Below are 57,671 nucleotides of genomic sequence, written 5' to 3'. Positions count from 1 at the left end.
GAGATGGAAGTGCGCGAGTTCCGATTCAGTGGGAGCGGTCCAGCCAGCGACACCCGCGCCACCGAGCAGGTTCACCACGTACCAGATGCTGTGAAAGCGGACGACGCCGTAGATCTCGGCAAGCACGATCATGACGGTTCCACCGGCGAAGCCGCCGATGATCCCAGAGGTGATCGGGTACGTCGTCCCCGGGGTCATGCTTCGTCCACCGCTCGGAAAGAACACGCGCGTCACATGGCGATTCTCACGCTCTGTCTCGCGCTCCGACTCAGTGATCGCGATTGGCTCATGCACTTCGTGTGGCAGCACCTGACGAAACCAGCCCACGACACCGGCCACGGTGAGGACCACGCCAAGCAGCGAGATGTAATAGTTCGTCACCAGACCGGCAAAGACAAAGGTCAAACCGGCGGCGAGAAGAAAAGGCCAATGTGTAGGCGCGGGCAGCGCGACGACTTTGTCGCCGTCCGAGTGGTGAGCCGCAACTGGGAGTGAGTGCACAGCAGGTTCAGGCATGCTCAACGTCCTACGAGGTAGACCACGGTGAAAACCACGACCCAGACTGCATCGACGAAATGCCAGTACAGTGCGAGCACTTCGACCTTCTCGGTGTGCTCGGGGCGCAACGCGCCCATGAAGGAGAAGACCAGCACAGCCGATAGCATGATGAGTCCGACGATCACGTGCGACGCATGCAGCCCCACCAGTGAGTAGAAGGTGGTGCCGAAGAGATTGGTAGCGATCGTCAGGTGGTCATGTGTGATGAGCTTGGCCCATTCCTTGGCGGTACCAAGCAGGAAGATGGCACCGAACAGGATCGTCAGTCCCCACCAGGCACGAAATGCGGCAGCAGCGCCCTTCCGCAGGGCACGCTCCGCAATCATGATGGTCAGGCTGCTCGAGAGCAGGAAGACCGTATTGAGGATCGGCACCTCGAGCACATCTTGCGGCCGCGGGCCGCTGACGCTACGGCCCGTGTCGTAGACGTATGCGACGACGAAGATGACGAAGATCGCCGTCTCCGCCGCGATCAACGAGTACATGCCGACACGGCCGCGGGAAGGCAGTTGCCAGTCGGGGTCGGCGTGCGCTGCACCGTGCGGGGCGTGCGCGAGAGTCGCACTGCTCATCGGCCATTCCTTTCGTCGCGATCGCTGTTCCATTTACGTGATGACGACACGCCTCAGCCCTCCACCTGCTCGTCCGGATCTTCCGGATGTTTCAGGTCCCACAGCGGACGGCGGCTGTGCACGACCGGCTCAGTCGCGAAGTTGTAAGCGGGTGGGGGTGACGACGTGGACCACTCAAGTGTCCATGCATCCCAGGGGTCGGGCCCGGCCAGCTCACCCTTCAGGCCGGAGTAGATCAGGTTGACCACGAACACGGCGATGGCGATTCCCTGCACCGCTGCGCCGACCGCGATCATTTGGTTCCAGATCGTCCAGCCGCGATCCGCCGGGTAGGTAAATATCCAGCGTGGCATACCCTCAATGCCTGGGATATGCATTGGGTCGAAGGTCAGATGGAACCCGAGCACGAACAGCCAGAAGTGCCACTTGCCCAGCCGCTCATCGAGCATGCGGCCAGTCACCTTGGGGTACCAGTAGTACATTCCGCCAAAGAGGGCAAACAGGATGCCGCCGACGATCACGTAGTGAAAATGTGCAACCACAAAGTACGAATTGTGAAGCTGCCAATCGAACGGCGACACGGAAAGCATGATGCCGGTCAGCCCCGCGATAAGCCACTGGCACAGGAAGCCAAGCGCGAACAGCATGGGGACGCGGAAGCGGATCTTGCCGCCCCACATCGTCGCGATCCAGTTGAAGATCTTGATGCCGGTAGGGATGCTGACCAGCATGGTTGACAGCGTGAAGAAGGCGTTCGACACCGACGTCATCCCGATGGTGAACATGTGGTGCGCCCAGACGCCCAGGCTGACGAACGCGATGCCCACCGAGGCCGCCACCATCGCGGGATAGCCGAAGATGGCCTTGCGCGAGAAGACCGGGATGATTTCATTGATGACCGCGAAGGCCGGCATCACGAGCACATAGACCTCTGGGTGGCCGAAGATCCAGAAGAAGTGCGCCCACAAAACCGCAGAGCCGCCGGCCTGCGTATCGAAGAAGCGCGCGCCCAGGTAGCGGTCCATCATCAGCATGGCCTGCGCCGCAGTGAGCGGGCTGACGGCGATGATGACCAGCGCGGATGTGACCAGGTAAAGCCAGACCAGCAGCGGCATGCGGAACAGCGTCATGCCCTTGCAGCGCATACAGAACGTGGTCGCGATGAAATTGATCGCGGTGCCGATCGAGCCAATGCCCGAGACGGTGAGCGCGATCGCCCAGTAATCTGCAGTGTGTCCGCGCGAGAAGGCACGCTCGGTAAGCGGCGCGTAGGCGAACCAGCCGAAGTCGGGCGCATTGCCCGCGCCCTGCAGACCCGCGCCGCCGATGAAGCTGTAGTAGAGCAGCAATCCACCGAAAGCCGACATCCAGAAGCTGAATGCATTCAGGCGCGGAAACGCCATATCCCGCACGCCGAGCATCAGCGGCACCAGGTAGTTGCCGAAGCCGAAGACCAAAGGCATGGCGACGAAGAAGATCATCGTCGTGCCGTGCATGGTGAAAAGCCGGTTGTAGACCTCGGGGCTGACCAGGTGGTTCTCAGGAAAGAAGAGCTGCGCACGCATGACCAGCGCTTCGCAACCGGCGACTACCAGGAACGTGAGTGCGAACAGCACGTACAGAACGCCAAGCCGTTTGTGATCGACCGTGACGACCCAGCTGTGAAGGTATTCGAGCCAGGTGGGGCGCAGGCTCTCGGGACGGGTGACCTCCGCGGTCACATCCGGAAGTCCGGGAACCGGAATGCTCGATCCTGCCATCGGCGACTCCGCTGTCTCCTTTAGGTGAGGGCCAGATGCGCTCGCAGGGTGCGCGCGCACATTGCGTGCATGTGCGGGTGGATGAGTGACGACGGGATACGTTCGTTCGACAAGTACAACATCGTTCAGTACCGCATCAATGCAACGTTTCGAGGTAGCGTGTGATGGCCTGCACCTCGTCTGGCCGAAGGTGCATGGCCGGCATCAGTGAGCCGGGCTTAATGGAATCGGGATCGGAGATCCAGTCAGACAGATTCTTGGGCGTATTTGGCGCAGCGCCAGAGGCGATGGTCGCGCGGCTTGCGATGTGCGTCAGATCAGGACCGAACTGCCCGTGTGCGGAGGTGCCGCGGATGGTGTGGCAGTTCATGCAGGCCTGCGACTCGAACACGCGCCGACCGCCCGCAGCCTGAGGATCTTCAGCCGCCGGCTGCTGCTGCTGGTGCACCCACGTGGCGAACTGCTCCGGCGTATCCACGGAGACGCGCAGCAACATTTTTGCGTGCTCCATCCCGCAGAACTGGCCGCACTGCCCTTCGTAGATGCCCGGCTTGCGAGGATCGAGCCAGAGCTCGTTGATACGGTTCGGCACGAGATCGGTCTTGCCGGCGAGGCGCGGCACCCAGAACTCATGGATCACGTCAGCAGAGGTGAGCTGCATGTACGTAGGCCGCGAGTGGGCCGCTTCGCTCACTGGAACATGTAACTCATTGGCGGTCGTGATGTGCAGCTTGGGATAGTGATACTCCCACCAGAACTGATGGCCGATCGCGGTCACATCGACGGCACTGGAGGGCTTCGGCGCATCCTGGATGGCGAAAATCATGCGCGCCGTCGCGAGGAAGAGAACGACAACGAGCAGGATGGGGATGATGGTCCACGACAGCTCGATCTGATTGCTGCCGAAGATTTGCGCTGGTTCGCTGTTGTCGTCTCCTGGACGCTGCCTGAAGCGAAACGCCGCATAAAAGATCAGGCTGCTGACCACGATGAAGATGCCGCCCGTTATGGCAAGCACAAACATCGACAGGCTGAAGATGGACTGAGAGGGCGTCGACACCGGCGAGAAGATGCTGGTGTTGGTGCTGTACGCGAATGCGCGGTGCGCCGCGAACGCGGCCATCGGCCACGCGATCAGCATGCGGCGGAATGTATCCCGCCTTGCATACATAGCCGCTAGAGCCATACTTTCAGCATACCCGCACTCTCTGTCTGATGCACACTTCCGATCGAATCCGTCTATCGAGCAGCACGCAACGATGCCAGCCATGGACGATCGCAATGCTGCTCGGCGTGGGCGTGCTGATCAATTTCTTCGACCGCGTGAACCTCTCCGTCGCGCACGATGCGCTGCGCGCGCGCTTCGGCATCGACGAAGTTGCCTTCGGTTATCTGGCCGGCGCCTACAACTGGACGTACGCGTTATGTCAGCTACCAGTGGGCGCGCTGCTCGACGCAGTAGGTGTCGCACTGGTGGGCCGCATCGGCTCGCTGCTGTGGGGTGTCGCGACACTCGCGGCAGCAGCCGCGCCCACCTTTCCAACTCTCTTCGCCGCACGCATGCTGCTCGGCGTGGGTGAAGCGCCGATCTTCCCCATGAACGCCAAGGCCGTCGGGCTCTGGTTTCCTGCGAACGAGCGCGGACTACCCACTGCCGTGTTCGATGCCGCTGCCAAACTGGCCACAGCCATTGGCGCGCCGCTGATCGGTGTGCTCCTCCTTCGTGCGGGCTGGCGAATCAGCTTCGCCGCGACCGCGGCGGCGAGCTTCGCCTATAGCGCGCTGTTCTTCCTCCTCTACCGCGATCCCGCACCGCAGCACTCCGCGTCGACAGACGCTGCTGCCTTCGCCACCGGGACATACGTGCCCTTCCGGTATCTGCTCCGGCAGCGGAAGATCTATGGTCTCCTGATTGGCTATGGGGCTTACAACTATGTCTTCTACCTGCTTCTCACCTGGTTGCCCACTTATCTCGCTGTAACGCTGCACATCGATCTGCTTCACTCGTTCCTCTACACGGGCGTCCCCTGGCTGATCGCCACAGCCACCGACCTCCTGGTCGGCGGCTGGCTGGTGGACGCGCTGATGCGCCGCGGGGCGCCGTCCACGCTGGTGCGCCAGACGGTCCTCATCGCGGGCATGCTGCTGGGCATGGGCCTTCTTGGGGCGGCGCACGCCACCACGCCCGGACGTGCACTGTTCTGGATCAGCGTTTCCATCGGTGGCCTCGCGGCGTCCGCGCCCGTCAGCTGGTCGCTACCCGCGCTGGTCGCTCCAGCAGGCGCAGTGGGCCGCGTCGCCGGAATCATGAATCTCGCCAGCCAGGTGTCGGCCATTGCCGCGCCCGTCATCACTGGCTACCTCTACCGCGCCACGCACTCCTTCTCCATCGCATTTACAGTGCCGATCCTCTACCTGCTGGCCGGGATCGCCGGATACGTGCTGCTGCTCGGCCGGATCGAGCCCATGCCCGAGCCGCCTGCGCAGGAACTCAGCCCCGCTCCGCAGCCCTGAAAGCGGCGGCTGTATCCTCTCCTGAGTCTCTCTTCCAGCATGCTGCTCGCCCGACATCTCGCCGGTTCGCGTCTGCTGCGCGCCTGCGTGGGCCTTTGCCTGGTCATCGCGGCGGCGCACGCAGGCGCGCTCGATCCGCAACAGCCGCTCCGCCAACTTGGCCAGCAGATCTGGCAGACCGACGATGGCCTGCCCCAGAACACCGTTCACGCGATTGCTCAGTCCGGGGATGGTTTCCTCTGGCTCGCCACCGATGGCGGGCTCGTGCGCTTCGACGGTGTCGACTTCACGCTATTCGATCGGCACGCGATGCCGCAGATGCGCAGCAACCTGATCGGTGCGCTCGCGACCACTCCGGATGGCACACTCTGGGCCGCAACAGCGGACGGGCTGCTACGGCGCAGTCACGGCAGGCTGGCCGTGCTCAGCACTGCGGAGGGACTGCCGGCCGGCCCCATCGCGGACGTCCTGCCTGCCGCGAACGACCAGGTCTGGGTGCTGACTCCCGAGGCCGTGCTATACGGCCAGCGGCACTTCAGCAGGGTCGCCGGCGCAGCCCCGCTGCTGACCGGTCGAGACGGTTTGCCGATCGCCGCGCGCGCCGGTGACGGCACCCTCTGGATTGCGACCGCGCGCGGGTTGCAGCAGTTGCGCGAGGGCCGGGTGGTCACCACCCTGCCCGTCACCGCGGACCTGCTCGCCGTTGCTCCCGATGAGTCGCTTTGGATCGCAGCAGCGAACACGCTCTATCGGCGGGACGGCGCTGCAATGCGTTCTGTCGCGCTCCCCGCGGGCATGTTGCCGCTTCGTGCACTGCTGGCCGGCGGCAGCGGTCGCGTGTACGCAGGCGGAGCGGGGGGGCTCGCCATTCTCTCCGGAGACCGTGTGACATTTCGCGGGTCCGCAGATGGCCTGCCCGCCGGTCGCATGCGCGCGCTCTTCGAGGATCGGCGGGGTGCGCTGTGGCTCAGCACAGAGACAAGCACGGTGCGGTACGCAAACGATCGCTTCGAAAGGCTGCACCCGCAGAGCGGGAAAGAAGCGGCTGGAGTGACGACCTTCTCGCCCGATGCGTACCTCGAAGACCGTGAAGGCAATCTGTGGTTCGGCACGGAGTCGTCGGGGCTGATGGAGTTGCGTCCGCAGCGGTTTTCGACGCTCACCGCAGCCGATGGTCTGCCTGGTGAGTCGATCCGCACACTGCTCGCCGCGCGTAACGGCAGCGTATGGGCGGGGACCGACGGCGCGGGTCTCGCGCATCAGCAGGGCGCAGGCTGGCATGCGTATACGGCTGATCAGGGGCTGGCGAGCAACACCATCCTCTCGCTTGCCGAAGAGAAGGATGGCGCGCTCGCCGTCGGCACGCCGGATGGCCTTGATCGCCTGCAGCAGAACCATGCTGTGCCCGCTCCAGCCACCGATGCCCTGCCGGACGACTTCGTGCGCTCGCTGCTGACGGACAGCACCGGCGCGTTATGGATCGGCACACGGCGCGGCCTGGCGCGACGCAGCGAAGGACGGCTGCAACAGTGGAGCCGCGCAAATGGTCTGGGCAGCGACCTGGTCGGGGCGCTGGCGGAAGACCGCGCGCATCTCGGCGCGCTCTGGGTGGGCACGCGCGGCGGTCTGAGCCACGTCGACGCGAGCACGGTCCGCAGCTACACACAGCATGACGGACTCTCGTCGGAGGTGGTCACCTCGCTCTACGCGGACGAGACCGGAACGCTGTGGATCGGCACGAATGGCGGCGGACTCAACCTGCTGCGCGATGGCCGGATCGTTCCAGTGCCTGCGAATACCGGGCTGCCGGAGGTGGTGCTCAGCATTCTCGAGGACAACCGCGGCGCGCTGTGGCTCGCATCGACGAGCGGCATCTTCCTTGTATCGCGACGCGATGCGGAGAGCTTCGCTCTTCACCGCCTCTCCCATCTGGACGTGGCGCAGTATGGAGTCGCCGACGGCATGCGCATCGCGGAGTGTTCCTCCGGACATCCAGCCGCAGTCCGCACTGCAGATGGTTCGCTCTGGTTCGCCACCCTGCGCGGCATCAGCGTTACAGATCCGGAGCACACAGAAAACAACCGGCTCCCGCCGCCTGTCGCAATTGAGAATGTCACAGTGGACGATCTTGCAGTGCCCACGACCGATCGTGTCCGGATTGGGCCCGAGCACACACGGCTCTCCGTCCACTACGCTGGCCTGAGCTTCGTCGCACCAGCGCGCGTCCGCTACCGCTACCGGCTCGAAGGCTTCGATCCGAACTGGGTAGAGGCACAGGGGCGTCGCGTGGCCTACTACACAAACGTGCCCCCGGGTCGTTACACATTCCGTGTGCTCGCTGCCAATAACGACGGCATTTGGAATGACACCGGCGCATCGCTCCAGATCCAAGTCCTGCCGCACACGTGGGAGACATGGTGGTTCCGCACACTGTTTGTGCTGTTTGTGCTGTTTGCCGCGTACCAGGTATACCGGCTGCGGGTGCGCACGGTGGAGGCGCGCTTCGCAGCAGTACTGGCGGAGCGTAACCGCATCGCACGCGAGATCCACGACACACTGGCGCAGGACATCGTCGGCATTAGCGTTCAGCTCGAATTGGTTTCGCGGCTACTGAGCTCTTCTGTCGATGCAGCTCGCACGCAGCTCGACGCGGCACGGCAACTGGTGAAGAGCAGTTTGACGGAGGCACGCAGCTCCATCTGGAATCTGCGCTCCGCGTCCGCAGGAGCGGATGACCTGCCGGCCCGAGTCAATCGCGCGGCTACCCAGGCGGTCGCGCGGGGAACTGCCAAGCTCCGCTTCGAGGTACGTGGAACGTACCGTGCGGCGCCGGTCGCGGTAGAAGATCAAGTCGTGCGGGTGGCCCAGGAGGCTGTAGCAAACGGCGTTCGCCACAGCGCAGCCTCGCGTATTGAAGTGAAACTGGCCTACGATACGCGTGCTCTCGAACTTTCGATTGAGGACGACGGGCAGGGCTTCCGCTATGATCCGGCAGCGCTGGTCCGAGGCGGTCACTTCGGGTTGGCCGGCATGCGTGAGCGCGCGGCAGAGGTTGGGGGCACGCTCACGGTTGAAAGCGAACCTGCGAAGGGCACGCGCATCCGCCTGCGGGTCGAGATACCATAAGAGCGCTTGCGAGTGAGCCTTTGAGCCTGTCTGCTGCTACGAGTACCGAACCAATCCGCCTGCTGGTTGTCGACGATCACCACATCGTTCGGCAAGGTCTGGTCGCGCTGCTCGCAACCGTCCCGGAAATGAAAGTGATCGCGGAAGCATCCGATGGCGCGCAGGCACTGCTGCTCTATCGTGAGCACAAGCCCGATGTCACGCTGATGGATCTGCGCATGAATGCCATGAATGGCGTGGAGGCGACGCGAGCCATTCGTAGCGAGTTCCCGCAGGCTCGCATCATTGTGCTCACCACCTTTGACGGCGATGAGGATATCTACCGCGCATTGCAGGCCGGCGCACGCGGCTATCTACTAAAGGGGATGGACACGGACGAGCTACTGGCGACCATACGTGCTGTACACAGTGGCAAATCCCGCATTCCTGCACCCGTTGCGGAGCGTCTGGCCGAGCGCATGAACGCTCCCGCCCTCACCGATCGAGAGACCGAGGTGCTGCGCCTGATCGTCGGCGGCAACAGCAACAAGGAGATCGCTGCCGCGCTCTTCATCTCCGAAGCCACAGTGAAGACCCACATCAACAGCCTGCTCGGGAAGCTGGGCGTCAGCGACCGCACGCAGGCCGCCACCACCGCACTGCAGCGAGGCATCGTTCATTTTGACTAAGCACTGTTCGCGTCGACGCTTCTCTGCCCTGCTGCTCGCGGTCTGCTGCATGGCTCCCTCGCTCCTGGCGCAGAATGGCGAGAGCTGGCGTGCCGCAACGGCCGACGAGTTGAAGTCCGTCATTCCGGATCGTGCGCCCGTCATCTCCGAGCGCATCGAGACAGAGTTCCGAACGGCATCCGGCATCACGGATGGGGCTGGCCATTTCATCGCTGGCGTGGTCATGATTACTGCGGGCTACTCGGCAGAGGGCAAATACTCCCACTACTTTCTCGCTCAGGCACCGATCCGGGTCGGCACTCTCGATCTGCCCGCGGGCGACTACGTCTTCGGCTGGACACGCTCGCAGGATGCGCTGAGGGTGAGCTTCTATCAGGCCGCGACCGGAAAGCCGCTGGGCCAGGTGGACGCGGTACGCAATCCATCCATCACACGGGTCGAGAGCTTTCGCATCTGGCCACCGCATGCCGCCGCGGGCGAGCCGCACGCCCTGATGCAAATCGGGCGCTTCTCGTTCCCCTACTCGATGAAGTCGAAGTAGCCGCTACTTCTTCCAGTTGGCGAGCGCTTCAGCCTTGACCAGCTTGCCGCCTTCGGCCAGAGTGTACAGTTTGTTCGCCGCGAGATTCTTCCACACGTCCACCTGCCCCGAAGGCCAGCGGATCTCGACCGAATCGACGGACTCCGCCTTGTCCAGACCGAAGTGCAGCCGCAGGTCATTCTGCGAGTAGTAGCTGCCGCCGCTACGCACTTCATCCACCAGCAGCAGAGGTTTCGTGGCAGTTGGATCCGTCTTCGCTGCGACCGAGACACGCGCCCCGATGCCCGTGCGGTTTGACTTCACGCCAACGGTCTTGATCTTAATCCAGTTGCGTTTCGTACTATCGTCGCAACGTAGCAGTTGTGGATACGAATTAACGCAGTTGACGACGATGTCCAGGTCGCCATCGTTGTCGAAGTCGCCGAATGCACAGCCCCGCGCAGGAACGGCGGCCGAAATACCGGCGCCCGCCTTGTCGCTGACGTCCTCGAAACGACCGTTGCGAAGATTGCGGTAGAGGTACTTGTGCTCAGCGTAGGGCGCTTCCGTCTTCGAGCCGCTCACCTCGGGGTAGACGTGGCCGTTCGACATGAACAGATCGAGCCAGCCGTCATTGTCCATGTCGAAGAAGCCCACACCCCACCCCAGGTACCGCGTGTTCACGCCCAACCCGGATGCATACGTGTGGTCTTCAAAGGTGCCGTCGCCCAGATTGGTGTAGAGCGAATCCGTGTCTCCCGCGAAGTTGGTCTTGACCACGTCCAGATTGCCGTCACGGTTGTAGTCACCAACGGAGACGCCCATGCCGGCCTGCGGCTTGCCATCCGGTGAGAAGGCGGCACCGGACTCGATGGCGACATCCTTGAACGTGCCGTCTTTCTGGTTCTGGTAGAGCGTGGCCGCCGTCGAGTCGTTCGCGACGTAGATGTCCGGCCACCCGTCGTTGTCGAGGTCCGCCACTGCCACGCTGAGGGCGTAGTTGCCGATGGTGCCCCACATGCCAGCCTTCTGGGACACATCGGTGAACGTACCGTTGCCGTTGTTGTGATACAGAAGATTTTTGCCGCCGGGCAGCCCTGGGGGACCGCATGCGACCAGGATGCTCTTGTAGGTGCAGGGACCGGACTCCGGAACGGGCGCCGTCTTCAGGTCGAGATCGATGTAGTTCGCCACAAACAAATCGAGATGGCCGTCGCGGTCGTAGTCGAGAAATGCGCAGCCGGAGTTCCAACGCGTCTTCGGCTGCATCAGTCCAGCCTTCGTGGTCACGTCCGTGAACGTCCCGTCGCCGTTGTTGTGATAAAGCGCGTTCTGGCCGTAGTAGCTGATGAACAGATCGTCGTGGCCGTCATTGTCATAATCGCCGACGCAGCAGCCCTGCCCCCAGCCGCTACGCGCGAGTCCTGCCTTCACCGTGACATCTGTGAATGTGCCGTCACGATTGTTCTTGAACAGGTGGCAGGTCGGCTCCTGTCCCTTGGCAAAGCCCTCGAGCCGCCAACCATTCACCAGGAAAATGTCGATCCAGCCATCCGCGTCGTAGTCGTAGAAGGCCACGCCGCATCCCGTCGTCTCGAGCAGGTACTTATTCTTGCCCTCGCCGCCGTAAATCGTCTTCGCGTTCAATCCGCTCTCACGTGCCACGTCAGCGAAACTGACACCAAGCGGCGTGCCGGCGACGGGCGACGCAGGGCCCGGGGGAGGGGCAACCGGCTTCGCTTCGTAGTCGTGCTGCGCGGCAGGCGCGGCAGGCGCGGCCTGCTGCGCACGAGCCGCGGGCTGGATCGCCATCGCGAGCACATCGGCAAAGGGCAAAACGAGCGCGGTCCGGCTGAGTGAGCCAAGCACACGGCGGCGGGTCCAGCTCAAAACGTCTCTACCTCCGGCGGGGTGGGCGGCGATGTCAGTATAGTCAGCGCGGTGCAGCCGCGCCTCCATCGTTGGGCTGGCTGTTCGCGTTAGACGTGAGCGCCGCTGCCTTCTCCCGCTCTGCTGCTGCGTCTGCAGCGCGACCCTGCCGTGCGAGTGCAGTGGCAAGGCCAGTGTGCGCCTCCGCGAAGCCGGGATCGCTGGTCACTGCTTCCTGGAAGCGCTCGATTGCATCCGCAACCTGACCCTTCGCGAGCAGCATGTTGCCGGTGTTCGTCGCGAACGTCGCACGCTGCCGGTTCACGGCGACGCGTGTCAGCTCCGCTGCGGCTTTCCGCTCGGCCGCGGCTTCGTCTCGCTTGCCTTCCTGCGAGAGCACGCCCGCCAGAGTGATATGCGGCCCGGGCTGCGCCGGCAGCAACGTGATCGCATGTTGCAAGGCATCGGCCGCCTCTGGAAGTTTGTTCTGCTGCTTGTACACGCTGCCCAGGATGGCCCATGCGTCCCCATTCTGCGGGCGCAGCTCCAACGTGTGCCGCAGTTGTATCGTCGCATCATCGAAACGCCCCGACTGCATGTAGAGAATGCCCAGCGTGTAGGGCGGATCGGGCGATTGGGGATCGAGCCGCGCAGCCTCCTCGAGTTCAGGAATCGAATGCGCCGAGTCGTCCTTCAACTTGTAAGCGAGGCCAAGGTTGTAGTGCAGCTGCTGATTGGTAGCATCGAGCTTCAGGCCGGCCTGGAACTCGCGGATCGCGTCGTCAATGTCGCTCTGCTGAAGGTAGGCCACGCCGACGTCCTGGTGAATGACGGGGTCTGCGGGCGTGAGCGCTGCCGCTCTTTGGTAGAGAGGCATCGCCTCTTTCGCACGTCCCTGTTGCACCAGGGCGAGCGCAGTGTTGGTCAACGCTGCAGGGTTCTTGGGCTGTGCAGCGACGACGCGTTCGAACAGCGGCAGTGCCTCGCGATCGCGCCCAAGCCCTTGCAGTGCGATCGCCTTCTCGTAAAGCGCATCGGCATCCTGAGGGGCAACGCGCAACGCCTCGCCTGCGAGCGACAGGGACTGCTCGTACTCCCCCTGTGCGGCGTGAGCAAGCGCAAGCGTGGTGAGCACCTGCGGATTTTGCGGTTGCGCGCTACGGGCCGGTTCGAGCGTGGCCAAGGCAGTCGCGGGCTGATGCAGGGTAAGCAACAGAGTGGCCAGGTGCAATCTCGCCGGCAGTAGTCCCGGATCGAGCTCGATGGCTCGTGAGAACTCCGGCTCAGCCGCATCCCACTGCTGCTGCTGCGCCAGCAGCGAACCCAGGGCATCATGCAGCGTAGCGGAATCGGGCGCGGCGACTGACGCAGCACGCAGGCGCCGCACTGCCTCGTCGCGCGCTCCAGTTGCGATCAGGGCCTGCGCATAGCTGATCTCCACGTCGGGCGCGAGCGCCGCGCCACCGGAGGTAGCAACGGCCTTCCTGAACCAGCTGACTGCCTCCGCCGCATGGCCGAGTTGCGCCTCGGCCATGGCGAGGTTCGTTTCCATGCCTGGATCATCGGGCTTGAGCGCCAGCCCTTTCTTCAGCTCAGCGAGCGCCTCCTTCGGCTGTCGCAGGCTCAGCAGCACAGAGCCGAGCGCGGCGTGTCCCTCCGGAACCTGCGGGGCAAGTCGGACGACCTCTGCGAAGGAGCGGCGCGCCTTCTCCAGGTCTCCAGCGTTCGCCGCCTCGTAGCCGGCGCGAAAGGCGGCGGTAGCGCGATCAGTGGATGTATGTGCAGAGGACGCGCTCTGGGCGAGAGCCACCTGCGACGAGACAGTGGCAGTCCCGAGCAGGCATACGCACCAGCATCCGCGACGTATACCGGCACCTGTTCGCCGGCGAACGACGGTCGGGGAAACAGGGCTCATGGGCGGGTTAGCTTCGGGGTGTTGGCGGACTGGATCTCGATTGCCTTGGCCGTCTCGCGCTCCGCATCCTGCGTGCGGCCAGCGGCCCGATAGGCCTGCCCCAGCAGACTGTGCGTCATGAAGTTGTTTGGATCCATGGAGCGCGCGCGCTCCAGGTACTGCGCTGCAACGGCAGCATTGCGCTCTTTGAGTAGAACCTTACCGAGCAGAATGTACGGCCCGGTCGAACTCGGCTCCAGCAGCACTGCACGATTCAGTGACTGCTGCGCCTTCTCGTACTCCCCGGCGCGCAGATACGCGTCGCCGAGCCTGTCATACACGCCGCCATAAAGGGGATTTAGGGCACGCTCCTGCTCGAACTCGGCGATGGCGTCGGTGCCACGCGACTCGGCCAGCGCGATCTCACCCAGCAGCTCGTGAACCAGCGGCAGCTTCGGCTGGAGAACGAGCGCTTTCTGTGCAGCAGCGATTGCCGCAGGCGTGTATTCGCGACGAAAGAGCAGGCGCGATGAGAGCAGGTAGGACTCGGCGCTCTCGGACGCAAATCCATACTGGGCCGCAAAGGCGCGACGTGCGTCGTCGTAGCGGCGCGTGTCCATATAGCAGAGGCCGAGGACGTAATTGCCGTCCACGTTGGCAGCGGCAACCGCACCGTGTGCGCGCTCGAGCAGGGGCACCGCTTCGGCGGCCTTACCCATACGAAACAACGTCACTCCGTCCATCTGCGCAGCCTCGGCGTCCTCCGGGTGCTGGACCACGACCCGCGCGAATGCGGCCTCGGCCTCGGGCAGATGGTTCTGCTGATAGAGCGCCAGACCACGCAGCTTGTCGATGCCGGCGGAAGCGGATGGCGTCGCGGCCATTCGATCGAGTTCAGCAATGGCATCCGCATAGCGGCCCTCGTCCACCAGGCTGCGAGCATGCGCCAGCGCTGCATCTGCGGGTATGGGCGACGGAGCTTGAGCCGCAGGGGGCGTCTGTCCAACAACCGGGACTGCAGTCAACGCGAGACTGGCGACCGCAAGCAACAAGCCGCAGCAAGAACGGGAGGACAACAACATCATGGATTTGACTCTACTGGAACCAAAGCGAGCCTGAAGTAGCTGGTCGACGCCACGCCGGGTGCCCGGAAAAGACTCGGGGAGAGCGCAAGCGCTCTCCCCGGGCCAGTGTGGAACAAGCGGCCGCTTAGAACTGCAGGCGAACCGAGAACTGCAGCTGGCGGGTCGGGAACTGGCTGGGAGCGACGTTGGTGATGAACTGATCACCACCGTCGATCTGCCCACCCGGGTTCGCCAGGCTGATGTGATTGAAGACGTTGTAAGCATCGACGCGGAACTGGGCGAAGAGTTCTTCCTTGATCGGGAAGTTCTTCTGCAGTGAAGCATCGGTGTTGAAGAAGTTCGGACCGAACTTGCCGTTCCTGCCAGCCGTACCGATCTGGTCAAGACCAGGAGCGGTGAAGCCGTTGAAGGGCTGCTTGTTGAGTGCCGTCGATGACCCATGGAAGCCGAGGCGCTTGTGGTTGACCGGATCGAGCTTGCCGACATTGAGCTTCAGGTTGCGCGAATCGCCGTTCGGGTAGCAAGGCGCGTCGCCCGGGATAACCGTGCCGCACTCGCCGTAGCTGAGGGTGAAGGGCAAACCGCTGGCGTAGGTGACCACCGGGCTTACCTGCCAACCACCGATCACTTCATTCACGATCCCAGGAGCATTGCCACCAAAGCGGTGGTTCTTGCCGAAGGGCAGCTCATAGGTGCCGTAAGCGACTTCCTGCTGCTCGCGCTGCGAATCGTCGCGGCCCTTGACGGCCTGACGGTTCCAGGTAGAGAAGCTCCCGTTGAAGTTGATCGACCGTTGCCATGCGTAGTTCGAAGTGAACGACAGACCGCGGCTGAACTGCTTCGTAACGGTGACCTGCAGGGCGTTGTAGTGCGTGTCCTGGTTGTCGCCGTAGTAGGAGATGTCGTTGGTCCAACCGCAGGATCCCGGCGAGGGTACGGCCTGGTGCGCTGCGGCAAGCTGCGCCGTGTAGTCCGGGCTCGTGCAAGCCGGGAGCGAGCCTGCGTAGTAACGCCGCAGGAGAGTGGTGTTACCGGTTGCCGATCCATCCGGGCTGAGACCCTTCGGGAACGCCGGGTCGAAGTGCAGTGTCTGGCCTGAGAGGCTCTGGCCCGCCGGCAGGAAGATGCCCGGCTCGTTCGGGTTGGTGTTGTTACCGTCGCCGGCGCTCAGGGTGTGTGTGCCCTTGTTGCCAACGTAGGCCAGCGTGAAGGACAGGGTGGGCGTGACCGAGCGCTGCACGCTCAGGTTCCACGCGTCAATCGTAGGCAGGCGGAGCGAGTTGGGGCGTGCCTTGGGATTGACGGCATAGCCTGGAGCCGGCAGCAAACCGCTCGCCGGAACTAGCGGGAACGGGTAGCTGGGTGGACCGGTGCGCAGATCGAATGCCTCAGACAACGGGCCTCCCGTCTGCACAACATCCTGGTTTGCCAGCACCGGCAGGTTCTGGGTCACGACGTGGCCGAAGATCGAACCGAACACGCCGATGTCGAAGCTGCGTCCGTAGCCTGCGCGGATCACTGTCTTGGGATTGATCTGATAGGCCGCACCGACGCGAGGTGCAAGCGCACCCGGCGACAGGTCCCAACCCATGTTGCTTGGAACTTTCCCAACACCGGCCACATGAATGAAACCGGTGCTCAGGTCCAGCAGTCCACCTTTCGACTTTCCGTTCACCGTCTCCGGGAAGTAGAGTTCCCAGCGCAGTCCGGCGTTGATCGTCAGCTTCGGGGTGGCGCGCCAGGTGTCCTGACCGTAGAAGAAGGTCCGCTTCTGGAACTCCTTGGCATTGGTCGAAGTGCTCACGTAGCGCTTGATCTCCGTGCTTTGACCGAGAGCAAACGTTGCGTAACCAAGACCGCCCTGCGAGGTTCCGGACTTCGTATCAATCGACGGGTTGGACGTCGGCGAGCTGTTGAAGTAGATCTGGCCGGCGCGGTTGTTATCGCTCGGCACACGGAGGTTGCGGGCGTAGCGCAGGTCGGCGCCAAACTCAAGCGAGTGGTTCTGGATGATCTTCGTCCAGTTGTTGACGATCTGGTACTGATCCTCGTGCTCCTGCAACGGGCAGTTGCAGCGATTCGCATCGAGGCCGCTGCCGTACCAGATGTTGCCACCGCTCGGATCATTGATCTGGATCTCGGGAGCGCCACTGGTGATGGGATCGGCTGTATTCAGACCCTTAATGCCGAGCTGGTCAGCCAGGTTCGTTCCCTTGTCGTACTTGCTGGTGTTGATGCCGTACCGGTAGTAACCGAGACGGAAGTCAGTCAGCAACGTGCCACTGATCGCAATGTCAGCGCCGGTCGCGACGCTGTCATTCGCGCCCAGCGAGGTGCCAGCGAAGCCACCGATGCCGAAGCCAAAGCCGCCCAGGTCACCGAACAGCGGCTTGCCGGTGAGCGTATCCGTGAACCGGCTGAACCGGCCAAAGGCGTGGATCTTCTGGCTGACCTGAACGTCTCCGCGAACGTCCCACTGGTCGGCGTTGAAGATGCCGTTGCCGCTGCCGGAGAAGTTGTTCACCAGGCCGGTGTTATCGGCATTGCCACTGGGCGCAACGTTGGGAGTGAACGGCTGCAGACGCTGGAAGAAGGCCAGGGCCTGCGGCGCCACCTCGGCTGCCGGAATCACGTTGCCGGGGTATGGCGTGCCATTCTTTTGGTAGACGATGCCAGCACCATTGGGCAACTGCAGGTAGTCACTGAAGTCGCAACCGGCACCACTCAGACAGGAGTTGGTCAGCTTCGTGGTTGGCACGGTCGACTGCTGCGAGACGCCGAGGCGCTGACGCTGTCCCTGGTAGTCACCGAAGAAGAACGCCCTGTCCTTCTTGATTGGACCGCCAATGGAGAAACCGAACTCGTTGTAGAGGCCGGGAGGCAGCAATTTGTGCGTCACCACATCGGGGCTGGCCTGGGTGAACGGGTTGCGTGCCAGGTTCGCGTTTGAGCGGCGATAGTCGTACACGCTGCCGTGGAAGTTGTTGGTGCCCGACTTGGTCTGCACCGTGACCACAGCGGCGACTGCCTTGCCGAACTGTGCGTCGAAGTTCTGCGTCGCGATCTTCGACTCGGTGATCGCATCGAGCGCCGGGTTCACGACAATAATGCCGAGGATCGGGTCCTGGTTGTCCGTGCCGTCCAGCTCATAAGCGACGCCGCCGAAGGCCTGTCCGTCGATCTGAATCTGCTGGCTGGCCTGGGGGTTTTCGCTGGCTGCGTGCGACCAGCCCAGCTGCTGCGCACCGGGCAGAAGCAGTTCGAGGCTGGTGAAGTTGCGGCCCTGGATGGGGAGATCGGACACCGTACGCGTGTCGAATGTCGTGGCAACGTCGGCACGATCCGTCTTGAGCTGCGGGATCGAATCTGCATTGACGTTGACCGTCTCTGCGCCACCGCCAGCCTGCAGCGGAGCGTCCACCTTGGGAGACGTATCGGCGAGCACGCCGAGGTGATGCGTCTCGTAGGACTTGAAGCCCTGCATTTCCACCTTGACGCTGTAGACGTCAGGGATCAGATGCTCGACCGTGTACGAACCAGATTCGTTGCTCTTGGTCGTAACGGTGGTTCCCTTGGTTTCATCCGTGACCGTCACCGTCGCTCCCGGTATCGCTGCACCGGAAGAATCGGTCACCGTGCCGTAAATAGACCCGTACACCGCCTGCGCAGACGCGCAGTGCGGAGCCAGGACTATCCCTGCACCAAGGCAAGCGGCGAGAACCGCGTGCGTTCTTTTCGTCATATTGGTCTCCCTGAAGTTGTTGCGTGTTGCTGTTTTGTGCCTATTCGGACTGGTTTTCTGGGCACACAGACATACGATTCCGGCTATGGCGGGCTTCTAAATGGTCCACCCAAGGGATGATTACTTCCCGGCGTCGAACTATAAGGACGCTCGGCTACCCCTGTCAAAGGGAAATACGCTCTGGAACCGGCTTGCGCATGGTGTTCTGTCTACAATCATGGCACGATGCGGTGCGATCTTCGATGGTGTCAAAAAACAGCCGTTTTCTGTTTAATCGCGATGCTTCTGTTCGCCGTCTCGGACGCCCAAACCACACCTCCCAAGCCTTTTCCGTCGAGCCCGGTCCATCCCGCGCCGGCATGGTTTGAGGATGTCGCCGGACCTGCTGGGATCCAGGTGGTCAACGTCAATGGAGGCGTCGCGTCCAAGCGCTACATCCTCGAGGCGACCGGTTCCGGTGTCGCCATCCTCGACTACGACGGTGACGGCTATCCGGATGTTTTCCTGGTAAACGGAACGCACCTTGAGAAGACTCCAGAGAGTCAGCAGACGCCGCCCACCAGCCACCTGTTCCACAACAATCACGATGGCACCTTCACCGACGTGACCAGCCGGGCCGGGCTGAATGACAGCGGATGGGGGCAGGGCGCGTGTGTCGGCGACTACGACAACGATGGCCGGCCGGACCTCTTCGTCACCGCCTACGGCAAAAATCGGCTTTACCACAACGAGGGTGGCAGCCGATTTCGGGACGTGTCGGAGCAGGCGGGGGCTGCCGGTTCAGGCAAGGAGTGGGGTACCGGCTGCACATTCGTCGACTACGACCGCGATGGCCGTCTCGATATCGCTATCGCAACTTACGTGCACTTCGACCTGGGCACCGTGCCCGAGCCGGGCAAGGCTGCAAGCTGCACCTGGAAGGGCGTTCCGGTCATGTGTGGACCGCGTGGGCTGGACTATGCGCCCAACACGCTGCTGCACAACCTGGGTAACGGCAAGTTCGAGGATGTGTCTGCGAAGAGCGGGTTCGCCAAGACGAACGGACATTATTGTTTCTCCGTCTCGAGTGTGGACGCAGACGAGGACGGCTGGCCGGACCTCTACCTGGCATGCGACTCGACGCCAGCGATCCTGTATCACAACAACCATGACGGCACCTTCACCGATCGGGCTGCCGACGCGGGCGTGGCTTTTAACGAAGACGGCCGCGAGCAGGCGGGCATGGGTTCGACCGTGGGCGACTACGACGGGGACGGCCATCTCGACATCTTCAAGACCAACTTCTCCGACGACACGGCCACGCTTTACCACGCACGCGGCGATGGCACATTCGACGACGTGACGTTTCCCTCCGGGCTTGGCATCAACACGGACAAGCTGGGGTGGGGCACCATGTTCATCGACATCGACAACGATGGCTGGCCCGATCTTCTGTCCGTGAACGGCCACGTCTATCCCGAGGTCGACAGCAGCCACCTCGGCTCGGACTATCGTGAATCTCGCCTGCTCTATCGCAATCTCGGCAATGGCAGGTTCGCCGACATAACGAAGCAATCAGGCCCGGGTATCACAACCCCGGCGTCATCGCGTGGCCTGGCCATCGCCGACCTTTGGAACGATGGTCGCGAAGAGGCAGTCATTAATGATGTGAGCGCGTTGCCGATGCTGCTGGTGAATCGCGCTGTAAATGCAAACCACTGGGTCGGGCTCTCACTGACCGGAACGAAGTCGAATCGCAGCGCGATCGGCGCACGCGTGGTCATGCACGGCAGCATGGCGGGCAAAGACCGCGTGTGGGTGGACGAGGTGCGCAGCGGCTCGTCCTACAACTCGTCGAGCGACCTGCGGCTGCACTTCGGGCTCGGCGCGCAACCTGTGCTGCATGACATTCAGGTGAGCTGGCCTTCGGGCCTCGTCGAGAGCTTCCCTGCCCCGCCGATCGATCGAATCACCACGATCCCTGAGGGCCACGGGACAGCAGCGGCATCCAAGGCGGCGAACCGCGCCACTTCAACAGGTCGCTGAGGCGCTACTTGCCACAGTGCTGCGCACCATTTGCAATGGCCATGCTGAACGCACGCGCGCGCTGATCGTCCGGCGCGTAGGACAGCAGCAGGCGTAGCGTGCCGGCCGCGTCCTCCTTCTGCCCCAGGTGGCACTCGCCGACTGCCAGGTCATACGCAGCACTGGTCTGCGACGGATCCTCATCCACGACCCGCTGCCACAGCCGGACCGCGGTGACGTAGTCGCCGGTCGCGGCAAACAGCGTGGCCAGGTTGCCACGCGCCGTTGTCTCGAACGGATCAGCAGCGAGCGCGGCCCGATACTCGCGGTCCGCTCCCTCAATGTCGCCGCCCTGCTGATCGAGCAACCCGAGCGCTGTGTGCAACTCCGGATCATCGCCACTGGCCTCGCTCGCTGCCTTGTGCAGAAGAATGCGGGCCAGTTCTTTACTGCGCCGGTCGCCGCCACGGTCCAGCTGCGCGTAGGCGAGTCCAGTCTCGCGATCGCTGACCGTCTCCGAACCGACCGACACAAGCACGTCGCTGGTGGGTCGGGCGGGGCGGCTCTGTCCCGGAAGCTGGATGCGATGATCCGTGACCTGCTGGTGCGCGACATCCGTTGCAGCGCTGCGCGGCATGTGGCAGGAGGCGCAATCGGGCTGCTCAGGGTGATGCTGCAGAGCAAAGGCCGGTCCCGTGTGGCAGGACAGACACCGCGCACGGAACCACGACACCCGCTCAGCAGGCGTAGCGCTCGCCTGGCTGCCATGCGGATCGTGGCAGGTGGTGCAGGTCAGCCGGTCGCCGCTTCCCCGCTTGCAGGCACTCTCGAGCAGCGCCTCATACTGCGAACTGGCACGCTCCCCAGCGGCAAGCTGGCCCTGGTGTACGAAGTAGGTCACATCCGTAAACAGGTTCTGCCCCGGCACAAATCCGGACAATGACCGCCCGCGGCGGTAGACCGCCGTCTCGCCTTCGAGGTGGCACTGCAGACAGATCGAATCTCGCTCCACCGGCGCAAGCCGGGCCGGGTTCAGCACCGGAGCGCGGCCGCCGCTGCGCAGATGCTCGCTCGCATCGCCGTGGCAGGCGGCGCAGCCGATGCCGCCCTGCGCGAACGGCGCACCCCCAAAGTGATTGCGCGCCCCGGGTAGTGGGACAGCGACGCCAGTGGCATGGCAATGCAGGCAGTTCGCATCGACGGGCAAGGTCAGTGGCATCTCTCGCGCGTTCTGAAAGTTGGGCGCCATGTCCCACAGGTGCTTTTGCGCATACCAGTTCACGGGCGCTTCGAACCACTCGCCCTCGCGGCTAAACAGATAGGTGCGGCCGCGCGTGTTCGAACCGACAAAGTAGTCGAGGCGCACCTCGCCGCGCAGCTGTCCGGCGGGCGCAGTGGCTGGGCGGCTGTAACTCAGCCATGCGGCGCCATCGCGCCGGAAAATCCGATAGTGCACACCCGATGGGTCATGGGTAAAGCCGCCCTCGATCAGCCCATCCGTCGCTGCACCGCTGGCGCGTGCCATCGGGGTCATGCGATACCGGTCGTAAATGGCGCGATGGCAGCCGGCGCACACCGCGTCGGGCGTGACGGTCGACGCTCCTGCCTGCGCCGGGACGCGAGCCTGCGGCGAGGCAGCACGCGACAGCGCCGCGCAGGCAAACCACACCAGCAGGCAGGCGAGCGTGCCCAAACGCAGCGATCCTGGAAAGAACTGAGCCGGTCCCCGGTGCGACACCATCTCTCCCTGCAGACGACAGTCCCGCTTGTGCTGGTGAGGCGTCGCCAAGTCTCAGACGGATGGGGCGCGTTTATAGTCGCGTAACACCGCGGGCCTTTGATGAAGGCATCAAAACGGGGGGCCCTCCCCGTTCACCCAGGCAAGTCACAAGGAGTCCGCCCATGGCCACCGCCGCTACGTCGAAGCCTACCCAGACAGAGCAGGAACTTGAACTGATGGACGCCTACTGGCGGGCGGCGAATTACCTGTCTGTCGGCCAGATCTATCTGCGGGAGAACCCGCTGCTTCGGCGTCCACTCTCTGTGGAGGACATCAAGCCGCGTCTGCTCGGGCACTTTGGCACGACGCCTGGATTGAACTTTATCTACCTGCACATGAACCGGCTGATCCGGCACGAGCAGGTGAACGCGATGCTGGTGGTCGGCCCTGGCCACGGCGCGCCGGGCATCATCGCGAACACCTACCTCGAGGGCACATACAGCGAAATCTATCCGGACATCGAGCGCAACTACGACGGACTGAAGCGCCTCTTCCGCCAGTTCTCCTGGCCGTACGGCATCCCGTCTCACGATGCGGCGAATGTGCCGGGCTCGATCCATGAGGGCGGCGAGCTGGGCTACTCGTTGCTGCATTCCTACGGCGCGGCATTCGACAATCCGGACCTGCTGGTCACCTGCATCGTGGGCGACGGCGAAGCCGAGACGGGTGCGCTGGCGGCGTCCTGGCACTCGAACAAGTTTCTCAACCCGATCACGGATGGCGCAGTGCTGCCCATCCTGCACCTTAACGGTTACAAAATCGCGAACCCGACGATCCTCGCCCGCATCGAGCCGGAAGAGTTGAAAGCGCTGTTCGAGGGCTACGGCTATCACCCGTACTTCCTCGAAGGCGACGATCCGGCTGACATGCACCGCCGCATGGCGGAGACGATGGACGCGATGTATGCCGAGATCCGCCAGATCCAGCAGCATGCGCGCGAGAAGAACGACACCACGCGTCCGCGCTGGCCCATGCTGGTCTTGCGCACGCCCAAGGGCTGGACCGGACCGAAGGTCGTGGACGGCAAACAGGTGGAGGGCACCTGGCGCGCACACCAGGTGCCGCTCGAAGAGGTGCGCACCAACCCGGAACATCTGAAGCTGCTCGAGCAGTGGCTGCGGTCTTATCGCCCGGATGAGCTCTTCAACGAGGATGGCGTGCTGCGCGATGAGATCGCCAGCATGGCGCCGCTTGGGCTCGAGCGCATGAGCATCAATCCGAATACCAATGGTGGGCTGCTGCTGAAGCCGCTCGACCTGCCGAATTTCCGCGACTTCGGTGTGGAGGTGAAAGAGCCGGGCGCTCACGAAGATTCAGCGACGACCATCCTCAGTCGCTATCTCGAAGAGGTGATGCGCAACAACCTCGACACGCGCAACTTCCGCATGTTCGCACCCGACGAGAACGCGTCCAATCGGCTGCAGGCGGTGTACAAGGCCAGCGGCAAACGCTGGGAGGCACGCGTGCTTCCGGTGGATGAGGATCTGTCGGTTGACGGACGCGTGATGGAGGTGCTCTCCGAGCACCTGTGCGAAGGCTGGCTGGAAGGCTACCTGCTCACCGGGCGGCACGGCTTCTTCTCCTGCTACGAAGCCTTCATCCACATCATCGACTCCATGTTCAATCAGCATGCGAAGTGGCTGAAAGCCTGCAAGGCGCTGCCCTGGCGCAAGCCCATCTCATCGTTGAACTACCTGCTCACGTCGCACGTCTGGCGGCAGGATCACAACGGCTTCTCGCACCAGGATCCCGGGTTCATCGACCATGTCGCGAACAAGCGTGCCGACACGGTGCGCATCTACCTGCCGCCCGACGGCAACACGCTTCTCTCGGTAACCGATCACTGCCTGCGCTCGCGGGATTACGTCAACCTGATCATCGCGGGCAAGCAGCCCGCACCGCAGTGGCTGTCCATCGAGACGGCGGAGCAGCACTGCATCGCCGGCGTCGGCGAGTGGAAGTTCGCGTCATCCTATGACGGCGATGGCGAACCCGACGTGGTGATGGCCTGTGCCGGCGATGTGCCGACGCTCGAGACCATGGCGGCCATCACTGTGCTGCGCGACTGGGTACCCGAGTTGAGAGTGCGTGCGGTGAACGTGGTTGACCTGTTTACGCTCGAAACATTCGAGGAGCACCCGCACGGCATTGAACAGGAGGCCTTCGATCGCCTGTTCACCAAGGACAAGCCGGTGATCTTTGCGTTCCATGGGTACCCGACTGTGATCCACAAGCTCATCTACAAGCGGCACAACCAGCCCAACTTCCACGTGCACGGCTACAAGGAAGAGGGCACGACTACCACGCCCTTTGATATGACTGTGCTGAACCAGCTCGATCGCTACACACTCGCGCTCGATGCGCTGCGCTATGTGCCGCGCCTGGCATCGCGATTCCACGAATTCCGGCAGCGCCACTCAGAGATCATGCAGCGGCACAAGCTGTACGTAGCCGAACATGGCGAGGATATGCCGGAGGTGCGGAACTGGCAGTGGAGCGCCCGCGGCTGACGCGGCAGAGGCGCTATCCGGCATCTAACCTTGCATGATTCTGCGGACGCGTCCCACGGCGCCTCCCCCTCCCGATGCCAAGGCCTGGGAGTGCTTCGCCCGAACGCAGCAGTGGCCATCGCGGGCCGTCGGCTGCATCTCGCAACCTGCGCACGCCGCCCTGGCCGGGCGGCTTGCGGCTTCGCTCAACGCGGAGGTCTTCGGCGAGTTGCCCAGGGATGTTGTCGAGACGGTGCGGCTGCACGACGCCGGCTGGGCCTACCCCGACCTGATGGCGCTCGAATGCGCGGTCGAAGCAGGTGTGCATTCCTTCCTGCAGTATCCGGCCGAACGCGCGGTCGATGCATGGACGCAGTCCGTGCGCGAAGCCGAAGAACGATGCCTGCTCTCCGGCATCCTTACCAATCGGCACTTCTGTCTGCTTGCGCCACGCGATGGCAGTCGCGACCATGAGACCTTCGTGACAGAGGAGACGCAGAGACGGGAACTGCACGAGGGGCAGTTCGAGCGAGATGTCGACGGAGGTGCAGAGCAGCTCAACCGCTTCACAGCAGCGCTCGGCTTTTGCGATCTGCTCTCGTTGTGCCTCTGCTCTGGTCTTGCAGGCACGATTCACATGCCGCTGGCGCATCCTGCCGACCCTGCATCGGAAAGAGCGGAGCATGTGGCGATCACGATTGCGGAGGGTACGCTGCACCTTGACCGGCCCATTCTGCACGCCGGATCGCAGCTCTACCTCGATACCTGGCAGGGGTCCACACCCGGTCCGATCAAAAGCCATCGGCTCTGCTGGCGCGTGGTCTAGCAGCGCGCGGGCATCCTAATCGGCATGATCACGGAACAGGACACGGCATTTATCCGCCTGGCCATCGAGCAGGCGGAGCTCGGCATTCGCACGCCCGGTGGGGCAGAGGTGGGTGCTGTGCTGGTGAAAGATGGAAAGGTGGTCTGTCGCGGCTTCAATGAGAGCGCGATGCACCACGATCCCACGGCACACGCAGAGATGGTCACCATTCGCCGCCTGTGCGCGGAGCTTGGGGTCGAATCGCTCGAGGGCTACACGCTCTACTGCACACTGCAGCCGTGCGGCATGTGCACGATGGCGAGCCTGTGGGCGGGCGTCAGCCGCATCGTCTATGGCGCAGGCCGCGAGGACGTGCACGCCGTGTACTTCGAGTCGCGTCATAACGACACGGTCGACTTCATCCGGGACGCCTTCCGTGCCGACCTGGAGATCGAGGGCGGCGTTCTGGCAGAGGAATGCGCCCGCTTCTATGCGAAGCCGAAGGAGCCCGTGCCAGAGGAGCAGGACCCGGCGCACGGAGAGACCGTACCGGCGGCCTAGACGGCTGGTCTTGACCCAAACGGGGTACTGAATCGTAGGCGAGGGTCGATTAGAATGAGGACACGGAAATGAGCTGTTGCGAGGAGCATTCCGCCCCCCTCATTCTTCAATCGACAGGCCCGGAGGTCACTGCCCGTGAGGCACTCGCTACTCCTGACGCTGGCAGGCCCCGTTGCCGCCTCTCTCGCTTTCGCCTTGCTGCCGGCACGACTCGCGGCACAGGTTCCGGCGACCCCGATCGCACCAGTCTCTGCCGCAGTCGCCACTGCCAGCGATACTGCCGCACCGCAGACCGCAATACCCGCGCCGGACCTGCCGGGTGCGCCCACGACGCCGGCAGCCGAAGGCCCGGCCGCACAGTCGAACGATCCTGAGTTCCGCTCGGCCCTTGACCGCGCCATCCCGCTGCTGCCCGCCGCCTATGCGACGCAGCCGTACCGGCTGCGCCTGCACAATCTGCATACGCTCGAGGACATCGACATCATCTATCGTGTCGGCGACAGTTACGTTCCTGAGTCGGTGGCGAAGCTGAATTACTTCCTCCGCGACCACAACACGCAGGACGTGGTGGCGTACGATCCGCGTGAATTCGATCTGCTGCACGACATCCTGATCCGGCTCGGCCGGTCGGAAGCGACCATCGACGTCGTCTGCGGCTACCGCACGGCAGAGACGAATGCCAACCTGCGCGCCGCGAGCAATGGTGTTGCAGAGCACTCGCAGCACATCCTCGGCCACGCGATCGACATCCAGATCCCCGGCTCGTCCACGGTGCAGATCCGCGATGCCGCGCTCGCCCTCAACGAAGGCGGCGTCGGCTACTACCCGAAGACGCACTTCGTGCACGTGGATGTCGGCGCTATCCGCACCTGGACCTATGCACCACGACGCCGCGGCCATCTCCGCCACGCATCGCGGCGGCACCACGCAGCAGCGCACCGCAAAATCGCACACAACGTCGGAGCGTAACGCCGGCTGAGACCGATCTCGTCACCACAGGAAAACGCGCGCGTCATGGCAGCCATCTCTGTCAGTTGAGGAGTGTGCGCAATGAAAGCAGTAGTGCTCGAAGGTTTCGGCGGCGTTGATCAACTGCAGATCGAACAGGTCGACGATCCGGTGGTCGGCACAGGCGATGTTCTGGTGAGGGTGCATGCGACCAGCATCAACCCGGTCGACTTCAAGATCCGCAGCGGAGCAACGCGCGGGCGCATCGATGTCGATCTGCCGGCGATACTCGGCCGCGACCTCGCGGGAGAGGTCGTGCGTGCCGGCGACGGCGTCGTCGGCTTCGAGCCGGGCCAGCGCGTGATGGCGCTCGCCAATGCTACCTATGCCGAGATGACGACCGCCAAAGCGGATGTGCTGGCGCCAATCCCCGACAAGCTGAGCTACGAACAGGCCGCCGCGCTGCCGCTGGTGCTGTTGACGGGGGCGCAGTTGATGGAGCGTGCCATCAAAATCGCACCCGGACAGACAGTGCTCGTGCTCGGTGCTCTGGGCAGCGTGGGCCGGAGTGCCGTGCACGTCGCGCGCTCACACGGTGCGCATGTCATCGCGGGTGTGCGCGGCTCGCAGGTAGAGGAAGCAAACTCGCTCGGCGTGGAACGGGTGATCGCGACCGATGATCCACAGGCGCTCCAGGCGCTGCATGAGATCGACGCCGTCGCGGACACTATAGGCGGAACAGTGGCTGCACACGCGCTACGCTGCCTGCGGGCGGGCGGTGTCTTCGGGACGGTCCTCGGACCGCCTGCGGACGCGAATCGCACCGACATCCGCATGGCAGGCATGATGGCGGTTCCGGATGCGTCGCGTTTGTATCAACTGGCGGACGACGTAGCGCGGGGCGCGTTCTCGCTTCCGATTGCGAAGACTATGCCGCTCGATCAGATCCGGGAAGCCCATCTTGAAGCCGAGGCCGGGAAGAGCGGCGGCAAGATCGTCCTGCGGGTCGCCTAGCGAGCCTCAGCGCTCGTCGTGGACGTCGACCTCGGGCGTGATGGGCTTGGTCGGATAGGGACGGCCCTGCGCCAGGGTTTCGTCGAGCAGCTTGTCGTACTCGTAAATGTCCCGGGTGAAGTCGATCGTGCCGTCTGCTTCGACGTACGCTGTCGCGTAGAAGATCACCACCGGAATGCTCTTCTTCAACCCGACTGTCTTGTTGTCGTCACCCGTTTCCATTGCCTCCTGGATCTTGTCGACCGGCCACTCGCTCCGGTCCCGCAGGATCCAGGACGCCAGCTCGGCCGGCTTCTGCACGCGCACGCAACCGTGGCTGAAATCACGCCGCGTGCGCGTGAACAAACCGACCGCGGGTGTCGAGTGCAGATAGATCGAGTACGGGTTGGGGAACATGAATTTCACCAGACCGAGCGAGTTCTCCGGACCTGCATCCTGGCGCACCCAGAGCTCTCCTGCTTCCAGGCGCTTGTTCATCGCGGCTGTGTAGACCAGCGGCTTCTGGTGTCGATCGACGATTGAAAAGTCGTGGTCCTCAAGGTATGTCGGGTTTTTCGCGATGCCCGGCAGCACCTCACGCTTGGTGATGTCGACCGGCACAGACCAGTACGGACGGAAGATCAGATAGCGCATCTGGTTCACCAGCATTGGCGTCTGGTGATCTTCTGGTTTGTCTCCAGGCTTTTCGCCGGCCTTGATCCCCGACTTGCCGACCACGACGTTCATCTCGAGCGCGATCCTTGCGTGATCGTTCTCGAGCGGCAGTGTCTCCGCGTGGGCCACCGGCAGGAGCGATCCTTCGTCGTTCTCCTTCGGCGGCTCCGGAAGCGGCGCGTCGGAGTAAATGCGCAGCTTGAACTCCGGCAGATTCACGAAGACCGGTGCAGCCTGGTAAGCGTCGGGGAGCCAGCGCCAGCGCTCCACCGCAATCGCGAGTTGATGCGCCCGCTCTGCCGTGGGCACGTTCAGCGCGTCGATGGTCGGGGAGCCCACCTTGCCGTCAGCTTGAAGACCGTGGTGGTACTGGAAGTGCTTCACGGCACGCGCGAGTGCGGGGTCGTAGTGGTCGGGCGCAGTCTCCGCCGCATCCGTAGACAGGTCTCCATCGAGCACCAGCAACTCACGCAGCCGCGCACCACCGGCGTACGGTTCACCCGGCTTCAACTGGCGATGCGGATCGGGCAGGCCGCCGCCGTGATCCTGCCCGGCGAGCACAGTCCAGTGGCGATAGGCATTCAATGTTCGCTTGTACTCACTGCTCTGCGGCTGCACCGCAACCAGTTCCGCCCAGACATTCCCGGAGCGCACGATGTGATCGCTGAGGAACGAGGCGAGGTCGTATCGCTTCTGGTCGAGGTTGATGCCGAAGTGAAAGCGCTTCGGGTCGACGCGGCCGTTGTGCTCGTCGTTGACGTACCGCATCGCCGCGACCGTCATCTCCATGTCGAAGGCCGCGCGCTCCTCCGGTGTGTTGAGGGCGTGGTCACGCGCCGCCCAGCGGGAGCTGTCGTAGTCTTCGGGGTCGAGTGCGTCCGCTGCAGCATGGCTGAACGCAGCCATCATCTGCCGGGCCTGCTCTGTGGGCCGGCTGCCTTTGGACCAGACCGGCTCGTACTCATGTGCGGCGTAGAAGGCGTCGACCGGCTTGGCGAGATCGGCGAAGTTGGGCCAGCGCATGCCCTCGAGCCGCGTCTGAGCAGCGATCTGATGCAAAGCAATGGCTTCGGGTGTCAGCGGCTTGGGACCGGCGGGCGCCTGTTGCCGGTGGCAACCTGCAATCGCCAGCATGGCAGAGGCGCACACCAGGAGTAGCTTTCGTCTGCGTGCCACTGTCAATCGCCGTGCAGCCCTCCCCTGGGCTAGAGCGTTGCGCTCCATTCGAGTGTATCCGGATGCGTCGGCGGCTCCATCCCCGTTTGGTGGGGGAGGAATCTCCCCCATACTTCCCTGCACCGCACGCTGTCGCCACTGTATCCAACACTAAAGGAGAAACAGATGCCGAAGGTAGTGCGCTTTCATCAGTTGGGTGGGCCCGAGGTGTTGCAGTTTGAGGATGTTCCCTTACGTGAGCCGGGTCCGGGTGAGGTGCGCATCAAGGTGCAGGCCGTCGGCCTGAATCGTGCAGAGGCGATGTACATCCGCGGCCACTACCTGGAAGCGCCGCAGTTGCCTTCTGGCGTGGGATACGAGGCGTCGGGCATAGTCGAGGCCGTCGGGCCCGACGTGGAGCAACACTGGATCGGTCGTAAGGTGTCGACCATCCCCGGCTTTTCCATGAATCAGTACTCCGTGCTCGGCGAAGCGGCCGTCGTGCCGGTCGCCGTCGTTGCTGCGTATCCGGAGAATCTGTCACCCGTCCAGGGGACCGCGATCTGGATGCAGTACCTGACCGCCTGGGGCGGGCTGGTGCATGTCGGCAAGGTGAGTGAGGGCGACTTCGTCATCATTCCCGCAGCCTCGAGTTCAGTGGGGCTCGCGGCAATCCAGATCGTGAAGGATCACGGCGCGATCAGCATTGCCACCACGCGCACCAGCAAGAAGACCGCCGAGTTGCGCGCACTTGGTGCGGATCACGTCATCGCCACGCAGGAGGAAGACCTGGTCGCACGCGTTCACGAGATCACCGGGGGCAAGGGCGCTCGCGTGATCTTCGATCCCGTCGCCGGACCCGGCGTGGAGCAGCTCGCCGAAGCGGCTGCCCCGCACGGCATCCTTATCGAGTATGGCTTGCTGTCGATGGCGCCGACGCCGTTTCCGCTGTGGACGGCGATGACCAAGGAGCTCTCGATGCGCGGCTATACGCTGCGCCTGCTGCACGCGGAGCCCGCGCTGGGACGCATGGGCCAGGAGTATGTCTTCGACCGGCTGGCCGATGGACGCTTCCAGGTGAAGATCGCGAAGACCTTCCCGTTCGCGCAGGCAGCGGACGCGTATCGCTACCTCGAGTCGAACGAGCAGGTCGGCAAGGTTGTCATCACGCTCTGAGTATTGCTGTCATCAACAGGAAGGCCGCGGGCGCTCGCGTCTGCGGCCTCTCATAGAGCGAGGAGCAAAGCGATCCGCTATTCTCCTTATATTCGCCCTTGGGCGTCCACGTGATGATGCAGGTGCAGCGCAAACTCGAGATTTTGGCCGACGCCGCCAAGTATGACGCAAGCTGCGCCAGCTCCGGCGCCAAGCGCGCAGGCACCGGCAAAGGCCTGGGCCACAGCGATGGCACAGGTATCTGCCATAGTTACACACCTGACGGGCGCTGCGTCTCGCTGCTGAAGCTGCTGCTCACCAACTACTGCAACTACGACTGTGCCTTCTGCGTGAACCGCGTCTCCAGTGACATCGAGCGAGCGCGCTTCACACCGGAAGAGGTCGTCACGCTCACACTCGACTTCTATCGCCGCAACTACATCGAAGGGCTCTTTCTCAGCTCCGGTATCATCCAGACGCCGGACTACACGATGGAGCAACTGGTCGAGGTGGCACGGTCACTGCGGGAGGACCACGGCTTCGGCGGCTACATTCACCTGAAGGCAATTCCGGGCGCGTCGCAGGCGCTGCTCGATGCGGCAGGCCGGCACGCAGACCGGCTGAGCGCGAACATCGAATTGCCAACGCAGCAAGACCTCGTGCAGCTTGCACCGGATAAGAAGGCCGACGTGATTGAGTCGGCGATGCAGCAGATCCTGGCGCGCAAGGCTGAGGCGGACGAGGAGACGAAGAAGCATCGCTCCGCACCCCGCTTTGCTCCCGCCGGGCAGAGCACGCAGATGGTCGTGGGCGCAACACCCAGCACAGACCAGCAGATCCTTTCGACCGCGAGCCACCTCTACAACGATTACAAGCTACGCCGGATCTACTACTCGGGGTTCAGCCCGTACCCGAAGGCGGACGGCCGCCTGCCGCTCAAGGCCGCGCCTCTGGTGCGTGAGCATCGCCTGTACCAGGCCGACTGGCTGATGCGCTACTACGATTTCCGGGCAGACGAACTGACGACACCGGACCAGCCGAACCTCGACCTCACGCGCGATCCGAAGCTGACCTGGGCGCTCGCGCATCGCGAGTTCTACCCCGTTGACGTGAACGCCGCGCCGCGAGAGGCGCTGCTGCGTGTGCCCGGGATCGGCTACCGCAATGTGCAGAAGATCCTCTCGATCCGCCGCTATCACCGCATCACGCTTGAGGACCTGCGCAAGCTGAACATACGGGTGGCCCAAGCCGAGCAATTCGTCACCACGGCAGATCACATTCCGCTGGTGCGGCAGCTTGAGTCACCCGCCCTTGCTGTCGCCATCGCTCCACCACCACAACTTGAGCTGTTCACGGCAGCGACCAGCGCGGCCAGCGGAGAGGTGTAGCGTTGCGCATCGGTGTGCGCGAAGTCGAGATCGAGCCCAGCTTCGCCTCGTGGCGCGAGGCCGCACGCAGCCTACTTGCGGAGGGCGTGCCGCCGGAGGATGTGCACTTCCGCGACGGCACAGAGCCGGAGACGCTCACGCTAGGTTTCGGCGATGCCGCCGACCGGCCCGCGCCCGTGCCGAAGGGCAGCATCGTCGCCCCTCGGGAGTTCATGGAGGTGGCCACGATCGCGGCACGTCACGCTGATCCGGCGCGGTGGGATCTGCTCTATCGCCTGCTGTGGCGACTGCAGGAGAACCGGCAACTGCTCAAGGTCGAGACAGAGGACGATGTGAGCGCGGTGCGCCGCCTGGAGGGGCAGGTGCGTCGCGATCTGCACAAGATGCATGCCTTTGTGCGCTTCCGCTGCGTCACAGATACAGAGGGCGGGGAGCACTACATCGCGTGGTACCAGCCGGATCACGACATTCTCGAGCTGGCGGCGCCGTTTTTCCGCGAGCGCTTTCCGGAGATGCGCTGGACCATTCTGACGCCGCGTCAATCCGTCGGGTGGGATCCAGCGACGCGCGAGCTGGAATGGGGGCCGGGCATGCCGCGTGAGGCTGCGCCGGCCGATGACGAGCTCGAGTCGATGTGGCGCAGCTACTACGGCTCTATCTTCAACCCTGCGCGCGTGAACCCGCGCGCGATGCGGGCTGAGATGCCGGTGCGCTACTGGCAGAATCTGCCGGAGCTGGACGTGCTGCCGCAGCTGCTGACGCAGGCCGGCGGCCGGGTGGAGACGATGATGAAGACGCAGACCAAGGACTCCGCGGCACCGTTCGTTCCCGAGGAACGCTCGCTGCCAGCGATCGTGGCCAGCCTGCCGCGCTGCCATGGGTGCGACCTGTACCAACACGCGATTCAGGCAGTGCCCGGCGCGGGCGGGGTGCATGCACGGTTGATGCTCGTCGGCGAGCAGCCGGGCAACGAAGAGGACAAAGAGGGCTTGCCGTTCATCGGGCCTGCGGGTCGCGTACTCGACCAGGTGCTTGAAGAACTCGAGATCGATCGCAAGCAGGTGTTCGTCACGAATGCGGTGAAGCACTTCAAGTTCGTCCAACGCGGGCGGCTGCGCCTGCACCAATCGCCGCGGCTGTCCGAGGTAACGGCATGCCGCCCCTGGCTTTTGGCTGAGATCGAAACTGTGCGGCCCCGCGTGGTCGTCGCACTTGGCGCGACGGCAGCGAAGTCGCTGCTCGGCGCGAAGTTCGCGCTGATGAAGCAGCGCGGCACCGTCGTCGAGTCACCCTGGGCGAAGCAGGTGGTGGCAACGATCCACCCGTCTGCCGTGCTGCGCGCCGCGGATGCGGCTATGGGCGAGCAGTTGCGCGGCTTCCTCCGGCAGGACCTGAAGCTTGCATACTCGCTCGTGGCTTGATGTCGAAGCGCGATCTGCTCCGGAAGCCGTGATCTGTCCCATGCCTTGAGAGCAGTTGGCCGGGCGATGCACACGGTTTCAGTATCCCAGTCGGTATATAGCTTTCAGTTCGGTAGTGATTTTCACTGGTTTGCCGTCGAGGAGGTAGGGCGCATAGCGCCAGGTCTGGAAGGCTCGAACTGCCGACACGGTGAGCAGATCATCCGGGCTCTCCAGCACTTTCAGATGGCTCACGTGTCCATCTTCTCCAATCGTCGCTTGCACTCTCACAGTTCCCTGTATTCTCTGGCTGCGAGCGTCGATGGGATAGAGCGGCGAATCTCCCCCAAGCTTCTGGCCACGAGCGACCTTCTCCGCCACAACCATCACATCTTGCCTGGGAGACACCACCGGTTGAGCTGTGATCCCCGCGATCTCCTGTGCCTCTGCAGTGACGACGCTATGCACCTGTACCTCCAGCAGGGGCAGCACTCCATCGCGGATCTCGAGCGACTGCGTGAAGTAGCTGCCGCGAAATGCGCCGATCTTGTTGCGGGTGATACGCAATGAACCATCCATATACTGGGCGCGCAGAATTGCCCTGCGGGGCTCAAAGCAATAGATCGGCATCACCCCGAGAAGCCATTGCATTTTGTGCAGTGGCTGCGCGTATTCGACGCAGGCGAGCGCCACCGGACGGTCAAGGAAGTCACGCGAGGCCGGAGAGCCCGTTTCCTCAGCATCCGGGAACGGGTCCACGAGTTCACGTTCGATCAAAGACTGCGGCCAGGGGGGCGCAATCCCTTCCGGGTCCATGGCTCGACCTGACGGGGTGACGTATTCGGTACGGCTGAATTGCGGACTCTTGTAGACGCGCTTCCAGGTCCCCGGGCCGAGCCGCCACTCCTCGAACGTGCCTGTGCCGGCGGAGGCTCCCTTTGCGTCGAAAGTCTCGTAGGTCGCGGTCAGGTGCCAGGGATAGGTGCGCGGTTGATCAAGGCTGTTCGCGGCAGCAGCGACACTGAAGAAGGCACGTGTGTCCTTCACATCCAGATCGGCTGGCAGCACTGGCAGAGGGGCAACGACTGGAGCGTTGTCTGCTGCGAGTGATGTGCCGGCAGTACCAATAAGGCAGAGCAAGAACAGAGCGGGGCGCATGTCGCTCCAGATTCTCCCGAGTCGCAGCTGAGCAAGCAAGAAGAAAGGGAGAAACCCGAGCACCGCCGATGCGAAGAGCGCGTTGCTTAGCCAAGCATCGATGCGACATGCCGCGCGATCTGGCCATCCTCATCCGCCTCTAGAATCTGTACCTTGAAGAGTGACTTTCCGGCAGACACAGTCGCAGCGTTCTGCCGATTCGCGCTGTCATCGATGATGACGCCCAGGAACGCCAGCTGCCGGCACACGCGATCGCGCACCGTAGCCGAGTGCTCACCGATGCCCCCGGTGAAGACCAGGGCATCGAGCCCTTCGAGTACCGCCGCATAGCTGGCTACTGTCTTCGCGATGGCGCGGCAGAAGATCTCGATCGCGAGCTCTGCGCCAGCGTCGCCCGCCTCCGCGCGCGAGGTGAGTTCGCGCATATCGGCTGTGCCGGTGTGATCGAGGGTGCTCGACAACGCGAGCAGGCCGGAGTCGTGGTTCAGCAGATCTTCCACCGCGCTCAGATCCATTGCGCCGCCCGCTTCCCCGCCCTGCCGTGCGATGTAGACCACCACGCCCGGGTCCAGGTCGCCGGTGCGCGTGCCCATAGGGATGCCGCCGGTCGGGGTGAGGCCCATGGAGGTATCGACCGAGCGGCCGCGCTCGATGGCACAGAGGCTTGCGCCGTTGCCAAGGTGCGCGACGACCAGCCGCGCGGGCACGTTGGGTTGGAGAGCGGCGACGGCCGATTCATACGAGAGGCCGTGGAAGCCGTAGCGTTGGACACCCTGCTCGCGCAGGCGCGGCGGGATGGCATAGGTGGAGGCGACCGGCGGAAGCGTGGTGTGGAAGGCGGTGTCGAAGCAGGCGAAGAGCCGGGCCGCGGGGTAGGTGCTGCGGGCGGCATCGATCAGTGTGAGTGCGGGTGGGATGTGGAGCGGGGCGAAGTGCGTGGAAGCGCGCAGTGTCTCGAGCACCTCGGGTGTGAGCGGGCAATGCTGCCGCAGGTGGGGGCCACCATGCACGATGCGGAAGCCGATGCCGTCGGGCGGCGCGTGACCGAGGGCGCGGAGCCGCTCCGCCGCATGCGCAAAGGCGTCAGCCTGCGACTCGTGCGCTGCATCCTCCCGGTGCACGATCGCACCATCTGTGTTGCGCAGAATGAGGCTGCCGCCCGGCTTACCGATTGCTTCGGCAGCGCCACTGGCGACGGGCTGCGGCGGAGCGTCGGGGGACACAGCCTGGTAGAGGCCCAGCTTCAGCGAAGAAGAGCCGCTGTTCAGCGTGAGGATGGACGACATGGCTGATTAGAGCGCGGGAGAGCCGGATGCGGCGTGAAAAGTTGAGGCGATGCCAGCGGCTTTCCAGAGGTCAGAGGCTTGTTGAGCGATGACTTCGTTGATTTTCATGAGTCACGCGTGCACGCGGCGCATCGAGTAGTGGGCGGCAGAGATGCGGCCGAGGAGAGAACTATGAGCGCAGTGGCGAACGAGAGCAGTGTGCAGCAGGCGGACGAGCAGGTGAATCAGGCAGTGCTGAATGGCACGGCCATGCAGGCGTTTGAAAAGTACTACGCCGACGACGTCGTGATGCAGGAGAATTCTGACGAGCCGCGCGCGGGCAAGGACACGAATCGTAAGGCGGAGGAGGCGTTCTTCTCGTCGGTGGAATCGTGGAACGGCGGTGCGTGCACGGCCAGCGCCGTGAATGGCGATGTCACGTTCTCCGAGTGGGAGTACGACCTGACGTTCAAGGGCGGCATGCGGGTGAAGATGAACCAGGTGGCAGTGCGCCGCTGGAAGAACGGACAGATCGTGCACGAGCGCTTCTATTACAACAAGGCCGGGCACTGAACAGCAGCCCCGTCAAGGCGGAACGGGGCAGGTCCGCATGGGCCTGCCCGTTTCACGTGCGCTCAGTCGCGCTTCTTTGGCTTGCCCTTGGGGTGCTTCCGTCCTTGCGACTTCGGCTGCTTATCTGCTGAAGTGCTCTTCGCTCCCGGAGTGCTCTTCGCCCCGGAAGTGCTTTTGGCTCCGGCAGTGCTCTTGATTCCGGAAGTGCTTTTGGCAGGCGATTTCGCATTCACCGGTGCGCCCGTTCGCTTTCCAGCGGAGCCGGGGGCTCCCGACTTCTTCGGGGTGGGACGCGCGTTCGCGCCGTTGCTGACCGACGCAGCGGACACGGGATGAGTGAGCAGCCGCTCCAACTGGAAGCCGGCAGCGCGTGCTGCCGCGGTGGCACGCTGGATGGTCACAGAGCTGTCGCGCGCGGCGGTCTTCTGCTCGCGTGGCGGTGCGGCAATCAGCGCCGGGATCTGGATCCACCACAGCATCTCTTCGTGGCTCTCCTGATTGAGGTAGCGGATGCCGTCCGAGACATTGCTGCCGGTCAGCCACAGGACGTCGGGATCCTGCCAGTCCTCGCGCGTGAGGTCCAGCGCTTCCGGTGCGCGCCGGTAGAGCAGGAAGCGCACGCGGGCAGCGGCGCGCCAGCCGTCTTCGCCGGTAAGGCCGAGCGCCTGGAAGGCTCGTGCGAGTGCCTTGCGCAGACGCAGGCGATCAAAGCTGGCGGCGTCGGGCAGGTCGAGTCCGCGCAGCAGTGTCCACGCGAGCAGAGGCGCCCAGACCGCGGTGCCGCTGGTGCCGGGTGAGTCCGACGGCAGCATCTTGCGCGCGGTCTTCGGCCAGCCATCGGGGAAGAGTGCTTCGGTCCGCGGCAGGGCCAGCGCGGCGACGAGCAGCCCCATCTCCTCACGCGGCTCGAGCCGCGGCGGCCGCACGCCGTTGCGGTACTCACGATCGAGTTGACGGGCAAGCTGCTGGAAGCGGTTGGCGCGATCGACAAACGGCGCGATGGCTTCGATCATGCGCCGCTCGCGGTTACGTATCTCCAGCGCGCCGGTGGCCTCCATCTCCGCCGCTTCGATGATGTGAGCGAGGATGCCGGCATCGAGCGTGGCACGGAGAGCGTCGTGCAGCGGATGCAGGCGCAGATCTTCGAGCGCGTCATCGAGGTTGGGCACGCCCGCGCCGCCCAGGTGATCGTGCAGGCGATCCCACGGATGCTCGGCATCCGGGCGCAGCTCACGCCAGTTGAGAAAGACGTGATAGCGATACGCAGGCAGGTGGAAGCTGAAGCCGCGCTCGTGGATGTCGGAGGCGCGGCGCAGGTATTCGAGGCCGCAGCTGACATCGCGGAAGGCAAAGATCACATTTGAATCGGTCGACAGCTCGAGGCCATCCTGCAGCGTGCGCGTGCGCAGGCCACCACTCGACTTATCGACGAAGCCGGTGGAGTGGTGGATGGTGCCGCGCGTCTCGCCGTAGCGATTGTGGTAGAGCACGAGCGCACGCTGGCCGCCGCGCGCATTCGAGTAGGCGTAGACGCTCTCGTCGACCGTGCCGTCTTCTTTCCAGAAGTCGTAGAGCAGGAAGTTGTCGCTCTCCGCGAACAGCCAGCGCGTGTGCAGCAATGGCGCAATCTCGCGCATGTGGCGTTCGACCAGGCCCTGGTTTGGCGTCTCGTCGTAGCGGGGGCGCTGGTACTCCATGCCGTACTTTTCCGTGAAGCCTTCCACCTGGCCGTGGCCGAACATGGGCAGTCCGGGCAGGGTGGACATCAGGGTTGCGATGCCGAAGTATTTGTCACCGGTGCCGAACTGATCGATGGCGGTGCGCTCGTCGGGATTGCTCATGAAGTTGACGTAGCGCTTCATGATGCCGGGGTCGAACTCCATCGTCTGCTTCAACAACTGGCGGTAGTGCTGATTGTCCTCATCGCGCAGCAGGTTCATAAAGGCGCTGTTGTAGACACGATGCATGCCGAGCGTCCGGACGAAGTAGCCCTCCATCATCCAGAAGGCTTCGGCGAGCAGCAGCGTGCCGGGGACTTCGGTGGCGACGCGGTCGACGACCTCGCGCCAGAACTCGATTGGAATGTGGGCGTCGAACTCGGGCGTGGGCATGGCGTATTCGGCGCGTGACGGAATCGCGCCGCCGGCGCCGGGCGCGGGGAACCACAGCCGCTGGATGTGGCGCTTGGCGAGTGTCATCGCGGCGTCGAAGCGGATGATCGGGAACATGCGCGCGACGTGCAGGATGGTCTGGATGACCTGCTCGCGCACGGCGGGGTTCAGGTAGTCGAGCTGCGCGGTGTCGTTCCAGGGGAAGCTGGTGCCGTCGTTGCCGTGGTAGATGAAGCGCGTATCGCCGCTCCACTTATCGCGACGCTGGAAGACCACTGCGGCGTCGGACTGCTCGTAGTAGTGATCCTCGATCTTGATCTCGACGCGGCCATCGCCGGAGAGGTCAGGACCGTTGAAGCTGTACGCCGGGTAGGGCGAGTCGTAGCGCGAGAGAAACCACTCGGGATGTTCGATGACCCAGGTGGAGTCGATGCCCATGTGGTTCGGCACCATGTCGCTGGCGAGGCGGATGCCGAAGCGGCCTGCCTGGTCCTTCAGCCGCTGGTAGGCGTCGTAGCCACCGAGGTCGTCGGCGATGCGGTAATCGTAGAGCGAGTAGGCGGAGGCGACCGCGTCCTCTTTGCCGCAGAGATGCTTGATCGTCTTCGACGCGCGGCTGCGCTCCCATAGCCCGATCAGCCAAAGCGAGTTCATGCCACGGGCGGCCAGCGTCTGCAGCTCTTCGTCGGGAATCTGGTCGAGCCGCACGATGGCACGGCCGTAGCGGCGGCTGAGTTGCGCGAGCCAGACATAGGTGCTCTTCGCGATCAGCACGGTGCTGGGCATCCACTCCTGGTCCGGGCTGAAGCGCTCGTACTCGTTCTGGATGACGGCGAAGTCCGGGAGATCGGTGCGGCCGCCGAAGCCGCCAGCATGACCGAAGCGCTGCCGGGCGCGGCGTTGCGCCATCTCGTCCGACGGATGGAAGCGCATCCAGATGGCGACGTCCTCTTCCTGCAGCACATCGATCGCGAGCACCAGGCGGCGCAGTGCGGCCTCGCCGACGATGGGCCCCCACTTGTCGCGAATGTAGGCAAGCTGCCCACTGAGCGAGTCAGGGGAGGCGAGCGCGGGCGCGCGGAGCATGTCGATCAGGTTGGTGGGCTCGTCGCCGATGGGCGGCTTGGTCGCGAAGAACTCGCGCAGGCTACCGGTGACGCGCGGATAGGGCGTCTGCTGGGTGAGCGACTCGTCGTCGAACAGCTCGATGAACTTTGCGAAGGCGGTGTTCGCGTTCGCGAGCCAAAGCATCATCAGCTCTTCAAACGCGATCTCGCGATGCGCGACACCGTCGGTCGATCCGGTCAACCACTCTGCGGGTGTCTCTTCACCGCGAAAGACGGCGGTGCCCGGAAACTGCTCGACAAATTGCAGGAGCAGCCGGTCGAAGCGCTCGGCGCCGAGCCGCTCGCCAAACCAGCGGAGCGCGTCCGCCAGCACCTGTGGGGCGAGCGTGCGGCGATAGTGCTCAATGAGCAGATGACTCGCCTCATCGATGAGCCCCATGGCGAACAGCGCGCCGGGGTGGATGGCCTGCTCCGGGTCAATAGGCTGGCCGTTGGCGGCCTGCTCGGCATCGCGCACCTGGTTGATGCGGTGGGCCAGCTCACGGCTGGCCTTCACGTCCGCGAAGATGACGTTGCCGGAGTAGGAGAACAGGGTCTGGTCTGCGTGGTAGCGGTCACGGGCGGCGCGCGAGATGTGAAATTCCATCCGGGTCATCGTCTCTGTCTTTCCTGGGACACACCGGGCCCGGAGGCCGGGAAATGGTGCGGCAAAACAGCATGGCTGTCGCAGCTATGTGGCTGCTGCAACTCTATGGAGCGGCATGTTCCATAGTAGAGATGAGGGCAGCGCGAGAACAGTCAGCCCAGCCGGAGCGAACCAGCGTCCGACCCCAGCCACAGTACCGCGAGCAGGCGTCCCGTTTCCAGTCGCGGAGCGCCTGGACAATTGGATGAGACCCGCTCTCGCGTGACGCAGTCGAGCGCTATCGCGAATTGGCAGACGTGACACGGTAGAGCACGCTGGCATGCGGCTCAAGTCGCACCTCGAGCGCGCCTGCCGCCGGCAGATCGTGGTGCATCCATAGATCGCGCATGCGATACGCTCCCGGCCCCAGGCCGAGTTGCGCCCATGTGTACTTCAGCGTCTGCGGCTGCCCGGAGACGTTGAAGACCGCTATGTTGGCGTCGCTTCCCTGCTCCGGCCGCGAGACCCACACCCGCGCGGTTGCGCTCTCTAATTGCTGATGCGCGTCGCGGCTGTGCTGATCGACCGCGAGCACCTCGTCGTTGGTCAGCAGCGCGGTGGTGGCGGCGTCGTTGTGGGGCAGGTCGCCGCCCATCATCAGGGGCGAGCGGAACATGCACCAGAGGGTGAAAAAGGTGCGCTGCTCGGCAGGCGTCAAATTCGTCATGCGGGCCTTGCCCCAGCCAGGCGCCGGGCCGAGATAGCCGAGCGGCAGCATATCCGCATCGGGCCAGTGGCCGGGCACGGCGAGTGGCGCCCACGCGGCGGCGCGGGGAAACTGGTCACCCAGCCCCTGCGGGTAGTGAACGTCGCTGTGCCACTCATCCCAAATGTCGTCCGAGATGCGCCACATCTGCGCGTACTTGCGCATCTCCTCGACCTTGTCGAGCGGCGCAGCGCCGGGCGACAGGCTGAGCGCGATGGGCCGGCCAGTCTTCTTGAGGGCCTCGCTGAGCATACGGATCTCTGTCCCCTTGTAGGGGCGCGACGCAATGCAATCCACCTTGATCAGGTCCACGCCCCAGCCGGCGTACATGCGCGCGAGGGAGTCATAGTAGGCCTGTCCGGCGGCGTTGTCCTTGAGATCGTAGTTGTCGGGATTCCAGGAGCACGTGCCCTGGGTGTTAGCCGCATCGGCTGCATGGAACTGCGAGCCGGCGATGGGCAGATTGTCTTTCACCGCCTGCCTGGGAATGCCCTGCAGGATGTGAATGCCGAACTTCAGTCCCTTCGCGTGCACGTAGGCCGCGAGCGGGGTGAAGCCCTTCCCCTGCGCCGCAGAGGGGAACCGCTCCAGATCCGGCACGTAGCGGCCAGACGCATCGAGGCGCACCTGGCCTTTGGGGTCGTTGCCCTCGGCCCTGGGATGAGCGACGAACCACTCCATATCGACGACAACGTACTGCCAGCCGTGCTGGCGCAGATGATCGGTCATCCAGTCGGCGTTGGCCTTGACCGCAGGCTCTGTCACCGTGGTGCCATACGCGTCCCAGCTATTCCAGCCCATGGGCGGCGTAGGGGCGAGTTGCGCGAAGGCAGCAGGAACGAGCAGGAGTAGAGCGAAATTCGGGAAGAGTCGGCGAGCGAAGGTCATATAGGCGCAGTGGATCGTGAGGATCCGTCTGCCCGCCAAGGTACGCGTGGGCGGGCAGGCTCGCAACTTCAACTGGTGTGTATGGACTGGTGGCGTGAGCTGAGCAACGTTTAGCGCGCGCTAGCTGGCCAGCGATTGACCGGGATCGGGCATCTGCAGGACACCGCGGCACTCCGTGCAGGATTCCTGATGCGCCCGGAGCCGCTGCTCGAGCTCGGACTCGTCGGCCCGGGCTGTCTGGATGCGATGCTGATGGGGAGTGACTCCGGCGAGGCCGAGCACCGGGTCCCGCTGTGGATGGGTGTAGCGCCAGAGACGCCGCTTGGCGACCTCATACTGCAGGCGGAGGTCGCGATACTCATCACAGCCGAGGGACATCATGGGGACCTATCCGGGAAATGTACGGTTCCTGACAAACTACCACTTCCGATGCAGAGCTGGTGCAGGAGGTAGCTTGCTGGGGGCAATTTTTATCAACTTTGTTGACGAGTGAGTAACGAGAGCCGGCGAAGGGTGGCGGTTGGCGCTCCTTCAACCCGGCGTTCATCTACTTACAACAGGGATGCCGCTCCCCTCCCCGTGGTTGGTCCGACGCTGAACGCATTTGAATTCTCAACCGGGTTGCTGGCGTGATAAAGCGAAGATGCCAATCCGCGTTCGAACAAGCGATGGTAGGCTCATGCCAGCGTAATCGTTGCAGCGAGAACGATCCCATGAGAATCGAAGACCCGTGCCGATCCAACGCAACCCGCTGAAGGGGCGAAGTTCCGGACCCACAATCACGGACGTAGCCCGTGAGGCCGGGGTGGCCATCATGACCGTCTCCCGCGTGGTTAACGGGGGCAGTTATGTGAGCCCGCCCACCGAAAAGCGCGTGCGGGCGGCGATTCGCCGGCTGGGATACACACCGAACGAGGCGGCGCGCATGCTGAAGGGCCAGCGCGCACACACCATCGGCCTGGTGGTGCCGGACCTGACCGACTCCTTTTTTGCGACCTGCGCCCACGCGGTGCAGGAGGTGGCTGCCCGGCGCGGCTACATGACGCTGATCGTGAGCTCGCAACGCAGTGCCGAGACCGAGTCCGACGAGCTCGAAATGATGGCAGCGCGGCAGATCGCCGGCATGGTGATCGTGCCCTCCCACGTCACGCTCGATGACCGGCTGCGCAGACTGCAGCAATCCGACATCCCGATCGTCACGCTCGACCGCGTGCTGGACGGCGTCGAAGGCGGCGCGGTGATCGTCGAAAATGCGGGAGGCGCGGAAGAAGCAGTCCGCCACCTGATCGGCCATGGTCACCGCCGCATCGCCTGCATCGGCTACGACGGCAAGGTGTTCACGGTGAAGCAGCGCATGCAGGGCTATCGACAGGCGATGCGCGATGCGGGGCTGAAGCCGCAGTTGTGGGCGAATCTGACCACACTCGATGCCACTGAAGCACTGCTCAAGAAGCTGATGTCTGAACCCGAGCCGCCTACGGCGCTGTTCACACTGAGCAACGGCGCCAGCGTCTTTGCGCTGCAGGCGATCCGCCGCCTGCAACTGCGCATGCCGACGGACCTCGCGCTCGCCGGATTCGACGACCTGGAGCTGGCGCCGCTGCTCGAAGTGCCGCTCACGGTAGTTCGACAGCCTGCGCACGAGATGGGCCGCAGCGCCGCAGCCATGCTGTTCGACCTGATCGGCCGCACACCGAGCACGGCGGCTCCCGAGCGGCGCATCGTGCTGCCGACCGAGCTGATCCTGCGCGCCTCCTGCGGCTGCAACTAGGCCCCCGCGACCAGCCGCCGCCTCCCGGTATATACAGGGAGCGTGATGCTGATCGGGATTGATGTAGGCACCGGGGGCACGCGTGCCCTGCTGGTCGATGAATCGGGGCGCGTGCGGGGCTCCGCTGTAGCCGAGCATGCGGCCTTCCGCTCGCCGCGGCCGGGCTGGGCCGAGCAGGATGCCGATGACTGGTGGCGTGCCGCTGTTGCCGCCATCGGGCAGCTCCTCCGCGAAACGAAAACAACCGCAGATACGATTGCCGCCGTTGGGTTGAGCGGGCAGATGCATGGCGCTGTGCTGCTGGATGAGCAGGATCGCGTGCTGCGGCCTGCGCTGATCTGGTGCGATCAGCGGACCGCGGACGAAGCAGCGTGGCTGACGGAGCACGTCGGGGCAGAGCGGCTGATCGAGCTGACGTCGAACCCGGCACTGACCAACTTCACGCTGACCAAGCTGCTGTGGGTGCGCACGCATGAGCCCAAGCTGTGGCAGCGCGTGCGCCGCTTCCTCCTGCCCAAGGATTATGTGCGGCTGCGATTGACCGGCGAACACGGCATGGACGTGGCGGACGCGTCGGGCACGCTGCTGCTCGATGTGGCACATCGCCGCTGGTCGCGCGAGATGCTCGCAGCGGTTGAGATGCCGGAGAGCCTCGTCCCGCCCTTGTTCGAGTGTCAGGATGTTGCCGGCACGATCACTGCCGAGGCTGCGGCGGAGACTGGCCTGCGTGTGGGCACGCCCGTAGTGGCCGGCGCCGGTGATCAGGCGGCAGGCGCGCTGGGCATGGGGATTGTGAGGCCCGGCGATGTGAGCGCAACCATCGGCACGTCGGGCGTGGTGTTCGCCGCGACCGATCGTCCGCTGCTCGATCCGCACGGCCGGCTGCATACCTTCTGCCACGCGATTCCGGGGCGCTGGCATGTGATGGGCGTGACCCAGGCGGCAGGTTTGTCACTGCGATGGTTTCGTGACACCTTTGCCGATGCGGCCGATCCGCAGATCTACACTCGCCTGGGCGGCGAGGCCGGGAAGATACCGGCCGGCGCCGAAGGCCTGCTGTGGGCGCCGTACCTGATGGGCGAGCGCACGCCGCACCTCGACCCGAGTGCGCGCGGTGCGCTGGTCGGCATCACGCCATCGCACACGCGTGCGCACATCGTGCGCGCGATCATGGAAGGCGTGGCGTACAGCCTGAAGGACACGCTCACGATCTTTGCGGAGATCGGCGTGCCCGCGCAGAGTATCCGGCTGGGTGGTGGCGGCGGGCAGTCGCCGGTGTGGCGGCAGATCCAGGCCGATGTGTACGGACAGCCGATTCAGCGCGTGGCGGCCGAGGAGGGCGCGGCGTTCGGCGCGGCGCTGCTGGCCGGCGTGGGAGCCGGCGTGTGGCCGAGCGTGGAAGCCGCGTGCGATAAGGCGGTAACGGTGGCTGAGCAGATCGCGCCCGAACCGGCGGCAACTGCGCTGCTGGCGCGGCAGTACGACGCATACCGGCTTCTGTACCCGTCACTGCGACACGTATTCCAACAACTGGCAGAGGTGAGCCATGGCTGAGCAACAGAGCGACCTCGAGCAGTCGAACGAGTCGGTGCTCCAGGAGATCGCGAGCAAGACCGATCGGCTGACCGCTGCACTGAAGGCAGCAGGCGCAGCGGCCATCCGTTTGCAACGCACGGAGAACCTGACGTGGCTGACCGCGGGACGGGTGGGTAAGCGGGTGCTGCTGCCCTCACCTCTCGGCATCGCAACGATGCTGGTCCCCGCAGACGGCGAATCCTTCTACCTGGCACCGAACAACGAGGCACGCCGCCTTGCCGAAGAGGATTTCTTTGGGCTTCCGTTCACTGCCGCGACGTACACCTGGCACTCGGATGAGCTACCGCGCGAGGTGGTGAGGCTTGCGGGAGCAGGGCGCGTCCTCTCTGACCAGGAGCCGGAGGGTGCTGCGCTGATGCAGACGCTGCGTGCCGCGCTCAGTGAGAACGAGATTGAGCGCTACCGCTGGCTCGGGCGCGCGACCGCCGATGTGATCGCCGAAGTGCTGCTGTCGCTCGCACCCGGGGCGACCGAACGCACGATGACCGCGCGAGTGTCAGCTCCGCTGATCGAGCGCGGGATCGAACCTACGGTTCTGCTTATGGCGGTCGATGAGCGCATCCTGAACTACAAGCATGCTGTCGCGCAGAACCGCACGCTCAGTCGTTACGGAATGCTGAACCTGTGCACACGCAGATGGGGGCTGTGCATCTCCATCACGCGGTTCGTCCACTTCGGGCCGCTGCCGCAGTCGTTGGCGGATGCGTTCGGGGTGGCGGCAGAGGTGAATGCGCGCCTGCTGGCGGCGACTCGCGAGGGTGCGGTATCGCGGGACTTATTTGCCACAGCTGCTGCGGCATATGCCGAGCATGGCCATCCGGGCGAAGAACAGCAACATCACCAGGGCGGCGCGACGGGCTATGGCGAGCGCGAGTGGATCGCGACGCCGCAAGGCACGGAGTGCGTGCTGGACCGGCAGGCATTTGCCTGGAACCCCTCCGTCGCCGGGGGCAAGGTGGAGGACACGGTGCTCCTGCGCGGGGGCAGGCTCGAATGGTTGACCGGCACACCGGGACTGCCGGTGGTGGAGACCCTCTCCGGCGGCCTCACGATCGAGTCCGCCGGGGTGCTGGTCCGCTGACTACTCGGGTAGCGGCGCCGATCCGGTGATTGTTACCGCAGCGGTGACGTGATCCGACTCCGCAGGCTGAGCTCCGCCGACCATCAACGAGTACACGCCGGGCCCTACGCTCCGCTTGCCTTGGGCATCCACGGAGCTGAGATCGCGCGGACTGAGTTCGAAGGAGACGAGGCGGCTCTCGCCCGCGGCGAGATGAATGCGGTTGAGGCCGCGTAGAACGGGGTTCCCCTGCGCGCCGGGCCGCGCCAGGTAGAGCTGCGCGACCTCTTCGCCATCGCGGCTGCCCGTGTTGCGAACCGTCACGCTGGCGCGCACGGATGCGCCAGCCTGCACGTTTGGCTGCTCCAGCTTCAGTCCCTCGTAAGCAAACTTCGTGTAGCTGAGTCCGTAGCCGAAGCCCCACAGCGGTTTGCCCGTGAAGTAGCGATATGTGCGGTTCTGCATGCTGTAGTTGTCGAAGGCGGGAAGCTGATCGACGGACGAGTAGAAGGTGACCGGCAGGCGCCCTGCGGGATTGTTCTTGCCGGCGAGCGTCTCGGCAATCGCGGCTCCGCCCTCTTCGCCGGGATACCACGCTTCAAGGATGGCGGCTGCATGCTCCTTGGCCCATGGAATCGCGAGCGCGCTGCCATTGAGCAGGACTACCACGACCGGCTTGCCCGTTGCGGCTACTGCTTCGAGCATCTGCTGTTGCGCCGCGGGCAGCGCGATGTCCGTGCGATCGCCACCCGAGAAGCCGGGGATGTGCACGGGCATCTCCTCGCCTTCGAGCTCCGCCGTCAGCCCGACGAATGCGAGCACCACGTCAGCCTGGCGCGCTGCTGCGACTGCCTCGTCACGCAGGGCAGCAAGGGGTGGCGTCCAGCGCAGTGAGATACCGGCGCCGAAGAGCGGCGACTCGTGGCTGTAGCGCAGTTCGAGCGTGTGGGGCTGCGTGTCGGCGAAGTGCATAACGACGCCGGGGCTGGTGTGCGGGCGAGACTCTTTCGCCTGCCCTGTGTCGAGGTTCGAAACCTGCTTGCCGTCAAGCGAAAGCGTGTACTGCTCGCGATCATGGCAGGGGTAGCAATCGCCGATGTTCACGCTGAGCGTGTAGTCGCCGGGCGCCGGCGGAGTAAACGTGCCGCTCCAGCGCACGCTGAAGGCATTGGCAGGCACACCATCCGCGGGTGGCGCGGCGTCCCAGTCGAAGTCGACCGCCTTGTCATCGCGCGTGAGCACAGGCTGACCCGTGAAATCCCGGCTCGCAAAGTACTCGCCCTTCAGCTTGAGAGCAGTGCGCGGAATCGGAAGCGAAATCCCCTCCGCATGCGGCGAGCCTTGGGCGTACAGCACATGCGCACTTGAGAACTGCTTCGCGATGCCATCGACGGGCAGCACTGGATGCGAGGGGATCGCGTTGTAATTGCCTTCGAGCGCGATGAGCGACTCTGCATTCGGGCCGACGACGGCGAGGGTGCGCACATCGTGCAGCGGCAGAGTGTCTTTGTCGTTCTTCAGCAGCACCATGGCACGGTTGGCAACCTCGCGTGCGTAGTCGCGGTGCTCCTGCGAATCCACGTGCGAGTACGGCAGGCGTGCGTAGTCCACTTGCGCCGGCGGATCGAAGAGGCCGAGCTTGATGCGTGCGGTGAACAGGCGCCTGATCGCCGTGTCGAGGGCGCTCTCCGGCAGCAGTCCCTGCTTGACGGCCTGGGGCAGCGCGTCGTATTCGTCACCGCAACTGGTATCTGTTCCCGCCAGCACCGCCGCGGCGCTGGCATGCGCGGCATCCGGGCTGAAGTGATGCCCGCTCTTGCTGTAGAAGTCGCCGATCGCGCCGCAGTCGGATGTCACAAAGCCGTCGAACTTCCATGCTCCCCGCAGCTTCTGTTTCAGCAGCAGCGGGCTTGCGCACGCTGGTGAGCCGTCGATCGCGTTGTAAGCGCACATGATCGAGTCGGCCTTCGCCTCCGTGATGGTGGCGCGAAAGGCCGGCAGGTACGTGTCCTCAAGATCGAAGGGCGACGGATTGACATTGAAGCGATGCCGTTCCGACTCCGGCCCACTGTGCACCGCGTAGTGCTTGGGCGTCGCGATGGTCTCGTAGTATCTGGGCTCGGTGCCTTGCAGGCCGCGCACGAAGGCAACGCCCAGCTTCGAGGTCAGGTACGGATCTTCGCCGTAAGTCTCCTGGCCACGCCCCCAGCGCGGGTCGCGGAAGATGTTGATGTTCGGCGACCAGATGGTGAGGCCGAAGAAGATGGAATGGTTGTCGTGCTTCAGCGCGTCGACGTTCTTGGCGCGCGCCTCATCCGCGATCACGCTGGCGACGCGGTGCAGCATGGCTGGGTCCCAGGTGGCGGCGAGCCCGATCGCCTGCGGAAAGACCGTCGCGTAGCCGGAGCGCGCGATGCCGTGCAGCCCTTCACTCCACCAGTCGTACGCCGGGATGCCGAGTCGCGGAATCGCGGGCGCTTCGTGGCGCATCTGCGATGCCTTTTCTTCAACCGTCATGCGCTTCACGAGGTCGTCGACGCGCTGCTCGACGGGCAGCGATGGATCGAAAAACGGCGTCGATGCGGGCTGTTGCGACATGGCGACGGATGTGGCGACGAGGGCGAGCGAGCAGATGGCCGACACTTTGAACAGGGGCAAGGCTTCCTCCGGACGCCCACCACTGTAAACGGTTTCTGGCCCGCTGGGTGAGCCGCACGCGGTCTTCCAAGGGAACGTGGGCGGTCGAGCGGTCGTTCAGATAGGATGCCGGCACGAGTCGCAGATGGTCACGCAGGCATAGCCTTTGCAGGCCGCAGCGATGGACTAGGTGAGCCACCAGGAGGCGCCCTCATGGTGGCTCGAGTTCAGAGCCATCTGACGCGATGGGCAAGACGCGGCATCGCACACCTCACGGCTGGCGAGCGTGCGCAGCAGGTGGTTCCGCGATTCGCCTGCAGGCCTTGCGGCAAGCACCTGACGTCTCAGGGCGCCAAGCCGCTCAAGCCAGGGACCGACTGCATCGTCGAGCATAGACTCGAGCTGCTGTCGCAAGCGCTGCGCAAGCGCCGGACTCTCACCCGCGGTCGAGATGCCGATCTGCAATGGACCGCGGCGCACGACGGAGCCGAAGTAGAAATCGCAGAACGGCGGATCGTCGACCGCGTTTGCGAGCACACCAGCCTCAACCGCATCGCGGTAGGCCTGGTGGTTCACCTCGACATCGCTGGTCGCCGCGATGACCAGGTGCTGACCAGCGATGTCCTCGTGCAGGTAGGTGCGCTCGAGCCAGTGGATCTTCTGCTGATGCGCGAGAGCGCGAACCTCCTCGCGTGCTTCTGGCGCAACCACGGTGACTTTTGCGCCGCACTCGACCAGGCTGGCGATCTTCTGTTGGGCGACGACACCAGCCCCGACCACGAGGCAGGGGCGTCCTTCAAGCTTCACGAAGACGGGGAGCAGAGGAGAATTCATTCGCTGACTCCATGGGGCACACGGCCCGTGGGCTGATCGCGCTCGACCGCAACCGTCGCTTCGCCGGCGAGCAGTGCGCGTAGGTGATCGTTGCTGTGACGCTGCAGGTAGGCGCGCAATGGCTCGCCTGTATTGCGTGCGTCGAGGTAGTGGCGCAGCAGCCGCTCCAATGCATCGGGCACCAGGGTGGCCGGACAGCGATACCCGACGGGTCGCGCCAGCGATGCGTCACCGCCGGCCGCCCCACCGACGCAGAAGTAGTAGGCATCGACGAGCGCGCCGTCATGCTTGATCTTCTTGCCCTCAATTCCGACATCCGCGACCCAGTGCTGGCCGCAACTGTTGGGGCAGCCGGTGACGTGGAGCTTGAGCTGTTGATCGAACTCGGGCAGACGTGCCTCCATCTCATCGACCAGCCAGCGCGCAAAGCCCTTCGTCTCCGTAATAGCGAGCTTGCAGAACTCCGTGCCCGTGCAGGCGACGGCGCCGCGCCAGAAGGGCGAGCCCTCGACGCGGAGATCGATGGCCGCCAGTTCGCGAACCAGCAGGTCGACATTCTTCTGCGGCACGTTGACGAAGAGCAGGTTCTGCGTCACCGTCGTGCGCAGCTCGCCGGAGCCAAGACGCTCGGCCAACTCGGCTGCTGCCGCAAGTTGATCGCCCGTCAGTCGACCGCGCAGCACCGCAGCGCCCACGTAGTACGTCGCGGCCTGCCGCTGGCGATGCACGCCGACGTGATCGCGGAAGGTGTCTAACGGAGCGATCTCTTCGCCAGCAGGTAGCAGGGCAAACGGTAACCGTGACTGCAGCTCGTTACGAAACCGCTCCGCGGTCCAGCCCTCGCGCAGGAACAGGTGCTTCAGCCGGGCCCGATCGCGGCTCTCACGCAATCCCTGCTGCTCGCGGAAGATGCCGGTTACGGCACGCACCACCTCAACCGCTTGCTCCTGACGCACGAATGCGTCGAGACGCACGCCAAGGTGCGGATCGGCGGAGAGACCGCCGCCCACGCGCAGCGAGAAGCCCAGCTCACCATCGCGGCGAGCGGGTGTGAGGCCAACGTCGTTGATCTCCGGATAGGAGCACCACTGGCTGCAACCCGTGACCGAGATCTTGAACTTACGGGGCAGGTTGTAGAACTCGTCGTTCCCCCCGAGTTCGTGCGCGATAGCCAACGCGACCCGGGATGCATCGAATGCCTCGTCTGCGGCGAGTCCAGCCAGCGGGCAGCCGGTCACATTGCGGACCACATCGCCACAGGCGCCGCGCGGCGAGAGTCCGACGGCATCGAGACGCTCGATGATCTCCGGAATGCTCTCGATGGTCAGCCAGTGGAGTTGAATGGCCTGCCGTACAGTGATGTCGGCGAGATTGCGGCCATGCCTGCGCGCGATGTCCGCGATGGTCGCGAGCTGGCGCGAGGTGAGCAGCCCGTTCGAGATGGCGATGCGCAGCATGAAATACTCCGTCGCCTTGCCCTCACCACCCACGCCGCCAAGCGCGCCCGCGCCGTCCCCCTGCGTGTAAATGCCCCACCATTTGAAGTAGAGGCTGGCCCACTCCGGCAGCACGCTTCCACGGCCCTCGGCGGCGAAGCGGCGCACCTGATCGAACGCCTGCCATGGATTCGTTTCGAGTTTCAGCCGCTCCGACCTCTGAGCCTTCGTCTCTTTGGGGGCGGGGGGGGTTGCCTGGGTCTGCTCGGTCATGAATCGGGTCCTCGGGTAAAAACTGGGTGTAAACGGAAAAAGCCCCGCTGGCAGGATCGCTGCAGCGGGGCTTCCGATTGGCTGAGAGTTGGAGTGTCTTTGTACTCAGTCGCTCATCGGTGTCCACCCGCGCAGCCGCGCGCAACAACAGGGACAACAGGCAGCGGCCGGGGTGTGGATGAGCAGCACTTCCATTAGGCTATCGGCGGCAGCACGGCGCGTCAAATCAGGCGCGCTGCTTGCGATCGCCGCATGAAGGAGGCAGCCAAAGATGTTCACGCCACGCCCGATCGGCTTTGTGACCAGCCCGTATCGCGAGACCAGCGACGTGCCGCGCGGGTCCGGCACGCAACACCGCGCAGAGGGTGTGCTGAAGATCCTGCGTGAGTTCGAAGAGGGGCTGCTCGACATTGAGGGCTTCTCGCATCTCTTTGTGCTCTGGATGTTTGATCGCTCACAAACGGTGGAGATGAGCGGCACGCCGCCAACAGACGATCGCCCGCACGGAGTGTTCGCGACGCGCTCGCCGTATCGACCGAACCCGATCGGGCTCACGGTGGTCGAACTGCTGCACCGCGACGGGACGGAGCTGTTCGTGCGCGGTGTGGACATGCTTGATGGCACGCCGATCCTCGACATCAAACCGTATCTGTCGAGTGTGCCTCCAGACGCGCTGCGGCGCGGGTGGTTCGAGGAGGCAGAGCGACGCCGCGCGCTGAAGGCGTAAGGTCCGTCAGAATCCGGGCGCTACGACCTGCTCCTGCGCAGTGGCGCCGGCTGCGACAGCATCGCGGAAGTAGGGCAGGCACAGTTCGAGTCCCTGCCGCAGCTTCACGCGCGGCTCCCAGCCAAGCAGCGTGCGCGCACGCGTGATGTCGGGACGGCGGCGCGTGGGATCGTCGATGGGCAGCGGCAGGGAGCGTACCTGGCTCTTCGAACCCGTGACGGCCAGCACCTCGCGGGCGCAATCCGCAATCGTCCACTCATCGGGGTTGCCAACATTCACTGGCTCATGCGCATCGCTGGCTGCCAGCCGCACGATGCCATCGATCAGATCGCTGACGAAGCAAAACGACCGCGTCTGTAAACCATCACCGTAGATCGTGAGTTCTTCGCCACGGAGCCCCTGCATCATGAAGTTCGAGATCACGCGGCCGTCGTTCGGCTGCAGGCGCGGACCGTACGTGTTGAAGATGCGCACGAGGTGCGTGTTCACCTTGCGATAGCGGTGGTAGGCCATCACCGTAGCTTCGGCGAAGCGCTTGGCCTCGTCGTACACGGAGCGTGGACCGATGGGGTTCACGTTGCCCCAGTAGCTCTCCACCTGGGGATGCACCTCGGGGTCGCCATAGCACTCGGACGTAGAGGCATGCAGGTAGGCGGCGTTGTAGCGCCTGGCGATCTCAAGCGTGTGAAACACACCGTAGGAGCCGACGCGCAGCGTCTCCAGGCCGAGCCGCATGTAGTCCGCCGGGCTCGCCGGTGACGCCATGTTGTAGACCGCGTCTACCTGTCCGGGGTCGAACGGCTGGCAGATGTCGATCTCCTGCAGCGAGAAGCGCGGCTCGCGCTCCAGGTGCTCGAGATTGGAGAGTCGGCCCGTGGCGAGATTGTCAAGCCCGAGCACGCTGTGGCCTTCGGCAAGAAGGCGATCGACAAGGTGTGAGCCGAGAAAGCCGGCGGCGCCAGTGACAAGAATGCGCATCTGCTTCAACGTGCGTTGCTCCTTTGTGTGCGTGCCGCGCGAGTCGGCAGGCGCTCGCGATCGGCGCGACCAGGCCAGATCTCCCGGGACATATTTCCCGCGACCGATCTCAGGAGACCGATCTCAGGGCAGACGCCGCACGCCCGCTGTCTCGCGTGCTGGATACATCGCCGGCCGGCCCACGCTGAGATACGTGAACCCGAGATCGAGCATCTCCTGCGGCTCATAGAGATTGCGGCCATCAATCACGATTGGGTAGCGCAAGGCCTTGTGCAACTGCTTGAGATCGAGCTCGCCGAACTCGGGCCAGTCGCTGAGGATCAGCAGCGCGTCGGCTTCCTTCGCGGCGAGGTATGGATCGTCCACATACTGCATGGCCGGTCCGGGCGACAGCTCCTGCTTGGCGCGCTCCATCGCTGCCGGATCGTACGCGACCACAGTGCAGCCCTCGGCCAGCAGCATGCGGATGATGTCGAATGCGGGCGACTCGCGCACATCGTCGGTGCCACCCTTGAAGGCGAGGCCGAGCACGGCGAGCCGCTTGCCACGGAAGGTCCACAACGCAGAGCGCACCTTGTTGAAGAAGCGCCGCTTCTGCTGCTCGTTGATCTTTTCGACCTCGGTAAGGATGCCAAAGTCCACGCTGAGCTGCTCCGCCACATAGCGGAATGCCGCCACATCCTTCGGAAAGCAGGAGCCACCGTACCCGATGCCGGCGCGCAGAAACCGGCTTCCGATGCGGCTGTCGAGCCCCATGCCGCGAGCCACCTCTTCCACATTCGCGTCCGCGGCTTCGCACACGTTCGCGACCGCATTGATGAAAGAGATCTTCATCGCGAGGAAGGCATTCGAGGCGTGCTTGATCAGCTCCGCTGCTTTGGTTGAGGTCAGCAGGAGCGGGGGCGGATCGGAGATAGTGCGCTGGCCGATGATGGCATTGTCGCTGCGGTAGTAGTCACCGCTGGTAAGCGGCGCGTAAATGGCCTTCAGCAGGTTGGCGGCCTGGTCGCTGTCGGCGCCAACCACGATGCGATCCGGATGGAGGAAGTCGACGACCGCGGTGCCTTCGCGCAGAAACTCGGGGTTCGACGCGACGTCGAAGTTCGAGCTCGAGACGCCATTGCGCTCGACCACGCGGCGTACCCATTCATTCGTATACACGGGCACGGTGCTCTTCTCGACGATGACCTTGTAAGTGCCGATGGAGCGCGCAATCTGCGTCGCGACAGCGTCGACATAGGACAGGTCGGCGTTGCCAGTGTCGGACTGCGGCGTGCCCACTGCGATAAAGATCGCCTGCGCCGTTTGTGTGGCCGCCTGCAGGTCCGTCGTGAACTGGAGCCGCTGGTTGCGGTGGCGCGCCAGCAGTTCGGGCAGGAAATCTTCGTGGATCGGAACGCCGCCATCGCGCAGCATGGCGACCTTCTGCTCATCGTTGTCGACGCAGATGACTGAGTGGCCAATCTCGGCGAAGCACACCGCCGCAACCAGGCCCACATAGCCTGAACCCACAATTGCAATTGAGACCGGCTTTGTCGTCACGTAACGTCTCCTGCTCGGGTGACGGCCGCATCCAACGTGACTCGCACGGGGGAGCGTGCCGAAGCTCTCCAAGTATAGCTTGGCGGGTGCGTGAAGCCTCTTGCGGCAGCCTTATCGGTGGGGTGACACGCGCGGCACCTGCCGCACGCTGCGCGCCTGCATCACGCTGCGATAGAGCTGTTCATAGCCGTCGAGCATGCGGTCACGCGTGTACAGGGCGGCATTCTCGAATCCGCGCTCGACCAGCATATCGCGCGAAAGGAGTGCCGAGGCGATGTGTGCCGCCGCGTTCTCCGGATCGGCGGGATCGATCAGGATGGCTGCCCCGCCGGCAATGTCGCGCATGGGCCGGCGATCCGCGATGACGACCGGAGAGCCGCAGGCCTGCGCTTCGAGGATGGGCCAGCCGAAGCCCTCCTCAAGTGAAGGAAAGAGCAGCGCAAGCGCACCGCTGTAGAGCGCCTGCAGCTGCTGATTTGTGGGCGCGGCGATGTGGCGCAGCGCAGCCCCGAGTTCCAGTCCTGGCGCGGATGCGTGCAGCTCACTGCTGAGGCCGCCCGCGAACACGACCTGCAGGTCCGCGTACCCCGGCTGACCACGCAGCGCGGCAGCGAGCGCGAGCGCGGCTGTCCGGTTCTTGTACCAGTGACCGGCACCGACGTGCAGAAGATAGCGTGTGCCGGGCTCGATTCCGAGCGCGCGCACCAGCGGTTCACGTTCTGCCTGCGCCATGGGCTGATACGGCCAGTGCAGCGCATTCGGCACGACGTGCAGCCGCTCCGCAGGGATGGCGAGGTGCTGCTCCAGGTCGTCCCGCGTCTTGTCGGAGACACAGGCGATCTCGCCTGCCTTGCGCAGTCCGCGCGCGATGAGCCTCTGGAACAGGCGCCCGCTGAAGCCGACAGGATTGGGAGTGAAGTGACCGAGCGCACTGCGGACGGCCAGGAGGTCGTGACAGGTGACGACATGCGGCCTGTGCGAGAGCAGCGGCACGTACATGGCATTCGAGTGGTCGCAGATGTGAACCACATCGGCTTGAGTTGCTGTGCGCCGCAGCGGTTCGCGGAACAGGAGGAACTTGTCGACGTAGCCGAGCCACTTGGCGGTCATGGACCCAAGGCCACGGACATGGCCGAGCCGGGCGGGAGGCTGGATCAGGGTGACACGGTGGCCACGTTCGCGAAGGCCTTCGACGAGCATGCGCGCATAGTGCTGCATGCTCTCCTGACGGTCGGGCTCGTAGTTGCCGACCAGCAGAACACGCAGCGAGCCAGAGGCGTCACGGACGCCGGGCTGCTGCTCAGGCGCCAGGATGGTCGCCGCGGCGCACCTCGCGCGGCTTGATGATCTTGCAGGGATGGCCCGCAGCCACCGTCCACGGCGGCACATCGCGCAGCACCACGGAACGGGCACCGACGACGCTTCCCTCGCCAATTGTCACACCCGGCGCGACAAAAACGCCAGCCGCAACCCAGGCCTGCGCACCGATCGTGATCGGGAGCGAGTAGAGCGGAAAGTCCGAACGGGTGTAATCGTGGCTGGATGCGCAAAGATACGTGTGCTGCGAGATGGTGGTGTGGTCGCCGATGCGCACCGGAGCCAGATTGTAGATCTCTGCCTTGTCCCCGATGGCCGAATGGTCACCGATCTCGAGATTCCACGGCACGTGGATGCGGACGCCGCCGCAGATCAACACATTGGCGCCGATGCGCGCGCCGAACAGACGCAGCAGAGCGACGCGGACCGCACTCAGTCCACGCGGACGCATGGGCAGAAACGGCAGTTGCACGCACTCCCACAGCGCCCGGCGGATCAGGTCCATCGGACGATGCACTTTCCGGTAAGTGGAGAGGTCCACGCCCGGCTGCTCCGTACCCATCTCGATGGGCCGGTCGTCCAGCTCTTCCGTAAGCGTGCGCGAATGGTCCATACGCGATGATACTTCGCTTCGTTTCGGGGTTCCGTCAATCACCTAAGTGTTTCAGTCCAGGCTCAAAGGCGCGACGGTCTCGTTGAGGATCTGAAGAAGGTACGCGCCATAGCCACTTTTCATCAGCGGGACGGCGAGCGCTTCGAGTTGCTGGGCGGAGATGTAGCCCATGCGATAGGCCACCTCCTCCGGGCAGGCGATCTTCAGGCCCTGTCGCTTCTCGAGCGTGGCAATAAACAGGGAGGCGTCGAGCATCGAGTCGTGCGTGCCCGTATCGAGCCAGGCCATGCCGCGCCCAAAGGACTGGACCTTGAGCTTGCCCCGCTCGAGGTACATGCGGTTCAGGTCCGTGATCTCGAGCTCGCCGCGCGGGGAGGGGCGCAGGGTCTTCGCGTACTCAACCACCTGCGCGTCGTAGAAGTAAAGCCCCGTCACCGCATAGCGCGACTTTGGTTTGGCAGGCTTTTCTTCGAGGCTGATCGCCTGCCCTCGGCTGTCGAACTCGACCACACCATAGCTCTCGGGATTCTGCACGGGGTAGGCAAACACGACAGCGCCGTCGGTGATGCGGGCCGCGGACTGGACCAGCGCTGCAAGATCATGCCCATAGAAGATGTTGTCGCCGAGCACGAGGGCGCAGGGCTCGCCAGCGGCGAAGCTTTCGCCGATCAGAAAGGCCTGTGCAAGGCCTTCCGGCCGCGGCTGCTCAGCGTAGGCGATGGTGAGCCCCCACGAGCTGCCGTCGCCCAGCAGATCGCGGAAGCGCGGCAGAT

The 57,671-nt window shown here is 64.2% G+C and carries 41 protein-coding genes (1 of these 41 running past the window's edge); 18 read left to right on the top strand and 23 right to left on the bottom strand.

Features of this window, described 5'->3' with window-relative positions:
- The 4 genes from AC5IJH_RS10775 to coxB all read right to left on the bottom strand — a co-directional run.
- Positions 1-516: the 5' portion of a hypothetical protein gene (locus tag AC5IJH_RS10775; protein WP_491902816.1), read on the bottom strand. It extends 360 nt beyond the left edge of the window; 516 of the gene's 876 nt are visible here — the first part of the coding sequence; its start codon is at positions 514-516; its stop codon lies off the left edge, out of view.
- 2 nt (positions 517-518) lie between these two features.
- Positions 519-1,130 (bottom strand): cytochrome c oxidase subunit 3, encoded by a 612-nt coding sequence (locus AC5IJH_RS10770; RefSeq protein ID WP_491902815.1) that lies wholly within the window; start codon positions 1,128-1,130, stop codon positions 519-521.
- A gap of 53 nt (positions 1,131-1,183) precedes the next feature.
- Positions 1,184-2,890, bottom strand: a complete 1,707-nt coding sequence (ctaD, locus tag AC5IJH_RS10765) for a cytochrome c oxidase subunit I (RefSeq protein WP_491902814.1) — start codon at positions 2,888-2,890, stop codon at positions 1,184-1,186.
- 136 nt (positions 2,891-3,026) lie between these two features.
- Positions 3,027-4,076 carry a cytochrome c oxidase subunit II gene (gene coxB, locus AC5IJH_RS10760; protein ID WP_491902813.1) on the bottom strand — a complete coding sequence of 350 codons (1,050 nt, stop codon included), beginning with the start codon at positions 4,074-4,076 and terminating at the stop codon, positions 3,027-3,029.
- Between the two features lie 29 nt (positions 4,077-4,105).
- On the opposite strand from coxB, the gene AC5IJH_RS10755 reads away from it, so the two are divergent.
- Genes AC5IJH_RS10755 through AC5IJH_RS10740 form a run of 4 tightly spaced genes read left to right on the top strand, consistent with a single transcriptional unit; the run spans position 4,106 to position 9,739 of the window.
- Complete coding sequence (locus AC5IJH_RS10755; protein WP_491902812.1) at positions 4,106-5,404, top strand: MFS transporter; 1,299 nt, start codon at positions 4,106-4,108, stop codon at positions 5,402-5,404.
- Between the two features lie 39 nt (positions 5,405-5,443).
- Positions 5,444-8,530 (top strand): two-component regulator propeller domain-containing protein, encoded by a 3,087-nt coding sequence (locus AC5IJH_RS10750; protein WP_491902811.1) that lies wholly within the window; start codon positions 5,444-5,446, stop codon positions 8,528-8,530.
- Between the two features lie 20 nt (positions 8,531-8,550).
- Positions 8,551-9,198, top strand: a complete 648-nt coding sequence (locus tag AC5IJH_RS10745) for a response regulator (RefSeq protein WP_491902810.1) — start codon at positions 8,551-8,553, stop codon at positions 9,196-9,198.
- Between the two features lie 49 nt (positions 9,199-9,247).
- On the top strand, positions 9,248-9,739 hold the full coding sequence (locus AC5IJH_RS10740; RefSeq protein ID WP_491902809.1) for a hypothetical protein: 492 nt from the start codon (positions 9,248-9,250) through the stop codon (positions 9,737-9,739).
- A gap of 3 nt (positions 9,740-9,742) precedes the next feature.
- On the opposite strand, the gene AC5IJH_RS10735 is transcribed toward AC5IJH_RS10740, so the two are convergent.
- The 4 genes from AC5IJH_RS10735 to AC5IJH_RS10720 all read right to left on the bottom strand — a co-directional run bounded on the left by AC5IJH_RS10735 (position 9,743) and on the right by AC5IJH_RS10720 (position 18,308).
- Positions 9,743-11,608, bottom strand: a complete 1,866-nt coding sequence (locus AC5IJH_RS10735) for a CRTAC1 family protein (protein WP_491902808.1) — start codon at positions 11,606-11,608, stop codon at positions 9,743-9,745.
- Between the two features lie 43 nt (positions 11,609-11,651).
- On the bottom strand, positions 11,652-13,397 hold the full coding sequence (locus AC5IJH_RS10730; RefSeq protein WP_491902807.1) for a tetratricopeptide repeat protein: 1,746 nt from the start codon (positions 13,395-13,397) through the stop codon (positions 11,652-11,654).
- Positions 13,398-13,498: 101 nt separating this feature from the next.
- Entirely contained in the window at positions 13,499-14,506 is a 1,008-nt protein-coding gene (locus AC5IJH_RS10725; RefSeq protein ID WP_491902806.1) for a tetratricopeptide repeat protein, read from the bottom strand.
- A gap of 184 nt (positions 14,507-14,690) precedes the next feature.
- Positions 14,691-18,308, bottom strand: coding sequence for a TonB-dependent receptor (locus AC5IJH_RS10720; RefSeq protein WP_491902805.1), 3,618 nt, complete (start codon positions 18,306-18,308; stop codon positions 14,691-14,693).
- Positions 18,309-18,587: 279 nt separating this feature from the next.
- Here AC5IJH_RS10720 and AC5IJH_RS10715 point away from each other — a divergent pair, with 279 nt between their 5' ends.
- A complete protein-coding gene (locus AC5IJH_RS10715) occupies positions 18,588-20,333 on the top strand; it encodes a CRTAC1 family protein (RefSeq protein WP_491902804.1) in 1,746 nt (581 codons plus the stop codon).
- Between the two features lie 4 nt (positions 20,334-20,337).
- Here the strand turns inward: AC5IJH_RS10715 and AC5IJH_RS10710 are convergent, their stop codons facing one another.
- A complete protein-coding gene (locus AC5IJH_RS10710) occupies positions 20,338-22,005 on the bottom strand; it encodes a multiheme c-type cytochrome (protein WP_491902803.1) in 1,668 nt (555 codons plus the stop codon).
- A gap of 209 nt (positions 22,006-22,214) precedes the next feature.
- On the opposite strand from AC5IJH_RS10710, the gene AC5IJH_RS10705 reads away from it, so the two are divergent.
- The 5 genes from AC5IJH_RS10705 to AC5IJH_RS10685 all read left to right on the top strand — a co-directional run bounded on the left by AC5IJH_RS10705 (position 22,215) and on the right by AC5IJH_RS10685 (position 27,909).
- Positions 22,215-24,602 (top strand): phosphoketolase family protein, encoded by a 2,388-nt coding sequence (locus AC5IJH_RS10705; protein WP_491902802.1) that lies wholly within the window; start codon positions 22,215-22,217, stop codon positions 24,600-24,602.
- Positions 24,603-24,636: 34 nt separating this feature from the next.
- Positions 24,637-25,407 carry a DUF3891 family protein gene (locus AC5IJH_RS10700; protein ID WP_491902801.1) on the top strand — a complete coding sequence of 257 codons (771 nt, stop codon included), beginning with the start codon at positions 24,637-24,639 and terminating at the stop codon, positions 25,405-25,407.
- Positions 25,408-25,431: 24 nt separating this feature from the next.
- The gene (locus AC5IJH_RS10695) at positions 25,432-25,947 is read left to right on the top strand and encodes a nucleoside deaminase (RefSeq protein WP_491902800.1); all 516 of its coding nucleotides are present in this window, start codon (positions 25,432-25,434) and stop codon (positions 25,945-25,947) included.
- A gap of 135 nt (positions 25,948-26,082) precedes the next feature.
- Positions 26,083-26,916 carry a peptidoglycan L,D-endopeptidase MepK gene (locus AC5IJH_RS10690; protein ID WP_491902799.1) on the top strand — a complete coding sequence of 278 codons (834 nt, stop codon included), beginning with the start codon at positions 26,083-26,085 and terminating at the stop codon, positions 26,914-26,916.
- 81 nt (positions 26,917-26,997) lie between these two features.
- Complete coding sequence (locus AC5IJH_RS10685; RefSeq protein ID WP_491902798.1) at positions 26,998-27,909, top strand: NADP-dependent oxidoreductase; 912 nt, start codon at positions 26,998-27,000, stop codon at positions 27,907-27,909.
- Between the two features lie 6 nt (positions 27,910-27,915).
- Here the strand turns inward: AC5IJH_RS10685 and AC5IJH_RS10680 are convergent, their stop codons facing one another.
- Positions 27,916-29,739 carry a L,D-transpeptidase family protein gene (locus AC5IJH_RS10680; protein WP_491902797.1) on the bottom strand — a complete coding sequence of 608 codons (1,824 nt, stop codon included), beginning with the start codon at positions 29,737-29,739 and terminating at the stop codon, positions 27,916-27,918.
- Positions 29,740-29,904: 165 nt separating this feature from the next.
- Here AC5IJH_RS10680 and AC5IJH_RS10675 point away from each other — a divergent pair, with 165 nt between their 5' ends.
- From AC5IJH_RS10675 to AC5IJH_RS10665, 3 genes are all read left to right on the top strand, one after another.
- Complete coding sequence (locus tag AC5IJH_RS10675) at positions 29,905-30,894, top strand: zinc-dependent alcohol dehydrogenase family protein (protein ID WP_491902796.1); 990 nt, start codon at positions 29,905-29,907, stop codon at positions 30,892-30,894.
- A gap of 116 nt (positions 30,895-31,010) precedes the next feature.
- Positions 31,011-32,261 carry a putative DNA modification/repair radical SAM protein gene (locus tag AC5IJH_RS10670; RefSeq protein ID WP_491902831.1) on the top strand — a complete coding sequence of 417 codons (1,251 nt, stop codon included), beginning with the start codon at positions 31,011-31,013 and terminating at the stop codon, positions 32,259-32,261.
- Positions 32,262-32,263: 2 nt separating this feature from the next.
- Entirely contained in the window at positions 32,264-33,682 is a 1,419-nt protein-coding gene (locus tag AC5IJH_RS10665) for a UdgX family uracil-DNA binding protein (protein ID WP_491902795.1), read from the top strand.
- Positions 33,683-33,760: 78 nt separating this feature from the next.
- Here AC5IJH_RS10665 and AC5IJH_RS10660 read toward each other — a convergent pair whose 3' ends face one another.
- Both AC5IJH_RS10660 and AC5IJH_RS10655 read right to left on the bottom strand, forming a co-directional pair.
- The gene (locus AC5IJH_RS10660; RefSeq protein ID WP_491902794.1) at positions 33,761-34,819 is read right to left on the bottom strand and encodes an energy transducer TonB; all 1,059 of its coding nucleotides are present in this window, start codon (positions 34,817-34,819) and stop codon (positions 33,761-33,763) included.
- Positions 34,820-34,905: 86 nt separating this feature from the next.
- Positions 34,906-36,105 carry an acetate/propionate family kinase gene (locus AC5IJH_RS10655; RefSeq protein WP_491902793.1) on the bottom strand — a complete coding sequence of 400 codons (1,200 nt, stop codon included), beginning with the start codon at positions 36,103-36,105 and terminating at the stop codon, positions 34,906-34,908.
- Between the two features lie 171 nt (positions 36,106-36,276).
- Between AC5IJH_RS10655 and AC5IJH_RS10650 the strand changes: the two genes are divergently transcribed.
- Positions 36,277-36,657, top strand: a complete 381-nt coding sequence (locus AC5IJH_RS10650; protein WP_491902792.1) for a SnoaL-like domain-containing protein — start codon at positions 36,277-36,279, stop codon at positions 36,655-36,657.
- Between the two features lie 62 nt (positions 36,658-36,719).
- Here the strand turns inward: AC5IJH_RS10650 and AC5IJH_RS10645 are convergent, their stop codons facing one another.
- From AC5IJH_RS10645 to AC5IJH_RS10635, 3 genes are all read right to left on the bottom strand, one after another.
- On the bottom strand, positions 36,720-40,481 hold the full coding sequence (locus tag AC5IJH_RS10645; RefSeq protein ID WP_491902830.1) for an alpha-amylase family glycosyl hydrolase: 3,762 nt from the start codon (positions 40,479-40,481) through the stop codon (positions 36,720-36,722).
- A 277-nt stretch (positions 40,482-40,758) separates the two neighbouring features.
- Positions 40,759-42,114, bottom strand: a complete 1,356-nt coding sequence (locus tag AC5IJH_RS10640; RefSeq protein ID WP_491902791.1) for a glycoside hydrolase family 27 protein — start codon at positions 42,112-42,114, stop codon at positions 40,759-40,761.
- A gap of 120 nt (positions 42,115-42,234) precedes the next feature.
- Positions 42,235-42,495: a hypothetical protein gene (locus AC5IJH_RS10635; RefSeq protein ID WP_491902790.1), complete on the bottom strand. Its 261-nt coding sequence runs from the start codon at positions 42,493-42,495 to the stop codon at positions 42,235-42,237.
- Positions 42,496-42,844: 349 nt separating this feature from the next.
- On the opposite strand from AC5IJH_RS10635, the gene AC5IJH_RS10630 reads away from it, so the two are divergent.
- The 3 genes from AC5IJH_RS10630 to AC5IJH_RS10620 are packed head-to-tail and all read left to right on the top strand — an operon-like array spanning position 42,845 to position 46,562.
- A complete protein-coding gene (locus tag AC5IJH_RS10630; protein ID WP_491902789.1) occupies positions 42,845-43,885 on the top strand; it encodes a LacI family DNA-binding transcriptional regulator in 1,041 nt (346 codons plus the stop codon).
- 45 nt (positions 43,886-43,930) lie between these two features.
- The gene (gene xylB, locus AC5IJH_RS10625) at positions 43,931-45,439 is read left to right on the top strand and encodes a xylulokinase (protein WP_491902788.1); all 1,509 of its coding nucleotides are present in this window, start codon (positions 43,931-43,933) and stop codon (positions 45,437-45,439) included.
- Positions 45,432-46,562, top strand: a complete 1,131-nt coding sequence (locus tag AC5IJH_RS10620; protein WP_491902787.1) for a M24 family metallopeptidase — start codon at positions 45,432-45,434, stop codon at positions 46,560-46,562. The genes xylB and AC5IJH_RS10620 overlap by 8 nt, the downstream gene beginning before the upstream one ends.
- On the opposite strand, the gene AC5IJH_RS10615 is transcribed toward AC5IJH_RS10620, so the two are convergent.
- From AC5IJH_RS10615 to AC5IJH_RS10605, 3 genes are all read right to left on the bottom strand, one after another.
- A complete protein-coding gene (locus tag AC5IJH_RS10615; protein WP_491902829.1) occupies positions 46,563-49,139 on the bottom strand; it encodes a glycoside hydrolase family 3 protein in 2,577 nt (858 codons plus the stop codon). It lies immediately after the preceding gene.
- A 225-nt stretch (positions 49,140-49,364) separates the two neighbouring features.
- Complete coding sequence (locus AC5IJH_RS10610; RefSeq protein WP_491902786.1) at positions 49,365-50,012, bottom strand: precorrin-2 dehydrogenase/sirohydrochlorin ferrochelatase family protein; 648 nt, start codon at positions 50,010-50,012, stop codon at positions 49,365-49,367.
- Positions 50,009-51,721, bottom strand: a complete 1,713-nt coding sequence (locus AC5IJH_RS10605; protein ID WP_491902785.1) for a nitrite/sulfite reductase — start codon at positions 51,719-51,721, stop codon at positions 50,009-50,011. The genes AC5IJH_RS10610 and AC5IJH_RS10605 overlap by 4 nt, the downstream gene beginning before the upstream one ends.
- A gap of 271 nt (positions 51,722-51,992) precedes the next feature.
- On the opposite strand from AC5IJH_RS10605, the gene tsaA reads away from it, so the two are divergent.
- On the top strand, positions 51,993-52,448 hold the full coding sequence (tsaA, locus tag AC5IJH_RS10600; RefSeq protein WP_491902784.1) for a tRNA (N6-threonylcarbamoyladenosine(37)-N6)-methyltransferase TrmO: 456 nt from the start codon (positions 51,993-51,995) through the stop codon (positions 52,446-52,448).
- Between the two features lie 6 nt (positions 52,449-52,454).
- Here the strand turns inward: tsaA and AC5IJH_RS10595 are convergent, their stop codons facing one another.
- From AC5IJH_RS10595 to rfbA, 5 genes are all read right to left on the bottom strand, one after another.
- Positions 52,455-53,426, bottom strand: coding sequence for a UDP-glucuronic acid decarboxylase family protein (locus tag AC5IJH_RS10595; RefSeq protein WP_491902828.1), 972 nt, complete (start codon positions 53,424-53,426; stop codon positions 52,455-52,457).
- 123 nt (positions 53,427-53,549) lie between these two features.
- Positions 53,550-54,968, bottom strand: coding sequence for a UDP-glucose dehydrogenase family protein (locus tag AC5IJH_RS10590; RefSeq protein WP_491902783.1), 1,419 nt, complete (start codon positions 54,966-54,968; stop codon positions 53,550-53,552).
- Between the two features lie 111 nt (positions 54,969-55,079).
- On the bottom strand, positions 55,080-56,186 hold the full coding sequence (locus AC5IJH_RS10585) for a glycosyltransferase family 4 protein (RefSeq protein ID WP_491902782.1): 1,107 nt from the start codon (positions 56,184-56,186) through the stop codon (positions 55,080-55,082).
- A gap of 82 nt (positions 56,187-56,268) precedes the next feature.
- The gene (locus AC5IJH_RS10580) at positions 56,269-56,898 is read right to left on the bottom strand and encodes a WcaF family extracellular polysaccharide biosynthesis acetyltransferase (protein ID WP_491902781.1); all 630 of its coding nucleotides are present in this window, start codon (positions 56,896-56,898) and stop codon (positions 56,269-56,271) included.
- 51 nt (positions 56,899-56,949) lie between these two features.
- Positions 56,950-57,671, bottom strand: a 722-nt coding sequence (rfbA, locus tag AC5IJH_RS10575) for a glucose-1-phosphate thymidylyltransferase RfbA (RefSeq protein WP_491902780.1), incomplete at its 5' end; no start/stop codon positions are given.

Origin of the sequence: Candidatus Dedyshia acidiphila, assembly GCF_051025295.1 — a bacterium.
GTDB lineage: Bacteria > Acidobacteriota > Terriglobia > Terriglobales > Acidobacteriaceae > KBS-83.
Note: the sequence above shows the minus strand (reverse complement) of the source record. Positions and strands in the feature narration are given on the sequence as shown.

Bases quoted from the DNA above. Each gene is read 5' to 3' on its own strand.
- AC5IJH_RS10695 (WP_491902800.1), top strand. From the start codon at position 25,432: ATGATCACGGAACAGGACACGGCATTTATCCGCCTGGCCATCGAGCAG.
- AC5IJH_RS10660 (WP_491902794.1), bottom strand. From the start codon at position 34,819: ATGCGCCCCGCTCTGTTCTTGCTCTGCCTTATTGGTACTGCCGGCACA.
- AC5IJH_RS10655 (WP_491902793.1), bottom strand. From the start codon at position 36,105: ATGTCGTCCATCCTCACGCTGAACAGCGGCTCTTCTTCGCTGAAGCTG.
- AC5IJH_RS10645 (WP_491902830.1), bottom strand. From the start codon at position 40,481: ATGGAATTTCACATCTCGCGCGCCGCCCGTGACCGCTACCACGCAGAC.
- AC5IJH_RS10580 (WP_491902781.1), bottom strand. From the start codon at position 56,898: ATGGACCATTCGCGCACGCTTACGGAAGAGCTGGACGACCGGCCCATC.
- ctaD (WP_491902814.1), bottom strand. From the start codon at position 2,890: ATGGCAGGATCGAGCATTCCGGTTCCCGGACTTCCGGATGTGACCGCG.
- AC5IJH_RS10755 (WP_491902812.1), top strand. From the start codon at position 4,106: ATGCACACTTCCGATCGAATCCGTCTATCGAGCAGCACGCAACGATGC.
- AC5IJH_RS10720 (WP_491902805.1), bottom strand. From the start codon at position 18,308: ATGACGAAAAGAACGCACGCGGTTCTCGCCGCTTGCCTTGGTGCAGGG.
- AC5IJH_RS10705 (WP_491902802.1), top strand. From the start codon at position 22,215: ATGGCCACCGCCGCTACGTCGAAGCCTACCCAGACAGAGCAGGAACTT.
- AC5IJH_RS10620 (WP_491902787.1), top strand. From the start codon at position 45,432: ATGGCTGAGCAACAGAGCGACCTCGAGCAGTCGAACGAGTCGGTGCTC.
- AC5IJH_RS10635 (WP_491902790.1), bottom strand. From the start codon at position 42,495: ATGATGTCCCTCGGCTGTGATGAGTATCGCGACCTCCGCCTGCAGTAT.
- AC5IJH_RS10640 (WP_491902791.1), bottom strand. From the start codon at position 42,114: ATGACCTTCGCTCGCCGACTCTTCCCGAATTTCGCTCTACTCCTGCTC.
- coxB (WP_491902813.1), bottom strand. From the start codon at position 4,076: ATGGCTCTAGCGGCTATGTATGCAAGGCGGGATACATTCCGCCGCATG.
- tsaA (WP_491902784.1), top strand. From the start codon at position 51,993: ATGTTCACGCCACGCCCGATCGGCTTTGTGACCAGCCCGTATCGCGAG.
- AC5IJH_RS10700 (WP_491902801.1), top strand. From the start codon at position 24,637: ATGATTCTGCGGACGCGTCCCACGGCGCCTCCCCCTCCCGATGCCAAG.
- AC5IJH_RS10610 (WP_491902786.1), bottom strand. From the start codon at position 50,012: ATGAATTCTCCTCTGCTCCCCGTCTTCGTGAAGCTTGAAGGACGCCCC.
- AC5IJH_RS10650 (WP_491902792.1), top strand. From the start codon at position 36,277: ATGAGCGCAGTGGCGAACGAGAGCAGTGTGCAGCAGGCGGACGAGCAG.
- AC5IJH_RS10685 (WP_491902798.1), top strand. From the start codon at position 26,998: ATGAAAGCAGTAGTGCTCGAAGGTTTCGGCGGCGTTGATCAACTGCAG.
- xylB (WP_491902788.1), top strand. From the start codon at position 43,931: ATGCTGATCGGGATTGATGTAGGCACCGGGGGCACGCGTGCCCTGCTG.
- AC5IJH_RS10675 (WP_491902796.1), top strand. From the start codon at position 29,905: ATGCCGAAGGTAGTGCGCTTTCATCAGTTGGGTGGGCCCGAGGTGTTG.
- AC5IJH_RS10770 (WP_491902815.1), bottom strand. From the start codon at position 1,130: ATGAGCAGTGCGACTCTCGCGCACGCCCCGCACGGTGCAGCGCACGCC.
- AC5IJH_RS10605 (WP_491902785.1), bottom strand. From the start codon at position 51,721: ATGACCGAGCAGACCCAGGCAACCCCCCCCGCCCCCAAAGAGACGAAG.
- AC5IJH_RS10585 (WP_491902782.1), bottom strand. From the start codon at position 56,186: ATGCAGCACTATGCGCGCATGCTCGTCGAAGGCCTTCGCGAACGTGGC.
- AC5IJH_RS10595 (WP_491902828.1), bottom strand. From the start codon at position 53,426: ATGCGCATTCTTGTCACTGGCGCCGCCGGCTTTCTCGGCTCACACCTT.
- AC5IJH_RS10740 (WP_491902809.1), top strand. From the start codon at position 9,248: ATGGCTCCCTCGCTCCTGGCGCAGAATGGCGAGAGCTGGCGTGCCGCA.
- AC5IJH_RS10615 (WP_491902829.1), bottom strand. From the start codon at position 49,139: ATGTCGCAACAGCCCGCATCGACGCCGTTTTTCGATCCATCGCTGCCC.
- AC5IJH_RS10670 (WP_491902831.1), top strand. From the start codon at position 31,011: ATGCAGGTGCAGCGCAAACTCGAGATTTTGGCCGACGCCGCCAAGTAT.
- AC5IJH_RS10715 (WP_491902804.1), top strand. From the start codon at position 18,588: ATGCTTCTGTTCGCCGTCTCGGACGCCCAAACCACACCTCCCAAGCCT.
- AC5IJH_RS10750 (WP_491902811.1), top strand. From the start codon at position 5,444: ATGCTGCTCGCCCGACATCTCGCCGGTTCGCGTCTGCTGCGCGCCTGC.